This is a genomic window from Pedobacter foliorum (assembly GCF_013266735.1).
Classification (GTDB): domain Bacteria; phylum Bacteroidota; class Bacteroidia; order Sphingobacteriales; family Sphingobacteriaceae; genus Pedobacter; species Pedobacter foliorum.
Genome location: NZ_JABSNU010000009.1, coordinates 173015 through 229409 on the forward strand (window position 1 = coordinate 173015; position 56395 = coordinate 229409).

Genomic DNA, 56395 nt, shown 5'->3' on the forward strand with positions numbered 1-56395 from the left:
GATTCTCATGGTGTAGCGCGCTTGAGTGGCTATGTTCGCCTATGGGAAAAGCAACGAATAAATGCAACGCCTACAATAAAAGTTGTTCATGAAACTGCCACAACTGCCACTGTTGATGGCGATGGCGGTTTAGGTTTAGTAGTTGCACCTTTTGCTATGAAAATTGCAATTGAAAAGGCGCGTATTTATGGTAGCGGATGGGTTGCAGTTAAAAACTCAAATCACTTTGGTATTGCAGGCTACCATTCATTAATGGCAGTTGAACAGGAAATGATTGGTATTAGCATGACTAATGCGAGCCCCCTTGTTGCACCAACTTATTCTAATGAACGTCTACTGGGCACCAACCCAATGTGTTATGCTTTTCCGGCAGGCAAATACCCTCCTGTTATAGTTGATATGGCAACTGCCGCAGCTGCAAACGGAAAACTGGAGATTGCCCAAAGATCAAATCAGCCTATTCCAGAGGGATGGGTTCAGGATTCTTCAGGTAATACTTCTATAAATCCCCATCAATTAAAAGAAGGTGGTTCTTTGTTACCATTAGGTAGTGATAAAGATCATGGAAGCCATAAAGGTTATGGTTTGAGTGCTACCGTAGATATTTTATCAGCAGTGTTATCAGGTGCAAATTATGGCCCTTGGGTACCACCATTTGTTGCTTTCCTAGAGCCACCTACCGATCCGGTTGGTGAAGGTATAGGACATTTTCTTGGTGCAATGAGAGTCGATGGCTTTAGGCCAGCACAAGACTTTAAGGATCATCTTGACAATTGGATTGAGCGTTTTAAAAGCGCTAAAACTGTTGATCCTGATAAAAAGGTAATTATTCCGGGAGAACCGGAATTTGCTTATGAACAAGATCGTCGAATTAATGGCATACCGTTAATTGATGTGGTTGTTAATGACTTAAACGAACTTGCCAAGAAACTTGAAATAGAGGGGCTATAAAGCCCCTTTAAATGAAAATGCCAATGCCGGTAGATCTTTCTGGATATTTTTAGGCAACCATACTTTTACAGTTGTTCCCTTGTTTTCCCATTTAACCTTTTGTCCGGTTTGTATTAATGTGATTGCTGTTCCTTTAGCAGGTATGTTTCCGTTCCAAACAACATATTCAGGTGTTTTATCTTTAAGACAAGTTAATGCATACTTGGTTTTCCCGTCCTTACTTTGAGTAAACCAGTTATCTCCATCATGGTAGTCTTTAGTGATTCTGGTATTGTAAATTGCTTTTCCATTTACATTTAACCACTTACCTATATCTTCAAGTCTGGCTATCGCATCCTGAGGAATGGTTCCGTCAGCTTTAGGTCCAACTCCCAATAATAAACTACCCCCTTTTGCTACAACTTCAATTAGCGTATGTATAACCTTTGTAGCAGATTTATATTGATCATTTGGAACAAATCCCCATGCACCGCCTAAAGTCATACAGCTTTCCCATGGGTTTGCTAATTGTTTTTGAGGTACACTTTGTTCAGGTGTCTGATAATTTTCATATGGTCCGTGAACCGTTCTATCTACCATTAATAAACCTGGTTGTGCTTTACGTGCCATGTTAGCAATTGCAGGCATATCAATATCTTGGCTCCATTCAGGAATTTTCATTCCCCATGCAAGCACTTCTTCATTAACCGTTTCTAATGGCCTAACCCATCCTCCATCTAGCCAGAGAATATCCACTGAGCCGTAATTATGCATCAATTCACTAATCTGATTAAATGTTTGCTTTTTAAACATGCTCCATCTCCATGGATTTTTCCTGATGTCGTAGTTATTATTTCTATCTGGAGTTGCATACTTAGGCCACCAATAATACTCAGAATGCCAATCGGGCTTCGAAAAGTAAGCACCAATCATAAAGCCTTGCTTACGGAACGCATCGAATACATATTTTGCAACATCAGCTTTCGGATTGTCTTTAAACGGCCCTGCCGAGATTTTAAAATCTGATTCTTTAGTATCAAACATATTAAAACCATCGTGGTGTTTAGTTGTAAATACCAGGTATTTCATACCTGCATCTTTACCTACTTTAGCCCATTGCTCCGGATTAAATTTAACCGGGTTAAATTCTTTACTTAAACCCCAGTACCATCTCTTATAATCTTCGTAGTTACTTGTACTATCTCTGGAAATCCAATCTTCAGAACATATACTCCAAGACTCTATCATACCTGGAACAGCATACAAGCCCCAATGAATAATCATTCCAAACTTCTGATCCTGCCATTTATCTAACTTCTGACTAACTAATGGATCTTTAGGCCATTCGTAAACGGTTGATTGGTGATGCACACCGTTATCCTGGGCTTTTAGTACATTAAAAAGAGTAACTAAGCCTAATATTATAATGCTTTTCTTCATGCTGCCTTAAAAGTAAAAAAAACTCAGTAAAAAAAAGAGGAAGCCCTACTGAACTCCCTCTTTTTACGCATTAAGTATCTATTATACCTAGTTTATTCCTCTTAACAATCTATTCCATCTAATTTTACTAAAGAAAGATCCATTGGTATTATAGCTCATCCAAATAAACAATGCTTTACCAACAATATGGTCTTCAGGAACAAATCCCCAATAACGAGAGTCTAATGAATTATGTCTATTATCTCCCATCATCCAATAGTAGTCCATTTTAAAGGTATAGCTTGTTGCGGGCTTACCATTAATTAACCAACCATTACCTGATTTTTCCAATTTATTCCCCTCATAAATCCTAATACTTCTTTCATAAAGAGGCATAGTAGCACTGTCAAGTTGAACCGTCCAACCCTTTTTAGGGATAACAAACGGGCCAAAATTATCTGCATTCCAATTTCTTTTTGGATCAAAAGGGAAAACATCTTTCTCCTGATATCCTTCTGGCTGCGTTATTTCTTTAACAGATTGCACAAAATCAAGCTTGGCAACACTGGCCATCATTGGCTCAGTTCCTGTAAAGGTATAGACATTTGGAGATGACTGACTAACCTCCTCTGATATATTGAAACCAAGGTCTTCAAAAACAGAGAAATTTATGTCAGAGGTCTTAAATGTAACAGCATAAGTCATCTGTCCGGTACTTTTAAGTTTCTCTGGTTTGCCATTTACTGAGACAAGTCCGTCTTTCATACTTATTGTATCGCCACCAATACCTATACATCTTTTAATATAGTTTTCCCTTTTATCTACAGGCCTGGTAACAATAGTGTAATGCTTGTTGATTGCATCCCACCCTTCAGATCGTACCATTTTGTAATAATCAACATCTTGAATCTCAAGAGCAACAGTATCACCCTGAGGGTAGTTAAATACAACTACATCATTTCTTTTAATTTCTGACAAACCTGGCAGTCTATGATATTTCCACTGCACACCATCCCAATAAGCCTTAGTACCAGTTAAAGGCATTGTATGATGAGCAAAAGGAAATGCTACCGGTGTCATTGGAATACGAGGCCCATAATTAACCTTACTAACAAACAAAAAATCACCAATTAACAATGACCTTTCCATTGAACCTGTAGGAATTGTGTATGCTTCTATAAAGAATACTCTAATAATTGTTGCTGCAATTACTGCGAACAAAATAGCATCAACCCATTCACGGCTTCTGGACTTTTTCTTTTTCGGCTTGGCATCCTTATTTTCCTTTTGCCAGAATTTCCAATTCATATTTCTTTCTTATTTAAAATTAAATATATCAGCTATATTATAAAAACCTTGTTTTTTCTCTAACCATTCAGCAGCCACAACTGCACCTAGAGCAAAGCCCGAACGATTGTGAGCAGTATGCTTAAACTCAATTTCATCAACTTCCGAACTATATACAACAGTATGTGTACCTGGTATATTCTCTATCCTATGTGATTCAATAAGCAATTGTTCTTTCTTTAATACATCGTCAAACTGTGTTCCCACTAGTTCATTCACCCATTCGTTCTTTCTATCCAGATTCTCAATAATATCTTCTGCAATAGTCATTGCTGTACCGCTTGGCGAATCTAACTTCTGAGTATGGTGTATTTCTTCAACCTGAACTTCATACGCAGGAAAGCCATTCATCAACTTTGCAAGCACTTTATTCATATGAAAGAAGATATTAACCCCAATGCTAAAGTTTGACCCGTAAAGAAGTGAATTGTTACGGGTAAGGCACTCATTCTTTACTTCCTGTAACTGTCCATACCAACCAGTAGTACCTACCACAACAGGAACATTGGCATCAAAACAAGCATAAATATTATTTATTGCTGCATCTGGAGCGCTGAAATCAATAGCTACATCAGCCTTTTTTAAATTAGAGGTTGTTAAGTCTTCGAGGTTATCAATATTTATCTTTAAGACTACTTCATGCCCTCTTTCTAATGCAAAACGTTCAATAATCTGACCCATTTTACCGTAACCTAGTAATGCTATTTTCATTGACTGTATTCTTTTGTTTCTTTTGATTCAAGCTTAAAAATAAGCCGATTCATTTAATATTTCTTATTTTTTGCTAAAGGTATTAAAAGCCAGCATATCCCAATCAAAACATGCATAAAATATGCTAGAATCTTACAGTAAGCTTTATTCCTGGAGTTACATTATTATAACCATACATATACTCAGTATTAATTAATCCTGGAGATAGCTTCATACCAATATCATCTACATTAAAGTATTTTAATCGGGCATCTATGTATGCTTCAACAACGTTAAGAAGATATAAGCCTATATAAGAGAAAATGATTACCTCTTTATTTCTTCTAAAAAGGTCTTTGGCCGTAATCAAGCCTTGCTCATCCATATTGTTATACGGAAAATCCGGGCTTTTCTCTCCTAGATGCGCAGGGTCTCTACGATAAACAATTTCGTTGTAAAAAAGCTTGTAATTCTTACTATTATCTATAAATGAAATGGTAAGAAGAGTAAAACCAGTATATAAACCAGCAACTTTTGCAAGTCTGTAAACCGTAACACCATTTCTAATTTGACCAAGACCAGGGAGCATTAATGAACTAAGGACTGCCCTTCTTCCCGCAATCTTACCGGGATTTATATAGGCAGGCTTTTTAAGCGTATCCACCTTTTGAGGTCTGATCGGCTCAATCACTGGTTTTGTTTTATTAATCAGTGTATCTTTTTTTACTACAGGATTTTCTTGAGCACTAACCGTCACTCCAATAAAAAGAAACAAGACCGATAGCAGCAGACTTTTGTACATTACCAATCTAATAATTCCAAAATACGACTCAGGTCATCTTCCGACATGAACGGGATTTCAATAGCACCTTTCCCATTTTCACCTACCTTTAATTTAACTTTAGTAGCAAATCTGGAGGCTAAATCCTTCTGTAGTTTTTGATATTCAAACGGAACACCAATAGGTTGTCTGTTTGTTTTTGGTTTTACCTGAACACTGTTTATACTTCTAACCAACTCTTCAACCTTACGTACAGATAGTTCCTTATCTATAATTTCGTCGTGAATAAAAAGCTGTTTTTCTACCTGCTCAACATTTATCAAAGCACGGGCATGTCCCATTGAAATCTTTTGATCTCTTATGGAAACTTGTATCGCCGGTGGTAATTTCAAAAGACGCAAGTAATTGGTTACCGTAGAACGGTTTTTACCAACTCTTTCACCTAGTTGCTCTTGTTTTAGATTACATTCATCTATCATTTGCTGAAAACTCAATGCAATCTCAATGGCATTAAGATTTTCACGCTGAATGTTCTCGATAAGTGCCATTTCCAGCATTTGCTGATCATTGGCACTACGTACATACGCGGGGATTTCGGTTAGCCCTGCTAATTTAGAAGCTCTTAATCTTCTCTCCCCAGAGATTAACTGATACTTACCACCAGGTTGTTTCCTTACTGTAATTGGCTGTATTAGTCCTTGTACCCTGATGGATTCAGAAAGTTCGTTTAAAGCAACCTGATCAAATTCAGTACGAGGTTGATACGGGTTAGTCTCAATATCACTAATATTGATATGTCCGATATTGTTGTTATTACCGCCCTCTTGCTTTGTTTCGCTTACCGGATTAACTCCGTTCTTTGGCGGGTTTACAGCATCTGAGTCATCCAAAAGCGCACTTAACCCTTTACCTAAACCTGTTTTTCGCTGAAAAGATGTCATTAAAAATATTTTTAAATAATTGCTGTAGTTGTATTCTGTACTTCTTTAACCATTCCGTTTTTATGAACAATCTCACGAGCAAGGTTCAAATAGTTAATTGCTCCTTTACAAGTTGCATCATGCATAATTACCGATATACCGTAACTTGGCGCCTCGCTTAAGCGGGTGTTACGCTGAATGATCGTATCAAAAACCAACTCCTGGAAATGGGTTTTAACCTCTTCCACAACCTGATTAGAGAGTCTCAAACGTACATCGTACATGGTAAGTAGAATCCCTTCTATCTCTAATTCAGGATTTAAACGGTTTTGAACAATTTTAATTGTGTTCAAAAGTTTCCCTAAACCTTCAAGTGCAAAATACTCACACTGTACAGGGATAATTACTGAATCAGCAGCAGTTAACGCGTTAATAGTAATTAAACCTAACGATGGAGAACAATCAACAATAATAAAATCGTACTGATCTTTAACTTTTTCCAGAACAGCCTTCATTTTATATTCTCTGTTGTTGAGGTTGATCATCTCAATCTCAGCACCAACTAAATCGATGTGTGCAGGAAGCAGATCCAGATTAGGTGTTTCAGTTTTCTGAATCGCGTCTACAGCATCAATATCATTAATGATACACTCGTAAATGCTATTTTTGATGCTTCTTGGATCAAAACCAATACCTGAAGTAGAATTGGCTTGAGGATCAGCATCAACTAATAATGTTCTATATTCCAGTACGGCTAAACTTGCGGCTAAGTTAATTGATGAAGTAGTTTTACCTACGCCACCTTTCTGATTTGCCAATGCAATAATTTTACTCATCTATCTTATTAATAATTACAATTATTCTCTAACGGCTTGTATTTACTCGACGTAAATCTATAAAAAATGCTATTTTTGTGTTTATTTAGGCATATTTTAACGAATAGCTAAGATACAAACTAAATGGCAAAATTAGTATTAAAGCCTTAAGTGTTTTACACATCTTATTAACAATTTACACATGGTAACCATCATATCCGGAACCAACAGACCTCAAAGTAATACGCTAAAAGTAGCCCAATATTATCAGAAAACACTGGCATTAAAAGGCTTAGAATCTACCGTCTTTAACCTTGAAGATTTGCCTGATAACCTTATCGCCTCTGACTTGTATGGAAAACGGAGTACTGAGTTCCAAGCTATTCAGGAAATGGTTACAAAAACCACAAAGTTTCTTTTTATCATACCAGAGTACAATGGTAGTTTCCCTGGGGTCCTTAAAGTTTTTATTGATGCTTGCAATTTCCCCGATAGCTTTTACGATAAAAAAGCAGCACTTGTAGGTGTATCATCTGGAAAATATGGAAACATTCGCGGTATTGATCATTTTGGTGGCGTATGTAGTTACCTGCATTTAAATGTTTTACCACTAAGGCTACACATCGCCACAATAAAAGCTGAGTTAAATGAACAAGGTGATTTCTTTAAAGAAGACACCCTTAAATTTACCGACCAGCAGATGAATAAATTTATTGCGTTTTAAAGCTTATCCAGGTTTTACCTTCGTTACCAAAAATAAAGTATCCCGGATATAACATTTCGGCAATATCTTCCAGCGCATTAACGGCAACCTCAGCTTCATCTGCCACCGCAGCCTCATCGTCCCATAAATAAACACGGTTATACTCAACCGAGGGCCAATCTTTGTTCAACAAGGTAGGCACAACCCCCATTAATTGCAGCATATTAGTGCTTTTCTCATAATAAACAACAACTCTGGCTGTGTTAATGTCATCTTGCAAAACGCCACCAGCTTCATTAATAAGCCCCTCAAGATCTTTGCTCAGCTTATTCTCCGTATCCAGAAAAGCCACTGCAACTTTATCCATGAATTTAATTTTATGCTGAATTATATCTACCCGATCCTGAAGACTCTCACGTAATTGTTCATCCTCTACCCTACTTATAACCGCATTTAAAAAAGACATATTGATTTATTTATTACTTTGTGCAAAATTAGTATTCCTAAACTGATGCATCGTATTATAATCAATATTTTTTGCGGATTGCTTCTGCTTACTATCTTTTCATGTAGTGGTCCTTCTTCAAATAAGGACAAAAAAGTATTTAACATGAATCTTGATCAGAATTTAACTTCTCTTGATCCAGCCTTTGCTCGTAACCAGAATGCCTTATGGATGATTAACCAGGTTTTCAACGGGTTAGTGCAGGTAGATAGCAACCTTAACATTCTTCCTTGCATCGCTAAAACCTGGCAAATTTCTTCTGATGGATTGACTTACACCTTTAACCTCCGTAATGATGTGTACTTTCATAACGACCCCATTTTCCCAAAGGGAATAGGCAGAAAAGCTGTAGCATCCGATTTTGTTTATAGTTTTTACCGTCTCATTGATCCCAAGGTCGCCTCTTCCGGCGGTTGGATATTTAGCGACAAGGTAAAAGACATCAACAATTTTATTGCAATAAATGACACTACTTTTCAAGTTAAACTCATAAAGCCATTCCCAGCTTTTATGAAACTGCTTACCACTCAATATTGCTCAGTAGTACCAAAAGAGATTGTTGAGCATTACGGTAAGGACTTCCGTAGTCACCCAATTGGTACAGGCCCATTTAAATTCAAATACTGGAAAGAAGATGAAATTCTGGTTCTCCTTAAAAACGAAAATTACTGGGAGAAAATAAACGGCACCAAACTCCCTTATCTCGATGCCGTAAAAGTTACATTTATTACTGAAAAGCAAAGTGCCTTCATGAACTTTCTAAAAAAAGATCTTGATTTTTTTGACAAAGTCGATGGAAGTTACCGGGATGATATATTAACAAAAAGCGGCAAAATGACCGCAAAATATAAAGGCAAATTCAACTTAAGAAAGGGGCCATACCTTTGCACCGAATACGTCGGAATACTTGTTGATACCAACATAGCCATTACCAAAAACTCTCCCCTAAAATACCAAAAAGTACGACAAGCAATAAATTATGCGATTGACAAACCCAAACTAATTAAATATCTACGCAACAGTATTGGCATCCCTGCAACCGCAGGATTTATCCCCCAAGGAATGCCGGGTTTTGATAGTACAGCAGTTAAAGGCTATCATTATAATCCAGAAAAAGCTGCCGTGTTGTTAGCGGAGGCGGGATTTCCAAACGGAAAGGGAATGTCTAAGGTTACCCTCAGCACTTCTACTACTTATAAAGACCTTATAGAATTTATACAAGGCGAGTTGGCAGCAATCGGCATTAAAGTAAAAGTTGATGTGAGCCCTAATGCAAGCTTAAGAGATTTAATGTCTAAAAATGAAGTGAACTTTTTTAGGGGTTCCTGGATTGCTGATTATCCGGATGGGGAGAACTACCTCGCGATGTTTTATTCCAAAAACAAAGTACCAAATGGGCCGAATTATACTGCTTACTACAATGATGATTTCGACAAACTATTTGAGCAAAGCTATTATGTTAGCGACAATGCCAAACGCTATTTATTATATCAAAAAATGGATCAGATGGTAATGGATTATGCGAACATAGTTCCCATTTACTACGATCAATCAGTAATCATGACTCAAAATAACATTAGTGGATATAGCATAAATCCACAAAATCTAATGATTCTAAAAACTGTTAAAAAGAAATAAGCCTCACCAATTTATTTAGTGAGGCTTATTATTACTGTAATGAGCAACATTTATTGCTGCACACCACCTCCCATTCCACCTTGCTCTTCTTTTTTCAAATCATCATTTTTAATAGATTTCTTTTGGGTAAACTTAAGCTTACCAAAATTATAGCTAAAGTTTAAGCCGAAAGATCTCAGTGGATAATGAATATCAGTATTCTGAGTTGATGTTGCCGTATTGTTTACTGTTTTAATATTTAAATCACGACTAAATGGATTCAAAACATTTAAACCAATAGTTGCTTTTTTATTAAAAATCTCCTTTTTCACAGCACCGCCATAAAAATACATAGCATCAGTTTTTCCCTGGAATGTTCTTCTTGGTGAATTAATCACACCCCAAAGTTCCGTATTCCAACCTCCAGACAACGCGTAAGCAGATCTGGCAAAAGCAGTATAATTAAGGAAAGTCCCTGTATTTATGTTATTTTGAGCATTACTAACGTCATAAGTATTCATACCAAAGTTAGCCATTAAGGTCCATTTTGGCTTTGGATTATATGAACCAAAAACATTAAAACCATACGACTGACTAGTACCCACGTTTAAATATGAGGTTAAGTTTTTACTTACACCATCCTCTACAATTGGCTTAATAAAACTTTCAATAACATTTTTCGTGTTACGATAAAACACTGAAGCATTAATTACAGAACCTTTAATAAAGGTTGAGTATCCTACCTCAATATTATCACTCAATTCAGGAGATAACTTCGGATTACCTTGCATTGGATTGTAAACATCACTTTCATTTCTAAAAGGATTCAAATAAAACAAACTTGGCCTCTGTATTCTGCGGTTATAGCTTACCTTAACAGTAGTCATTCCCTTTAAAGTTTGCGACAAAACTAAACTAGGGAATAAATTAAAGTAATCATTTTTAAACGGTACAATATTACCTGCAAGCCCATCAATCTTAGTATACTCAGCTCTTAAACCTGCTTTAGCAGTAATTTTTTTAGTCAATTTAAATCCAAGCACTCCATAAGCAGAGCCTACATTCTGATCGTAATCAAAATCCTGAGCATTCTGATCATAGTCACTTATTATGTTTCTAAAAATACCTTTCAAACCGGTTTCGAGCGTTGTTGTTTTGCTAAAAGGATAAGTATAATCTGTTTGCAAAGTGTACTCATTATTTTTACCAGTATTACCTCCAATTAAAGTAAAATCAGGAACGCCCTCAGATATAAACCTGTTCGAGAAATCACTGGTATTTCTTCCTCTCGAAAGCTGTGCAGATACGCTCAATTCTTCTCCCTCTTTTTTACTTGTCTTTCTGTAATCAACATTCCAATCCATGTTATTAAAACCCATGTCCATATCTCTGATATTCTGAGAAAAGACATTATTTGTTAGAATATCCGAACTACCAGGGCCACCATTTGAAAACCTGTTAAACTTAACTGTAGAACTAATGTTATGATAACTATTAAAATCATAATCAAGACCAGCACTTCCATTATAGCCAACTCTTGACCATTTAGAAAAACCATTTTGTGATACAGTATTGGTTACCCCATCTACCACAGAGCTATTAAATACCACCACTCTTGAATTCTGTGGATAAGCATGGTTTACACCTAAATTCCCTGTCAAAGACAAACGACCTGTTTTAGCATTTAAATTAAAAGCACCGTTATTTGAACGAGTACCTGCAGATGTATTTAAACTTCCACTAACACCCTCAGCAGTTTTCTTTTTTGTTATAATATTGATAATTCCACCAGAACCTTCGGCATCATATTTTGCAGAAGGACTAGTAATTACTTCAACACTTTTAATTTGTTCTGCGGGGATCATCTTTAAAGCATCAGCCACGCTGTTTGCCATTGTTCCTGAAGGTTTTCCGTTAATTAAAACACGCACTGAACTTCCACGCAATTGCACATTTCCGTTAATATCAACAGAAAGCATAGGGACTTTACGCATTACATCTGTAGCATCTCCACCTGCATTAGTGATATCTGCTTCAGCATTATAAACCAACTTGTCAACTTTGTTTTCAATCAAAGCCTTTTCCCCTACAATAGAAACCTCCTTAAGGTTACTTTCTGTAGGACTTACATATATAGTTCCCGCATTTAAATCTGGTTTTTCAGGACTGGTTTTAACGGTTATAGATTTGGTTTTATAGCCCATAAACCCAACCGAAAGCTTATACTGATCTGGGGCAACATTTTGCAAAACCACTTTTCCCTTTTCATCGGTTACTCCACCGTTTACTGATTTGTTGTCAGCTATTTTTATTAAAGATACTGATGCGTAGTCAATAGGTTTTTTAGTGAGCGAGTCTAAAATCAATGCTGTAATACGTCCAGTTACTTTGGGTTTTTGCGGTGCACCTCCCAAAGAAAACTGAGCATTTGCATTAAGCATCATTCCCAATCCCACAAGTAATAGTAAAATTCGTTTCATATAAATAATATTTCTTCAATTAGTCGGCGCAAGGTCGGTTTTGTTACACTTTCTATCAAGAGAAATTAGATTATATACAAATTGGAAGCGGTGAAATGCTCCTTTTTATCGGTCAAATTAATCGCCGCCTTCCAATTCAAACATTTCTTCTACCGATACACAAAATACTCTGGCTATTTAAATGCCTCTGCTAGCAATTCATACGAACGCAATCTTGCATTGTGATCAAAAATATGCGAAGTTGCCATAATCTCATCAACTTGTGTTTGATCTAGAAACTGTTGTAAATCCTCTTTTATCGTTTCTTTACTTCCGGTAAAAGTACAAGCCAACATTTGCCCTGCCTGCTCCTCTTCGTAGTCAGTCCAGATACCTTCCATACTTTCAACAGGAGGTTGTAAAAGTCTACGCTGACCGGTTACAATCCCTCTAAACAATTGATACAAGGAAGTAGCCAGTTTGTTGGCTTCGGCATCAGTATCCGCAGCAACAACATTTACACACGCTAAAACATAGGGTGAAGCCAAATGCTCAGAAGGTTTAAAATTTTGTCTGTATATATTTATTGCAGTAAGAAACTGTGCTGGAGCAAAATGACTTGCAAAAGCGTACGGCAAACCTAAAGCCGCAGCTAATCGGGCGCTATCAGTACTTGATCCTAATATCCATATAGGAATATCAAGCCCCTCGCCAGGAATTGCTCTTACACTACTTCTATGATTATCAGCCGATAAGTAAGCCTGTAATCTCAATACATCTCCCGGGAAATCCTGTGCAGCATGCATACGTTCTCCTCTGATCGCAGCGGCTGTTGCCTGGTCAGTACCTGGCGCTCTTCCCAATCCCAAATCTATTCTATCAGGATACAAAGAAGCCAGCGTGCCAAATTGTTCTGCAATAACCAATGGCGAGTGATTTGGCAACATTATGCCACCAGCACCAACTCTTATTGTTTTTGTTCCTCCGGCTATATGCCCTATCACTACAGAAGTCGCTGAACTGGCAACGCTAATCATATTATGATGTTCCGCCAACCAGTAGCGGTTATACCCCCACTCTTCAACATGGCGGGCAAGATCTAAACTTTTCTTAAAGGTATCGGCTGGAGTCTTGCCTTGAATTACAGTAGCAAGATCTAATACAGAGTAAGGAATAGTATTCAGTAGTTTTTTCATATTGCTTAAAAGTAGGCTGCAAAACTACAGCCTATTTCTGCCAAACTCTGTTTCCTTATTACCTTATGACTTTAAATCCACCGAACTTGTAAAAGCAGGCAACTATTTAAAACTCATCTACGTATTTATAAATATGCAGTTTTATAAAACCTAAATCACAAACGTCATGAAAACCTACCTAACAAATCGTGTTTGCATCTACATAGCAATAGCTGGGGTCTTTTTCCTACTTTTCTTTATCTGTAAGTAGAATTCTGGAAATAATCCATTTACTTCAAAAGCGCAATACTAGCTTCAAGTTCTGCGATTTCATTTTGCCGTTGCTCAATTAGAGTTGTTTGACTGTTAACATCCTTGTTCAGGTTTGATATCTCGAGTTTAATATCAAATGTCTGTTCTTCCTTTCCCAGGTCACTAACAAGATTTTGAACTTGTTTCAAGTTACGTTGCTGATCTGCTAAACTTGCCTTTGCCACCTCTAATGATTCAGCTAACTCCTTAATTTCCATGATTTTTCAATTAACTGACAATGTACGCATAATAAACCGTTAAAAAATTACAGTAAAATTCTATCTTGCAGGTTATGAGACTATTTAAATACCTACTTCTTGTAGCTGCAACACAATTTACTGCAGCAGTACAACCATTATTTGCCCAGGAGATAACGGCAGTTATTCCAGGAGACTTTGCAGACCCTTCAATTATTCGAAAAGGAAACGAGTACTATGCCATCGGTACTTCATCCGAATGGGCTCCGCACTTCCCTATGTTTAAATCCACAAACTTAAAAAACTGGAAGCAAACAGGCTATGTATTCAAACAAGCTCCCGAATGGGCTAACGCTTCTTTCTGGGCACCTGAATATTACTACCACAACAAAACCTACTTTATTTACTACACCGCAAGACGGAAAAAAGACGGCATATCCTGCATAGGTGTGGCCACTTCCAAATATCCTGACAAAGATTTCAAAGACCATGGAATCATTATTGAGTATGGAAAAGAAGCCATTGATGCTTTCGTATTTAACGACAATGGGCAATTGTATATCACCTGGAAGGCTTACGGATTAGATGGCAGGCCAATAGAAATTCTTGGTAGTAAACTATCTAATGATGGGCTACATCTTCAAGGCGAAGCATTTACTATGATGAAAGACGATAAAGGCATTGGACTTGAAGGACAAAGCATCCTTAAAAAAGATGATTACTATTATATGTTTTACTCTGTGGGCAATTGCTGTGGTAGTAAATGCGATTATAATGTTAGAGTTGCCAGATCTAAAACCTTTCAGGGACCCTATGAGAACCATACCAAAAACCCTATTTTACAGGAAAATGAATGGTGGAAATGCTCTGGTCATGGCACTTTTGTAAATAGTCCTGATGGCAAGTTCTACTACATTTATCATGCTTACAATAAAGCCAGTAGTGTTTTTACAGGCAGACAAGGGATGCTTGCAGAGCTTATCTGGTCAGGAAAAAATGAATGGCCTGAATTCAAAGAGCTATCCCCTGCTTCAAGCAATCCATCCAGCAATAACTTCAAAGCTAACTTTACAACAAAAAGCCCATCTGTAGATTGGCAGTGGGATTTCAGAAACTCCAATCCCAAATTCGCACAACAAAAAGGAAACCTTCATTTATCAGGCAGTATTAAAAAAGATAACAATACCGGTATTGCTTTAACTGTCCGTCCCTCTCTTTTAAATTATGAAATGACCGCAACTGTGGTAAATAACAACGATGCTTTAAAAGGGTTAGTAATTTATGGTGATGCAAATGCTGCCATTGGTATTGGGGCAATAGGTAACAAAATCCAATTCTGGGCAGTGAAAGATAATAAAGAGACTGTCCTTGGCACCACTGAGATTGCTACCCCTGCCCTGCCCGTTCAACTGAAGATGATTGTAAAACCAGATCTTACATGCAGTGTTTACTGGAAACAAAAATCTACAGATTGGAAAGAAATAGCTGCTGGTGAAAAAGCATATTCTATTGATTTTCTTCCACCTTGGGACAGAAGTCCTAGACCAGGCCTAAACTTTAAAGGTAGCCCTGCAGAGAATGCACAATTCTCCTCATTTGAACTTAACTATTTAGATAAGTAAATAGAGATTTTGCACTCTTTCATTGCAGAAATAGGACTATCGTTTGTATAACCCTATTTCTGCAATAGCAGGATTTAATCTTGATGAAACAATCCTTAATCTAACTTCTGATGCTGTAACAGGTGCAAAGCGTATTAAGCGTTTATAACCAATCGTAGTTCCTTCGGTAGCCACTTTCCATTCATTACCGGTCTTATATTCCAGCACAAATTTTTCTGCCCGTTGCCCTACCTGCAAATTCTCTTGTAATTTCAATAAATCAAATTCCTGAGCCTTGGCAAGTTTAAGTTCAAGAACAAGATTACTATCTCCAGCTTTTGTTTTCCAGGCAGTATTATCTTTCCCATCAAGCAATACACTTGTTTTCTGACTAGTACTACCTTTTACAACAGCACCTGCTAATAAATTCTCGGCAAAAGTAAGGTCAAGCTGTTTTCTAAATCCTTGCAACGATTTAATATCACTATCACTAATCAAGCCTCTGGTATCCGGAGGAATATTCAACAGCAATACACCATTTCTTCCAACCGAACTGTAATAAATATCCATTAATTTCTCGGGAGTTTTAACATCCTTATCTTCCTCTGTGTGATAAAACCAACCCGGACGAATAGAAACATCTATCTCGGCAGGATACCAAACCAAACTGCTTGCTTTTGCAATTTTCGATCTACTACCCAAATCATTTGCCACCATATCTCTTGGAGCAAATTCAGCTTTTTGCTGAGAGTTCTCCGCTATTTTTTCATTTTTAGCTTCGTCACCCGGCACAACACTCCATTCTGTTTCTCTTCCGTATCCACTTTCTGTTCCTACCCATCTAACATCGGGGCCCGAAACAGCAATAGTAGCCTTAGGCTGTAATTTACGAATCAGCTCATACCATCTGTTATATTCATAAACCTGTTTCTTGCCCGTAGGTCCTTCTCCATTTGCACCATCAAACCAAACTTCATCAACCTGACCATATTGAGTTAAAAGTTCTGTAAGCTGATTAATGAAATAATCATTGTATGCCATGCTACCAAAATACTTGGAGTTACGATCCCATGGAGAAAGATAAATCCCAAATCCGATACCAAATTCCTTACATGCATCAGCTGTCTCCTTTACAATATCACCTTTACCCTCTTTCCAAGGACTGTTTTTCACAGAATGTTCAGTGTACTTACTTGGCCACAAACAAAAACCATCATGATGTTTGGCTGTTAAAATGATTTGTTTAAAACCAGCGTCTTTACAAACCTTTACCCATTGTCTGGCATCAAAATCCTTTGGATTAAATATCTTAGGATCTTCAGATCCATCTCCCCATTCCTTATTGGTAAATGTGTTTACCCCGAAGTGAAGAAAAGCAGTTAATTCCAACTGTTGCCATCTCAACTGTCTTGGAGCAGGCACTACATTTGCCGCTTTTCTTACTATATCCTGCTCTGTATCTCCAGGATTAATTTTAACATAGTTTTTATTCGTATAGATTTGGGCGGAACTACTACTTGATAAACCGATACAAATAATCAATTGAAGCCCTACTGCCAGCCCCCAGTTCAACTTGTTAAAATAATACCTCTTCATAATATGATTAAATGAAATAATGATCAACCTCAAAGAAAGCTGGATTCCCCCTATCAATAGTTTATTCTTTTGTCAAAATGCTAAGTGATTTTGTCAAACAAACATTCAAACCTACTTACTCAACAAAGAGTTCATTACTTCTTCAAATTCCTTTTTGTACTGCACATAATATTCGCCGGTACTTGGCCCATAAAATGAAGTATTAATATGGTTAACCAAACCTTTTCTATCTAATATGATACTTGTTGGAAACACCTTAATTGCAGTTAGCTGAGGTAACGTTTTTTCTGTTTTAGCAGCATCTCCGGCAGTAACACCAGTAATTAACATTGGGTATTCAACCTTAAATTGATGTTGAAACTTCTGTAGACTTTTTCTCGATCTTGCCTCATCAGTTGATAGCTCATAAGCCAATGCAATAACCTCAACCCCTCTATTTTTATTTTTACGGTAATAATCGCTCAAAAAAGCCATCTCATCCATACAGTTTGGGCACCACGACCCCATTAACTGTAATATCACAACTTTATCCTTAAATTTCTTATCATTTATTGATACCACATTACCTTCAAGATCTTTAAAACTAAAATCCAAACGACCACTTTCTCCATCTTTAAGAGCAGTAACCGGAGCTTCCAGTTTAACGTTCAAATCTCTAACAGCAGTCCATTTTTCAAATGACTTGGCTCCACTATACAAGCTACCAATAAGGCTGTCTCCTTTAATTTTAGCAGAGAAATACATTGCATGTATTCCATCAAAGGTCGAAATCAGCAAAGAATCACCAATAATGGTTCCATCAAGATAACGATAGTCGCCACCAGTTGTAAGCACAGAACCGCCTACTTTTTGGCCACTTTGCGTAAACTCACCAATTGCCAGTCGTTCAGATAAATCAGCTTTGGTAAACTCAATCTTCCATTTTCCCTTAATAGAAAAATTACCGGCAGCACCTTTCGGAAAACGGCTTGCTTTTGATGATGCAGAAAAAGGCATAACCAAATCCTTAACAGATCCACCTTTTATCCATACCCCATTTAAACTGTCTTTATTAATAATTTTAACTCTAAACGAAGATTCAAAAACCGGCATTTTAATTAAAACCGAATCTTTAGAAATCAATGTCATTTCGGTTTTAAGTCGCTCAGCACCATTTACCACATAACAAAGTGTAGTATTTCCTTGTCGCTGAATTCCAAGTTCAAACGGAATCTCCTGCCCATCTTCCCGATGCAATGAAGCTTTCCATTTTCCTTGTTGTAAATTGATCTGCGCATTGCAGAATAGAGAAAAGGCCATTAAAATGGCCACAAAACCGTATCTTATCATATCTTTCGTTACTCTTAATCCATGCAAAGGTAGTCGAATCAACCCTCCTCAGTATAAAAGTATTTCATACGAAAGTAAAAAACGGACATATAGCCTATAAAATCTATAAAAAGACTAGAGTATTAAACTCTCACGATGATTTTACCTTGAGTTTTTCCTGTTTCAAGAGATAAATGAGCTGCCCTCATCTCATCAAAACTAAACACCTGCGACACATGAGATCTCACAGATCCACTTTCCAACAAGGCCGCAATTTTCTTCATATCCTCTCCATTGGATTGCACCATGATTGGATAACCAATAGCACCTACAGCTTCGGCTTTTATGCCCACTGCATCATTTAGTCCCGATGGAATACTAATGATTGTCCCTCCCTTTCTCATCACTTTTAAAGAGTTGTCAATACTATCACCCCCAATGGCATCCAATACAAAATCAATATTACTGGTTGCGTCTTCCAGAGTCTGACTGGTATAGTCAATATGTTCATCAGCACCTAAGCTTAAAACAAAGTCCCTTTTACCTGCAGATGAAGTTCCGATAACGTAAGCACCAATATGTTTTGCAATCTGTACAGCATAGTTCCCTACACCACCCGCAGCAGCATGAATTAAAACCCTGTCACCCTTTTTAATTTTCGCATGATCAACAAGTGCCTGCCATGCAGTTAAAGCAGCTAAAGTAGCCGCGGCAGCCTCTTCATGAGTAATATTAGAAGGTTTTAATGCAACATGGCTAGCCGGGGCAGAAACGTACTCGGAATACGCCTTGCCATGTCCAGGAAAATTTATCATTCCAAACACCTCATCACCTGCCTTAAACAATTCAGATTTTGATGCCGCAACTACACCTGATACATCCCAACCCAAAATTATAGGATGCTCATCTTTTAACTTTGCTGCACGCCCTTTACCAGAACGCGTTTTTACGTCAACAGGATTTATACTAATTGCCTTTACCTGTATAAGAACCTCACCGTCATTTATTGATGGCATGGGTAACTCTTCGTAAACTAGATTATCTACGCTGCCAAAATCCTTTAATACTATGCTCTTCATTTTCGGGACTGATTAATAATGCAAATTACAACAATATTCTCTATTCCAGGTGGAAGCACATGGCTAACTTAGAATATTAACTGATTTGAAGATGCAGTCTAATCTTAGCATGCAATTCTGTTGGACTAAATGGTTTTGCAACATAATCATCAATGCCCGCTTCCAAAATCTGCTTACTAATTTCAGTAAGCAACGATGCGGTTAAAGCAATAATTGGAAGTTGCTTAAACTTATCATCGGCAATTGAGCGTATAACCTTAGTAGCTTCAAAACCATCCATCTTTGGCATTTCCAAATCCATCAATACAAGATCGTAATGGTTTTCTATAACTTTCTCAACAGCTTCAGTACCTGTCCATGCACAATCTATGTGGAGCCCCCACTTTTGCATAAATTTACTAGCTACAATAACATTTATCTCATTATCCTCAACCAGAAGAACCTTGTAGCCGGCAAGACTCGAAAAATCCATAGATGATTCAGGCAAATGCACACTATCTCTCTTCTTTTTACTTTTCTTGAATTGTAGATTAAACGAGAAGCTTGATCCAACTCCAATTGAGCTCTTAACAGAAATCTCATTTCCGAGCATCTCTATTAACCGTTTTGTTATTGCTAAGCCTAAACCTGTTCCACCAAAAACTTTGGTGGTATTGGTACTTTCCTGAGTGAAACTTTCAAATATATAATCCTTCCTATTTGGGTCTATTCCAATTCCTGTATCCGTTACCACAAAATTAATATCAACTAAGTTTCCTAACAAACTATTTAATGAAAGATCAAGAATAACACTTCCATCATTAGTAAATTTAATTGCGTTGCTTACCAGATTGTTTAATATTTGTATTAGCCGTATTGGATCTCCAATTATCATTGCCGGCAAATCTGAATCTACCTTTATTTTAAACTTCAGCCCCTTTTCTTTCGCCTTTAAATAATGAGTCTCCTTAATGCTGTTTACCAGCTCAATTAAATTAAAATCAATCTGCTCAAATAACATCTTCCCCGATTCGATTTTATTGTAATCCAGCACATCATTTATCAGATCTAGTAGATTCTCACTTGAAACCTTTAAAATCTTTAAGCTATCCACCTGTTCAGGTTTAGGATTTTCCTGCAAAAGCAAATTAGTCATTCCAATCACCGCATTCATTGGTGTTCTTATTTCATGACTCATATTAGATAAAAACTGTTGCTTGGCCATGGCCGCTTTCTCCGCTACCTGTTTTGCCTTTAACAATTCCTTTTCGACTTGTTTAATTTCAGTAATATCTGTTACCGCACCTACAACCCTAACAGTTTTACCATTTTCAACTATTGGGATACCAATACTTCTAAAGCACTTCTGCGTACCTTTTGGTATAATTTCAATGTCATAAGACATCTGATTTTCGATTGCATTCTTCATCCCCTCTCTAATCAGCTCAGCACCATCATCTTCATATAAAATAGCAGCATCATTTAGGGAAGTTGTTTCCTCATTAATCCCCAATAGCAGTTTCATATTTTGGGTCCGATAAACCAGATCCGACGCTACATCATATTCCCAACCACCGGTCTTGCTTATCTCTTCTCCGGTATTTAGCAAATCCACTGTTTGCCCCAATTTAATTTTAGCCTTTCGAAGTTCCTCCTCTACGCCATTTTGTTGAGTGATATCTAAAAGGGTCCCAATAACTCCTCCTTCATCGAAAGGATCGGGACTAAGCGTAACATCAAGGAATATTATTTTTCCTTGAATTTCCATATTTGTGATAAATTTAAGCGATTCGCCTGCCAGTGCGCGTCGCATTCGTGTACCTGCAACAGGATACAATTCAAATATGTTTTTACCTACTGATTCATTATCCTTAACACCAAATACCTTTAATCCTAGCCCAACCGACCTGGTAAATATTCCGTCTTTATTAATCCTAAAAATGACAACCGGAACGTTGTCTATTAGCATCTGAAAAATATGAGTTCTCTCTTCTATTGATTCTTGCATTGTTAGCCGCTCGCAAATAACAGTTTTTTATATCCACCCTATTGCAATTTGCCCGCCAAAGTTTTATAAGCACAAAAGCCAGCTATAAAAGCTGGCTTTTGTATCATTCATGTATGCTGTGCCTGCCCTTCGTGGATCACCCACTCACAGGACTTTTTTGTCAAATCAGACTTGAATTATTTTATGTATCTAATTTAACGAATCTTCTTTATCCTTTTAACAAATGTTATAAACAAATTAACATCTTACCATCATAAAAAAAGCAGGGTATCCATCCGAACACCCTGCTTTTGAACCTAAATTAACCAATTACGAATAATTGTTTATCATTATGGATATACTTCAATATTGCTAAGCATATCTTTTACCATTCTCTTTAAATCATATGCAGGCTTCCATCCCCAGTCTTTAGTGGCAACACTGTCGTCAATACTTTGAGGCCAGCTATCAGCAATCTGTTGACGGAAATCAGGAGTATAAGTAATCTCAAAACCCGGAACCTCCTGTGCAATTGCGTCATAAATTTCTTTTGGAGTAAAGCTTAAAGCACTCAAATTGTAAGCCGTACGTACAGATAATGACTCCCCAGGAGCATCCATAAGCTCTAATGTTGCACGTATTGCATCATGCATATACATCATTGGCAATGCAGTATCTTCTTTCAAAAAGCAAGTATACTTTTCGCCTTTTACAGCACTATGAAAAATATCTACCGCATAATCAGTTGTACCACCGCCCGGAGCACCGGTATAACTAATTAACCCCGGATAGCGTACACTACGCACATCAAGTCCATGTTTTTCAAAATAATACTTACACCAATACTCACCCGCAGCTTTACTGATTCCATAAATTGTACTTGGTTCAGTAACACCTTGCTGAGGACAGTTTTGCTTTGTAGAATCAGGACCAAACACAGCAATACTACTTGGCCAGAAAACTTTTCCTACTTTATACTTAACAGATAAATCAAGGATACTTAACAAGCTATCCATATTTAATGCCCATGCCGCTTGCGGATTACGCTCTCCACTTGCCGAAAGCATAGCCGCTAAATGATAAATCTGAGTAAACTTATTTTCAGCAATAAGGCTTTCAAGCGCTCCCTTATCCATTACATTTAATTGTATATAAGGCTGTTTTTCGAAAGAAACATCTTCTTTCGGTCTGATATCAGCAGCCAATACATTTTCCTTCCCGTATCTCTCTCGTAGTTCATCAGTTAACTCTCTTCCAATTTGTCCAAGTGCTCCAATGATTAGTATATTTTCTTTCTGTTTCATGTTCATTTTATAAATATTGTCTGAGTCGCCTCACCCCCTCCTCCTTACCAAGATTATGCAGTGCCTGGTATTTTATCTTTCTAACACTTTCTTTGCTAAGCTCAAACAGATCAGCAATATCTTCCAGGTGCATTGCTTCGTTTCCCTGCAAGCCAAAGCTGAGCTGAATTACTCTCCTTTGCCTATCCGGAAGCTGATTTAACAATTGCCTAAGGCTATACTTTAAATCCTGCGATTGCAGTATAGCATCCGGCGCATCTACTGAGGTGTCTTCAAGAAACGTCATTATACCCGGCTTATCTTCTTCATCATTTTGATTATCTAAAGAAACCGTATGACCAGGGCTGTACTGATAAGCTTTTAATCGATCAAGCGGTATCCCTGTAAAATCAGAAAGCTCCTCATCAGTAGGCAATCTTTCTAATTTCTGTTCCATTTCCATCTCCGAACGCCACAAATCCTGTATATCATTTACCTGATTCATTGGCAGCCTGATCATGCGCTTATAGTTTCCAATAGCCATCATCATCGACTGGCGAATCCACCACACCGCAAAAGAGATAAACTTAAATCCCCTGCTTTCATCAAAGCGTTCGGCAGCTTTAACCAAGCCAGCGTTTCCTTCCGAAATCAAATCCGCCAGAGGCAAGCCTTGTCCTTCGTACTTTTTAGCAACCGACACCACAAACCTAAGGTTCGAGTTTACCAGCCTTTGTAAGGCAGCAAGATCTCCTCCCTGAATTTTACGTCCAAGCATCACCTCTTCTTCTGCACTTAACAATGGGAACCCGGCAATATCGTTCAGATATCTCCTAAGGGAATCATGGTCACGTTTAGTAAAAGATTTTTCTATCTTGATTTCTCTCATGCTTAGCACATTGCAGCCTGTAGTTGCAAGGGCTAAGTTCTATAGTTGATTTGTTATATCCTTGGATATGGATTTAATCCGCAAATTATTCATAACACGCCCTCATGGTCAGAATTAAATTCCGCGCCAAAAAAAAACTGTAAGTAATCCCCAAATATTGTTGTCTTCCATTTGTTATTATGGGTTGAATGTTCTTTATTTGCACAGCAACTAAACTCATAAAAGCTGTCGTGGTTATATGAATCCAACCATCTTAGATCAGACAGATCTGGACATTCTTCGTCTATTACAAAAAGACGCAAGGCTTACAAATAAAGAATTAGCCCTTAAACTACATAAGGGTAGTAGTACTATGTTCGAACGCGTAAGTCGACTTAGAGATCTGGGCTATATCACCGGAAGTGTAACACTTATAGACCGTAATAAATTTGATGAACTGTGGATTTCTTTCACTCAAGTTCAACTAAACGACCATAGTGGCGAAGCACTTATTGCCTTTCAAACTGAAGTAATCCAATTTCCCGAAATATTAGAGTGCTACCATACTACAGGAGCCTTTGATTTTCTACTTAAAATTGTTGTTAGCGATATGTCTGGGTACAACAAGCTAATTGTAGAGAAACTTGCCAAGCTTAAAAACGTAGGATCACTACAAAGCTGCTTTGTAGTTAATGAGGCTAAAAGAGAACTGGCTTATCCGTTAAAGGATAGGATATAAGCTAAAAAAGAAGGTGTATCGACGATACACCTTCTTTTTTATACATTCTTTTTACACATTCGTTATGCCGGATTGCGCTCGTCATGCTGAGAGCCTAGCATTAGAAAAAATACAAAAAAGTAGTAATGACAATTTTGTATACTCAGTCGTCATCCTGAATTTATTTTGCTTCGCAGCTTCTTCGAGGTCAGGACCCCGCAAGAGAAAGGAAGCCTCGCTGGTGCGAGATACCGCTCTTCAGCGGCATGACGACCGCTATATACAACGAGCAGAATAACCTCTTTGTCATTGGTAATTTATTTCAGCATCCCTCACCTGTCAGGCTTCCTTTCTCTTGAGAGGTCCTGAAATAAATTCAGGATGACGGACGCATTATAACTATGACGAATGTATTATTACGATGACGAAGTGCATTATCAATCCAAATTACAATACCCTAAATCACAATATTCACAATCCGTCCTTTTACCACGATCACCTTTTTAGGTGCTTTACCTTCAAGATACTTCTGAACATGCTCATCAGCTAAAACAACTTCTTCAATCTCTTTAGGCTCTAAAGTAAGGCTTAAGTTCATATTCAAACGAGTTTTTCCATTTACAGAAATCGGATAACTAAACTCATCCTCTACCATATAAGCAGGATTAAACTCAGGATATTTAGCATAAGATAAACTACCTTCCTCATGGCCTAATAACGCCCATAGCTCCTCACAAATGTGTGGTGCATAAGAAGCAAGCACAATTACTAAATCTTCTAATACCTGACGGTTCTTACATTTCAAATCTGTAAGCTCATTAACAGCAATCATAAAGCTCGACACCGAAGTATTGAACGAGAAACGCTCAACATCATCCTGTACCTTTTTAATGATTTTATGTAAAGCTTTCAATTCAGTCTTTGTTGGTACCGAATCACTAACATTAAACTGCCATGCCTCATTATGGAACAAACGCCAGAATTTGCGTAAAAACTTAAACACACCTTCTATACCGTTAGTATTCCATGGCTTGCTTTGCTCTAGCGGACCAAGGAACATTTCATACATTCTCAAAGTATCCGCACCATAGCTTTCAATTAGTACATCAGGATTTACAACATTGAATTTAGACTTAGACATTTTCTCTACTTCCACACCGCAGATGTATTTTCCATTCTCCAAAACAAATTCCGCTTCCGCAAATTCAGGTCTGAACAACTTAAATTTCTCAATATTCAGAATCTCGTTTTCTACAATGTTAACGTCAACATGCAATGCTGAAGTTTTATAATCCTTCTTTAAACCATGAGAAACTAAAGTATTAGTACCGCGACCATCCTCATCAATCACACGATATACAAAGTTACTTCTACCCTGTATCATCCCCTGATTAATTAGTTTTTTGAAAGGCTCTTCTTCCTGTACATACCCTAAATCTTTTAGGAATTTGTTCCAGAAACGACTGTACAATAAGTGACCAGTTGCATGCTCGGAACCACCTATGTACAAATCAACATCTTTCCAATAAGAAATAGCCTCTTTAGATGCAAAGTCCGAATCATTCTTAGCATCCATATAACGATACCAATACCAGCTTGACCCAGCCCATCCCGGCATTGTGCTCAATTCATATTCGTACTCATCATCATAGCTCCAATTCTCTGCGCGACCCAATGGAGGTTCGCCCGTTTCAGTTGGCAAATATTTATCAATCTCAGGAAGTATCAATGGCAATTCCTCTTCTTTAATTAAATATGGCAAGCCATCTTTAAAATAAACAGGAATTGGCTCACCCCAATAACGCTGTCTGCCGAAAATAGCATCACGCATACGGTAGTTAACCTTTGCCTTACCTGCATCTTTTTCTTCTAACCAGGCATTTAAAGTCTGAGTAGCTTCAGTATAATTCATTCCGTTAATAAAACCGGAATTGATGTATTTACCTTCTTTAGTAGCATCAGCCTGATGTTCAACATCTTTTTGAGCATCAAGAATCTGAACAATTGGTAAGTTAAAATGCGTAGCAAAAAGCCAATCGCGCTGATCGCCACTTGGCACACCCATTACCGCACCAGTTCCATAACCTGCAAGCACGTAATCCGCAATCCAAAGCTGAACGCGCTCTCCGCTTACCGGATTAATTACATAGCTACCAGTAAAGGCACCAGATACAGTTTTAGTATCAGCCATACGGTCAAGCTCAGATTTCTTCTTGGTTTTGGCGATGTAAGCATTGATATCATCCAGTTGCGCCGGAGTAGTTAACGCAGTAACAAGCTCATGCTCTGGTGCTAAAACCAGGTATGACACACCAAATATAGTATCTACACGCGTAGTGAAAACTTCAATATGACTAGGAATTCCTTCCGGAGCATTTTCGATAGCAAATTTAACACTCGCCCCAACGCTTTTACCAATCCAGTTGCGTTGCATTTCTTTAACCGGCTCTGGCCAGTCAATAGTATTTAAGCCTTGCAATAAACGCTCTGCATAAGCAGAAATACGCATACTCCACTGCATCATTTTTTTCTGTTCAACAGGATGTCCACCACGTTCCGAATAACCATCTTTCACCTCATCGTTAGCAAGTACAGTTCCCAATGCCGGGCACCAGTTTACAGTACTTTCTCTTAAATAAGTAAGACGATATTTCAATAATTCTTCTTGTTTTTCTTCGCTGGTCATTGTAGCCCAGTCGCTAGGCAAGAAAGATTTAACCTCTTCATCGCAAACCGCCTTTACATCAGCGCTGCCCGAAGCATTAAATTTCTCAATTAAAGTAGTGATATCTTCAGCTCTGTCAGTTTCAAGGTTATACCACGAATTAAACAACTGCATAAAAATCCACTGTGTCCATTTATAATATCCCGGATCGCTAGTGCGAACCTCTTTACTCCAATCGAAAGAGAAACCAATTTTATCCAATTGTTCTCTATAAGTATTGATGTTAGTTTCGGTAGTTAAAGCCGGGTGCTGACCAGTTTGAATAGCATATTGCTCTGCAGGTAATCCAAATGAATCGTATCCCATTGGATGCAATACATTGAACCCCTTTAATCTTTTGTATCTCGCAAATATATCGGAAGCAATATAACCGAGTGGATGACCCACGTGTAAACCTGCCCCAGATGGGTAAGGAAACATATCGAGAACGTAAAACTTTGGTTTTGTTGTATCTTTTTCTGCTTTAAATGTCTGATTTTGAGCCCAGATCTTTTGCCACTTCTGTTCTATTTCTTTAAATTGGTAATCCATTACTGCTAATTCCTTTATATCCCGCGAAAATAAAGAAATTAAGGTGGTTACAGAAAAGTTTGACTAAGAAGTTTTTATTTGCTTCTTACGATGAACATCGGTAAGCGAAAATTTACCAAACAAAAAGTGCTTTGGCGACTTGTTTTCCGAAGCATTATAGATACTATGAGCCCCCGAAACGAGGTAAGAAACTACGCAGGCAATTACCACATAAACACCGCACGAAACCCCAAAAAGCTCCATTGCCATGATGCAACAAGCCACTGGTGTTTTGGCCGCCCCCGCAAAAACTGCAACAAAACCCATCCCTGCCAGCAAACCAACAGGTAGCGGAAGCCAAAGTGAAAGTGCACTACCAAGGGTAGTCCCTATAAAAAAGAGCGGGGTAACCTCGCCGCCTTTAAAGCCTGCCCCAAGGGTAATTGCCGTTAAAAGAATTTTCAAAGCAAAATCTTGCGGTTCTGAACTTTGCACAAAAGAATCGACTATGGTTGGTATCCCTAAGCCAATATATTTATAAGTACCCAACAATAAAACAATACCAACAACTATAAACCCACCAACAAAAGGGCGTAATGGCGAGTATTTAATCTTCTTAAAGAACACGGATATTTGATGTGTTAACCTTACAAACAATATAGCGGCAGCACTAAAAACCAAACCTGCGAATATGCTGTAAGCAATCCCTCTTAAAGATAGTCCCGGTACAGTGTCAATATGATAATGTGTATGCCCAACGCCCCATAAGCTGGTAACATAAGCGCTTAAAAATGCTGTTGCCAATGCAGGGAATATTGCTTTATAAGGGATTTTAGCCAGCAATAAAACCTCAATTCCAAAAACTGCACCTGCCCATGGAGTTCCAAAAACAGAAGCAAAACCGGCACTTAACCCTGCAATAAGAAGCACAATCCGCTCTTGCTTACTTAAATGAAAGATCTTATGAAACTGATCGGCCGCAGCTGCCGACATTTGTAAAGCTGTACCCTCCCTACCTGCAGAACCACCAAAAAAATGGGTTGCCACAGTGCCTAACAAAACCAAAGGAGCCATCCTAAATGGAATAACATCTTTTGGGTTATGAATGGTATCAAAAACAAGATTATTCCCACGTTCAATACTTTTACCAGAGTAATGATAAATTAACCCAATTGCTAACCCACCTAATGGCAATAGGTAAAGCACATAAGGATGTTGTGTTCTAAAATTTGTTGCAAGGTCTAATGATGTTAAAAATAATGCAGACATGGTGCCTGCCACGAAACTAAGTAGTATGATTATTAGCAACCACTTGCCTAATTTATAAATGAGCTTTTTATCAACCATAAGGGAAGTCAAATATAAGGTATTTTTGTATTACCACCATTTGGTCAAAGTCCATGTTGAGTCCATGGTAAGTCCATGTTTTTGGGCATAAACATGGACACGGCATGGTGCCTACTTTTGTTGATTATCGAGTTATATAGAGTTAGCCTAATACAGCAGTTTAAAAATAGTTTGGCAATTATGCCTTTTCTATGAACTTTTTTTTGCTGTAATCCGTTATAAGTTTTTTACGAATTAAAAGTATAAAAGGCATATAATTTAAATTAGTTGCTTATATTTTTTATTTTCGCAAAACATAAAGACAAATACATGGAAGAATTTGAAGTGAGCGATGCTTCTAAGAAGACAAAAACCATTTATATTTCTACAATCTTCAGTATTGCATTGGTTTTATTGATGCTGGGTATGTTGGGCTTGATATTGGTACATGCAAAAAACCTTTCCAACTACGTGAAAGAAAATATTGTATTAAATATCATTGTAGATGAAGGTGCTAAAGAAACAGACGTTTTAGCTTTTCAAAAAGAACTCAACGCCAATCCGGCAGTTAAGAACACACAATACGTAAATAAAGAAATGGCAGCCAGAAACTTAACCAACGATCTGGGTGAAGATTTCGTTAATTTCCTAGGCTACAACCCTTTACTATCAACAGTTGATGTTTATTTAAAAGCTAATTACGCGAATAATAAAAGCATAGATACATTAAAAGCAAGTATTGCTAAAAATCCTGTTGTTAAAGAAGTTATCTACCAAAGTTCATTAATTGACATGGTAAATAAGAACATCAATACTATTGGGTTAATCATTTTAGCCTTTGCTGCCATTTTGTTGATCATATCTGTTGCCCTTATTAATAATACCATAAGATTGGCCATTTATTCTCAGCGATTCCTTATTAAAAGTATGCAATTGGTTGGTGCCACAAGAGGCTTTATCCGCAAACCTTTTATCTTATTAGCAGCTCTACACGGATTAATTGCGGCATTTATTGCCATTCTAATCTTATTAGGTATATTGTACTATGCTCAAAGAGAAATACCTGAAATTGTAATTCTTAGAAATTATACTGAATTTGGTATTGTTTTACTTGGCCTTGTTGGTGTAGGGATCTTTATTACAGCTATTAGCACTTCATTTGCCGTTAGCAAATATTTACGTTTAAAAATTTACGACCTTTACAGATAATGATAGAAAAAAAATCAACTCCTGCACATCAGGACTCTAAAACTGAATTAGTTTTCTCTAAAAAAAACTATCAGTTATTACTTATCAGCATTGCTATTGTTGTATTCGGCTTCATTTTAATGATTGGCACAACAGATATTTACGACTTCAGAAAAACTTTGCTTGCTCCTATGGTAGTATTGGCAGGTTTTGCTTTTGGAGTTTATGCCATCTTAAAAAAATAGGTTAATACATGAATTATTTTCAAGCCCTCATTCTAGCGATTATAGAAGGGCTAACGGAGTTTCTACCGGTTTCATCAACCGGTCACATGGTTATTGCCAGTTCTTTTATGGGAATTGGAAAAGACGAATTTGTAAAGCTTTTTGAAGTTGCTATTCAACTGGGTGCTATTTTAGCCGTAGTTGTACTTTACTGGAAAAAGTTTTTTGACTTTAGTAAATGGCAATTCTACATTAAGCTAATCATAGCGGTTATACCTGCATTGTTTTTTGGCTATTTATTAAACGACTTTATAGATAACACTTTAGGCAACCCCATATTTATTGCAGTAGTATTGCTGCTTGGTGGTATTGTATTATTGTTTATCGATAAATTCTTTAAAAACCCGACCGTCAATCATGAAAGTGAGATTAGTAACCTAACCGCTTTTAAAATTGGATGTTTCCAGGTTTTAGCTGTTGCATTTCCAGGGTTGAGCAGAAGTGCGGCAACCATTATTGGTGGTATGCAACAAAAACTAAGCAGACATGCTGCTGCTGAATTCTCCTTTTTTCTGGCAGTGCCGACCATGTGCGCTGCTACCGGCTACAAGCTATTAAAAGGGCATGAATTGTTGAATGCTGAAAATATTAAATTATTGCTTTTCGGAAATGTTATTGCATTTATCGTAGCAGTAATCGCGATAAAATCTTTCATAGGATTTTTATCAAAACACGGATTTCGGATTTTTGGCTGGTACAGAATCATCATAGGTGTTCTGCTATTGGTACTATATTTTTCGGGGGTTGAAATGAATGTATTGTAATGGGTGAGGATAAAGAAGAACAAATAGTAACAAAAACATTTCCTGAATTTAATTTTGCTGAAGGTGAGCTATTGCTCATCAATAAACCGTACAAATGGACTAGCTTTGATGTTGTAGGAAAAATCCGCAACTCACTAAAGCCTTTGAAATTAAAAGTTGGCCATGCCGGAACTTTAGATCCCCTGGCAACTGGCTTATTAATCCTTTGTACTGGAAAACTGACTAAACAGATTGACACTTTTCAGGCCGAAGAGAAAGAGTACACCGGAACAATGGTTTTAGGTGCCACTACCCCATCTTTTGATTTGGAAACTGTGGTTGATCAGGAATTCCCATTAGACGGAATAACTGAAGAGGCTATTTATGCCGCGACAGCTCCTTTTACGGGCGACATACAACAATATCCACCTGCACACTCTGCAGTAAAAGTTAATGGCGAACGTTTGTACGTGAAAGCCAGAAGAGGCGAAGAAACAGAATTACGTTTACGCTTTGTTACCGTTTCTGCATTTGAAATTACCCGAATTGCACTTCCGGAAGTAGATTTCAGGATTGTTTGCAGTAAAGGAACTTATATCAGATCGCTGATTTCTGATTTCGGCAAGCACCTTAATAACGGTGCTTACTTATCAAAACTTACCCGCACACGTAGTGGAAACTTTTTACTTGAAAATGCTTTTGAGGTAGCAGATTTAGTTAACTATCTTAGACTTAAAAAAGAGTAGTCATGCGTGGCCAGGTAAAATCCAAAAAACTAAACATCGCCAAGAACATATTTCTAATAGTATGTGGCATTGTTTCGGCTTGTTTTGGATTGAAAAGTTTTTTGCTGCCCAGTGGATTTATAGATGGTGGTGTAACCGGTATATCTCTGTTAGTTAGCAACATCACGAAGCTAAACCTGTCATACCTGATTATTCTGATTAATATTCCCTTTGTTATTCTGGGGTATAGGCAAATTGGTAAGGTATTCGCCATCAAAACATCCATTGCGATATCACTGTTGGCTATTTTACTGGTTATTGCTCCCTTTAAATCTATTACTCATGATCCCCTACTGATTGCCTTTTTTGGAGGACTCTTTTTAGGTGGTGGAATTGGATTAGCCATGCGTGGTGGCTGCGTAATTGACGGCACCGAGGTATTGGCGCTATATATCAGTAAAAAAAGCACCCTTACTGTTGGTAATATCATCCTGATTTTAAACATCATTATCTTCTCCTTTGCTGCTATATTTTTAGGAATGGATAAGGCGTTGTACGCCATCTTAACCTATCTATCGGCCTCTAACACGGTTGATTATATTGTAAATGGCATTGAGCAATACACAGGCGTTACGGTTATTTCTGAAAAGAATGAACACATTAAAAAGTTCATTATCAACCAAATGAAACGCGGTGTAACTATTTATAAAGGCGAAGGCGGATATGGAGTTAAAAAGGATATTGACATACTTTATACTGTAGTTACCAAACTTGAAATGAGTAAGCTGCAGACTGCAATTAGACAGATCGATCCGGATGCTTTTGTGATTCAACAGCAAATTGCCGACATAAAGGGTGGCGTAGTAAAACGTCCGGCTTTACATTAATTTATACTACCTTGAAAATATATAATCACTTTTCGGAATTTAAGAAGCTAAACAACGCAGTTGCAACTATTGGAACTTTTGATGGGGTACATTATGGTCACCAGAAAATTATTAAACGATTGTGTGAATTGGCTAAGGCAACTGGTGGTGAAAGTGTAATACTGACCTTTTTTCCGCACCCAAGATTAATCATTGACCCGGAGAATCAGGATTTAAAAATGATCAATACGATTAATGAAAAGGCTAAAATGCTGGAAAGCCTTGGAGTTGATCATTTAATCATCACTCCTTTTACACGCGATTTCTCGAACCTTACTCCTGCTGAATATATACAGAACATTTTGGTTGATACAATTGGCATTAAGAACCTTATTGTTGGTTACGACCATCGCTTTGGCAAGGATAGAAAAGGCGGTCTTCAGGATTTAGAAACCTTCTCTAAGAATTTTAATTATAAAATTGAGCAAATACCTGAGCAGGATATTAATGATGTTGCGGTAAGCTCTACAAAAATCCGCACGGCTTTACTTGATGGCGATGTTGCGCTTGCGGCCAATTACCTTGGTTACAACTTTTCATTATATGGTAAGGTGATTAAAGGCGACAAAATAGGCCGTACCATTGGCTTTCCTACTGCGAATCTTTTTATTGAGGAAACCTACAAATTGATCCCTTCTGATGGGATTTATGCTGTTACTGTTGAAATGAACGACGAGGTTTTTAAAGGGATGGCATATATTGGTCAGCGTCCTACAATTAATGGGATGACCAGAAACATTGAGGTAAATATTTTTGATTTTAATCAGGAAATATACGGTCAGGATATTAAGATGAACTTCCTTGAATTTCTGAGATACGATGTTAAATTTACTGGCTTAGAGGCCTTAAAAGAACAACTGCAAAGAGACAAAGATGATACTTTAGCTTATTTCAAAAAAACGTCATAAGCTCATTTTAAACCCTCATTTATTCTAAAAAAAGGCATTATTTTCGTATATTTACGACAATGAGGTCATTATTTACTCTGATACTAATAGTTTTTATTCATCTTTTTTCTTCCCATTTAGTAAACGGGAAAGGGCTTGATGCGGAAAAAACTAAGCATAGAGAAGTAAGTATTAATGCTAAAAAGAAACACTTTGTTTTTAGCAAAAAAAGCAAATCATCATTTCAAAAAACCTCATTTGAAGATCTACCGGCTTTACAGCAAGTTGTAAACAAAACATCTTTTGGCTTGTTTGTTATTTCTAAAAAACAGGATATTCAGGTAGCTTCATGCCCGTTAATTGCAAATTATTACAGCTCCTTTTCATTTTCGAGTTACTCTTATATCTTTAATTTTCTGTACCCAAAACATGTTTTTTGGTAATTATAATTTAGCCCCAATACGTTAACACAATAAATTATACATTAAAAAATACGCGTTTCTATGATACATTTACCAGTATTAATTACTGATTTAGGCTTAATACTTGCAGCTGCTGGAGTAACTACACTCCTTTTTAAAAAAATTAAACAACCATTAGTACTTGGCTATATTTTAGCAGGATTATTGGTTGGTCCACACGTTAAATTTATCCCAACTGTTACAGACAATGAAAGCATCAATATTTGGGCAGAGATTGGGGTAATCTTCTTATTATTTAGTTTAGGGCTTGAATTTAGTTTTAAAAAACTGGTAAAGGTTGGAGGCTCAGCCTCCATAACAGCCATTGTTGAGGTTGTGTTTATGTTGATAATTGGTTTTGTGGCCGGATTGGCAATGGGCTGGTCTACAATGGACAGTATATTCCTCGGTGGTATATTATCGGTGTCATCAACAACAATCATCATAAGGGCCTTTGAAGAGCTTGGGGTAAAGCATAAAAAGTTTGCTGGACTGGTATTTGGAGTACTTATTGTTGAAGATCTTGTTGCCATCTTATTATTGGTATTGCTATCTACTCTTGCTGTTAGTCAGCAATTTGCAGGTGCAGAAATGCTGATTTCTATATTAAAGCTTTGTTTTTTCCTTGTTTTATGGTTTATAGGTGGAATATTCCTTGTGCCTACTTTTTTAAAAGCGACTAAGAAATTAATGAATGATGAGACCATGCTTGTGGTTTCTATCGCTTTGTGTTTATTGATGGTATTGTTGGCTGTTAAGGTTGGCTTCTCTCCTGCTTTGGGTGCATTTATTATGGGCTCGATATTGGCAGAAACCACTCAGGCAGAAAGAATAGAGCATCTTACAAAATCTGTGAAAGATCTATTTGCTGCAATTTTCTTTGTATCGGTAGGTATGTTAATCAATCCAAGCATTCTGGTTGACTATGCTGTTCCCATTGTTGTAATTACCTTGGCCACTGTTTTAGGCAAGTTTTTAAGTTCGGGATTAGGTGCTTTGGTTTCTGGACAACCTTTAAAAACATCGGTACAAACGGGTTTAAGTTTGGCTCAGATTGGTGAGTTCTCGTTTATCATTGCAACTTTAGGATTAACACTTAAAGTTACCAGTGATTTCTTATATCCAATAGCGGTTGCAGTATCGGCAATTACAACTTTTACTACTCCTTATCTGATTAAATTCTCTGAGCCGTTTTACTTCTTCTTAGAACGTAAACTTCCTAAAAAATGGGTTGAGGGCATTAACCGTTATAGTTCAAGTACGGCAGGTATAACCACTTTAAGTGATTGGAAAACGTTGCTTAAATCGTACACCTTTAACCTCATTATACACTCGGTTATTCTTATTGCTATAGTATTTTTGGGTTCAAAGTACCTACAACCATTTATCACCCAAAACCTGATTAATGGCAACAATGGCATTATTGTAAGCTTGATACTTACTTTGTTTATCATGACTCCTTTCTTATGGGCGCTTGCGATTAGACGAATAGAAAGAAAGGCTTATTCACACCTGTGGTTAAACAAAAAGTATACACGTGGGCCGCTAATTGCACTTGAGATTTTACGTATTTCTTTGGCCATCTTCTTTGTCGGCATTTTAATTTATCAGTTCTACAGCACATGGGTTTCAATTGTTATTGCAATTGCCTTAATTGTATCCTGTATGTTTGTTTTCTCGAGAAGGCTACAAGGTTTTTACAACAAACTTGAAAGCAGATTTCTACTTAACCTTAACGCTAGAGAAGCTCAAAATGCCCAACCTGAGATACTACCGTGGGACACACACTTAGTAGAACTTACAGTTGCACCGGAATCAACCCTTGTTGGAAAAACCCTTATTGAGTTATCTGTAAGAGAGAAATACGGTGTCAACATTGCATTAATTGAACGTGGAAAAATCATGATCCCTACTCCAGGCAGAGATGAACGCCTTTATCCTAATGATAAAGTTTTAGTAATTGGAACTGATGATCAGCTGGCCGCAGTGAAGGAATTATTTGAAGGAAGTATAGATGAAAGTGTACAATCCAGTTTCCCTAAAGAAGATATGGCTCTTCAAAAAATAGTAATCAATAGTAGTTCACCAGTTTACGGTCAGACGATTCGTAATTCAGGTATCAGGGAAATGACTCAGGGGCTTGTTGTTGGAATTGAAAGAAATGGAGAGCGGATACTGAATCCTGATTCGACCCTTACATTTGAGAATGGTGATATCGTGTGGATTGTGGGTAACAACAAGAAAGTTCCTAATCTGCTAAAGTAATCTGTAAATTTTGATTTTACTGTAACAGAATGTACCTTGTATATCAATGAAAGTAGACCAGGAAAAGAGCGACTTTTTAGACGAAATGCTCAATCATTGGCAGGAAGAGAACCTCTTATCGCCAGATGACGTTAAAAAGTTACGTAACAGTTATGAGACTAAAAGTTTCGACTGGCGCCGATTAGCTCAGTACTCTTTTTGGATTGCAATGGCCTGTGGCGTTATATCACTGGGTGCTCTTTTAATTGACAACAAGGTTTTAAACTATCTGGAGCACATTTTTACTGCTTCTGATGTGATGATAAGTATTTTATCGGCAGCTGGTGCAGCTGCCTTATACTACTTTAGTTTTAAAAGAAAGAAGCTCAAATCGCATCTGGTATTTAGTAATGAGGCCATGGTTTTTACAGCGGTAATGTTAACGGCCAATGCCATTGCTTACCTCGGCAAGGCTATCGACAATGGCAGTTCGCACTTCTCTTTACTCATACTGGCTTCTGTGTTTATTTATGGAGTACTGGCCTATATCTTTAAATCAAGACTGATATGGGCTTTTGTATTGATTTCATTAGGTGCCTGGTTTGGTACTGAAACCGGTTATTTATCGCGCTGGAACTGGTACTTTCTTGGGATGAATTACCCGCTTCGCTTTGTGATTTTTGGCTTATGCCTTACCGGATTTTCTTTTCTAATTAAAGACAATAAAAAGATGGGCATCTTTTTCCAGACAAATTATGTCTGTGGTATGGTCTATTTATTTGTTTCTCTGTGGTTACTTTCGGTCTTCGGTAACTTCAGTTCATTAGAAGAATGGTATTCTGTAAAACAATTAAGTTTGTTTTATTGGGGTATACTGTCGGCCGCCTTCTGCCTGATCAGCATTTACATCGGTTTGAAACACAGAGATGATATTGCCAGAGAATTTGGCATTACCTTTCTGTTTATAAACCTCTACACAAGGTATTTTGAATACTTTTGGGACACCTGGCACAAGGCCTTATTCTTTTGCGTACTCGCCGCTTCATTCTGGTTTATTGGCCGCAGAGCAGAAAAGATCTGGAATCTTGAGTTTCTAAAGAAATAGCTTATTACTTTAGAAAATGAATGTACACTATTTTGCATACATGATATGCCGATAATGCAAAAAATAATATGGCAATTCCTTTATTAACTATATAGCTGCTCAGCGCAAATTTCTCTTGAATATACTGGGCAAAGCGTGCAAATCCGTATAATGCTAACCCGGCACCAATACCCGAACCGATACTAAAAACAGACAAAGAAAGGTATCCAATATCTATCCATTCATGTGATATCAGGTAAGTACCCACAAATAACCAGTAAGGTATTTGCATTGGGTTTACAACGCCTAAAATCAAGCCGTATTTTATACTGTCTTTTTTTGAATAATCGGCCTTAGGCATTTCCTTACGAGATCTCCAGGTAATTACACCTAGTATCCCGAACATGAAAACCATGATAACATCAATGATATTATCGAGCTTAATTTCGCTCGATAGCCATTGTACAAAACGCATCACTCCGAAAGTAAAGAATATCTCGACAGTTGAAAACGCCATAATAAAGTATAAGGCCTGACGTAGCCCTCTCGTAATTGTTATCTGAACAACCGTTAAATTAATATTTCCCGGCGGTATGTAACCAATCATGTTCAGAATTACCCCTAAAAAGAGTGTTAAAAAAAGCATGTGCGAAGATACAATTATTTCAAATGAGCTTTTAAATACTTAGCAGTATAAGATGCTTTTACTGCTAAAAGATCTTCAGGTGTGCCTTCAAAAACAATATTACCCCCTTTATCTCCACCTTCAGGGCCAATATCTATTACCCAATCTGCAGATTTTATCATGTCCATATTGTGCTCTATTACTAAAATTGTATTGCCCTGCTCTATTAAAGTGTTAAGCGCAATTAATAGTTTTTTAATATCATGGAAGTGCAAACCGGTAGTTGGTTCATCAAATATGAACAAGGTTTTATTAGCATTATTTCCTTTGATTAAGAAGGAAGCCAGTTTAATACGCTGTGCCTCACCACCTGAAAGGGTATTAGAGGATTGTCCCAAATGTACATAGCCTAAGCCCACATCAACCAGAGGTTGTAGTTTGTTTAATATTTTGGGTTCATTTTTAAAGAATTCTACCGCCTCTTCAATTGTTAAGTCTAATATATCCGCAACGTTTTTATCCTGATAAGTTACATCAAGTACCTGTTGCTTAAATCTTCGGCCTCCACAAGTTTCGCATGGCAGGTAAATATCTGCCATAAACTGCATTTCTATTTTAACTTCTCCCTCGCCTTGGCAAACATCACAACGACCACCCTCCACATTAAACGAAAATGCTGCTGGTTTTAAGCCCGCGGCCTTTGAAGCAGGCAAAGCTGAAAACAAAGCTCGTACATCATCCCATGCTTTTACGTAAGTTACCGGATTAGATCTTGATGATCGGCCGATTGGATTTTGATCGACCATTTCAACCTGGCTAACCAATTCATAATTACCATAAATACCATCATAAGCTCCTGTTTGTTCTCCAGAGTAGTTCCCTATTGCTTTTTGTACGGCAGGGTATAGTATTTTCTTGATTAAACTTGTTTTTCCTGATCCCGAAACGCCACTTACAACTGTAAACACGCCCAAAGGGAATTTTACATCTATATTTTTAAGGTTGTTTTCTCTGGCACCCTTAATTAGAATATGGTCTTTCCACCCTCTTCTTTTTACTGGAATCGCGATTTGCTCCTCCCCAGAGAGGTATTTTCCGGTTAAGCTATTCTTATCTTTTATGATTTCATCGTATGTACCACTAAAAACAAGGTTACCGCCGTGAGTTCCGGCTTCGGGACCTATATCAATAATATGGTCAGCCGCCTTCATCATTTCCTCTTCATGCTCTACCACAAGAACTGTATTTCCTACGTTTCTGAGTGAAACCAGCACCTCTATCAGCTTATTGGTATCTCTTGGATGTAATCCTATACTTGGTTCATCAAGCACATATATAGAGCCCACTAAGCTACTTCCTAATGAAGTAGCAAGGTTAATGCGCTGAGATTCTCCACCTGAAAGTGTATTAGACAGCCTGTTAAGTGTAAGGTAGCCTAAGCCAACATTGTTCAGATATAGCACGCGACTACTAACCTCTGCCAATAACCGTTTAGCTATTTTCGCATCGTTTGACGAAAGGGTTAGGTTGTCAAAGAAGTTAAGGATAGTTGATAAAGGCATCAAAACGATATCAATAATTGATTTATCGTTGATTTTTACATACGATGCATCTTTACGTAATCTTGAGCCTTTACAATCAGGACAAGAAGTTTTACCTCTATAACGAGATAGCATTACACGGTATTGGATTTTAAAGGTCTGCTCTTCCAGTTCTTTAAAAAAAGCATCAAGTCCTTCAAAATACTTATTACCTGTCCATAATAACCTCTGCTCCTTTTCGGTTAATTCATTAAATGGCCTGTGAATCGGGAAGTCAAATTTAGCAGCACTTTTAACAAGCTTAGCAAGCCATTCCTTCATTTTCTCGCCTCGCCAAGGCGCAATTGCATTGTCGAAAACACTTTTACTCTTATCAGGAATAACTAAATCTTCATCTATACCTATTACGTTTCCATAACCTTCGCACCTTTTACAGGCACCATAGGGGTTATTGAAACTAAAGAAATTTGGAGTTGGTTCGTCGAAACGAATTCCATCAAGCTCGAAACGATCACAGAAGTTTGTTAGTTTTCCATCATGATCTACATAGCAATCTCCTTTTCCTTCGAAGAAGGCAGTTTGCACTGAATCAGCTATGCGACTTAAAGTTTCCTCTTCTGTATTAACTACAATTCGATCAATCAAAATCTTGATTGTGTTTTCGTCTTTTAGTTCGAAATCTTTAAAAGATTCATCTTCAAGAATAGCTTCAATTTTATGAACTGCATCATTATAAAAAACTCGTAAAAAGCCTTTTTGCAACAATACTGCCAACTCTTCTTTTACAGATCTATTGTTGTGAGGGAATAAAGGACAAAATATAGTAACAGTGCTATCCTCTTCAAGATTAGAGATAAAATCGACTACTGTAGTAACTGTGTCTTTTTTTACCACATTACCAGAAATAGGAGAATATGTTTTCCCAATTCTGGAGAACAGCAGCTTTAGATAATCATAAATCTCGGTTGAGGTACCTACTGTTGATCGCGGATTTGACGTGATCACCTTCTGTTCGATGGCAATCGCCGGAGCAATTCCTTTTATGTAATCAACATCAGGTTTATTCATCCTGCCCATAAACTGACGGGCATAGGAAGACAAACTCTCAACGTATCTCCTCTGACCTTCAGCGTATAGGGTATCAAATGCTAAAGATGACTTACCTGATCCCGACATTCCGGTTATTACAACCAGCTTGTTTTTAGGAATTGCTACATCTATATTCTTTAGGTTATGAACTCTGGCACCCTTTATGATAATATTTTTGTGTGGATCTTTGTCGATTTCGTTATTCATTGATTTCGTGATAGAATACTGCTAATATACCTCAAAAAACGAATATTTGGTTTTTTGAGACATTGCAAAAATAAGGCTCTCAGACCACTTTTATTTTTTTTTAACACTTTTTCTATTGAATTCTAATAAAAAAATGCTTCTTTTGAAATAATTAACTGAACAACAACACACCACCATCATAAAAACCAATAGGAGAAATCATATCGAAACAAACATCTACTAAGTATTTTTTAGCAATATAAGAGCAAGGGATTTAGTAAGGATACTCCTATGAAATTACAACAATATAGTGATCAGGATTTGGTGAAGTTATACCTTACCGGCAACGAAGCCGTTTTGGAAGAACTTTTAAGAAGACACAAATCAAAAATTTATACTTCAATCTATTTATTGGTTAAAGACCAATACTTAGCGGAAGATATATTTCAGGATGCCTTTATTAAGGTTATTAACACATTACGATCTGGACGTTACAATGAAGAAGGTAAATTTTTACCGTGGGTGATGCGTATTGCGCATAATTTGGTTATAGATTATTTTAGACGTGAAAAACGAGGTCCGGTAATTACAAGTGCCGACGGTACCGATGTATTTAATATGCTGCAATTTCATGAAGAAAGTGCAGAGGATAGAATTTTGAGGGAGCAAACTCATTTTGATTTAAGAGCAATGATACATTTACTGCCTGATGATCAGAAAGAAGTTTTAATTATGCGACACTATGCAGACCTCAGTTTTAAAGAAATAGCTGATTTAACTGATGTAAGTATAAATACCGCTTTAGGACGTATGAGGTATGCTTTGAGCAATCTTCGTAAAATGATGAAGGTTAAGGAAATATCATAATATCACTAAAAATAAAAAAATATAAATAATTGTTGTTAGGGTTAAAATAAATTAATAACAATAGCGTTAATTAGTAAAACTAATATACGCTTATTGCTTATGATGGAAACCTCTACTTCAGTTAACAAACTAAATTACGGACAGCAAAAACAGGAAATGATTCCTGCAGATGATGTTGAACCACAGGATTTATCGTTCTATGAGAACATAAAACCGCAGTTGGACAGCTTAGCTAAAAACCCTTCTGATACAACTATATCGAAGATTTTAGCCTACTCTAGAGCCAAGTAATTTACAAACGAATTAAAGCTGCCAACATTTTGGCAGCTTTTTTTATTCCTTTAAATGAAAATCGCCTTATCGGATTTTGATAAAAGACGTTTTTATCTCGTCATTAACAAGAAGAATATCGTTAAAATGAAATTGAGCTTAATACTTTCATTTATGGACAATCGATTCAAAATTGAAAATTAAGAGCAAAAATATATAAGTTTGCAAATGCTCAAAAAAGAACGATATAAGCTTTTTGTGTCACATTTTTCTGCCAAGCAACCTGATGCCGAAACAGAATTGCACTATAACAATCCATTTCAGTTACTTGTTGCAGTTATTTTATCTGCTCAATGTACAGATAAGAGGATAAATCAGGTTACTCCTGCCCTCTTTCAACGTTTTCCGGATGCTAAGGCACTGGCCGATGTTACTCCTGATATTGTATTTGATTACATTAGAAGTGTGAGCTACCCAAATAACAAAGCAAAACATTTAGTGGGTATGGCTAAAATATTGCTAAATGATTTTAACAATGTAGTACCTTCTGATGTTGATGATTTGCAAAAAATGCCCGGCGTTGGAAGGAAAACTGCCAATGTAATTGCATCTGTAATTTACAATGCACCGGCTATGGCTGTGGATACACATGTTTTTAGGGTTGCAAACCGAATTGGTTTGACCACCGGAAAGACTCCTTTGGCTGTTGAAAAAGATCTGGTAAAGAACTTACCTGAAGAAACGATACATGTTGCACATCATTGGCTGATATTGCATGGCAGATATGTTTGCCTGGCAAGATCTCCAAAATGTAGTATTTGCGATATCACAAGCTTTTGCAAATATTATCAAAACAAGAATAAAATAACTAAAATACTTAGTGATTCAGAGCTAATAACAAAAAAATAATAATTTATTTGTTATTTTAAATTAAATAATAGTTATGTTTGCTAACATAATTAGTAATAAGAAAATCATTTTACGTTAAGAAATGTAAGCCGTTACTTTCTTACAGAATTTAATAATATGAGCACAAACGCAAACGCAGACAAATTAAAGGCATTACAGCTTACTTTAGATAAGTTAGAAAAATCATACGGTAAAGGAACTGTTATGAAATTAGGTGATAATGCTGTAGAGGCTATCGAATCTATTTCGACTGGATCTATTAGTTTAGATATTGCCTTAGGAATTGGCGGTGTACCAAAAGGAAGGGTTATTGAAATATATGGCCCTGAATCTTCAGGTAAAACAACTTTAGCAACTCATATTATTGCTGAAGCACAGAAAAAAGGTGGCTTAGCAGCTTTTATTGATGCTGAACATGCATTTGATAAAGGTTATGCAAAAAAATTAGGCGTTGATGTAGATAATTTATTGATATCACAACCGGATAATGGTGAACAAGCTTTGGAAATTGCTGACAACCTAATCAGATCCGGTGCAATTGATGTGATCGTTATTGACTCGGTTGCGGCATTGGTACCTAAAGCTGAGATTGAAGGGGAAATGGGAGATTCAAGAATGGGCCTTCAAGCTCGTTTAATGTCTCAAGCTTTACGTAAACTAACAGGAACTATTGCTAAAACAGGATGTTGCTGTATTTTCATTAACCAATTACGTGAAAAGATTGGTGTAATGTTTGGAAATCCAGAAACAACAACCGGTGGTAATGCACTAAAGTTTTATGCTTCAGTTCGTTTAGACATCCGTAGAACTTCGCAAATTAAGGATTCAGATGAAGTAGCAGGAAACAGGGTTAAAGTAAAGATTGTTAAAAACAAAGTTGCTCCACCTTTCCGTATAGCTGAGTTTGACATTATGTTTGGCGAAGGAATATCTAAAACCGGTGAAATCATCGATTTAGGTGTTGACTTTAACATCATCAAAAAAGCTGGTTCTTGGTTCTCTTATGGAGACACTAAATTAGGTCAAGGTAGAGATGCGGTTAAACAGTTATTACTTGATAACCCGGAGCTATCTGAAGAAATTGAAGCAAAAATCAGAGCTGAAGTTACCGGCGAAAAACTGGAAGAGAAAGCTTAAATTATAATTTAAACCATAAAGAAGAGCCCGTACCATACGTGGGCCGTTGTCCTGAATTTATTTCAGGACCTCCCACTAGCCAGGCTTTCTTTCTCTTGAGAGATCCTAAAATAAATTCAGGATGACGAACGATATAAAAAAGGGGGTGTATCATAAATTTATGATACACCCCCTTTTTGTATTTAAGACCTTTTACTTATTTATAGCTTGGAGCCTGATTATTTGGATTCATTCCTGGAGTATTATTCTCCATAAAATGAGCGTCGATCTTTACAATAGCAACAATAGCTATAACCGTCATCAATACCAAAACCACCAAACCTATATAGTTTCTGTTCTTATCCTTTTTAATTAACCAGATTAAAAAGATGATTAATGGCACAAGCATTAAACCAAAGAAAACAAAACTCATCACACCCATAATTATACTTTTTATATGTTAAAACTCCATTCTAGATAATGGTGCAACATCTTGTTCCACAAAATCCCTATTTAAATATTTAAAATGACCTGCAATAGCAATCATCGCTGCATTATCAGTGCAATACTGGAAAGCCGGTATATACACATTCCAATTTAGCTCCTCCGCTAAGGCAGTTAAACCTGCTCTCAATCCACTATTAGCTGACACTCCCCCAGCTATAGCGATCTCCTTAATTCCATATTGCTTCGCCGCTTTCTTTAACTTATTTAGCAATATGTGAACTATACTGTGCTGAACAGAAGCACAAATATCATTTAAGTTCTCTGAAATAAAGTTCGGATTCTCCTTTTCCTGATTTCTGATAAAATACAATATGGAAGTTTTAAATCCACTAAAGCTATAATTGAGATCTTTGATTTGAGGCTCACCAAATTTATAAGCCAGAGGATTCCCTCCTGCTGCATATTTATCAATAAGAGGTCCACCTGGATAAGGTAAACTTAAAATCTTTGCTGTTTTATCAAATGCCTCACCTGCTGCATCATCAAGGGTTTCACCTACAATCTCCATATCAAAATGGCTTCTCACGACGACAATTTGAGTATGTCCGCCGGATACTGTTAGACAAATGAAAGGAAATTTAGGTTTAGGATCATCAATAAAGTGAGCCAAAATATGGGCGTGCATGTGGTTTACCGAGATTAATGGTAAATCTAACGCTAACGCAAATGACTTAGCAAATGAAACACCTACCAACAACGACCCTAATAACCCTGGTCCCTGAGTAAAAGCAACTGCATTTAGTTCCTTTTTACTAACTTTAGCATCACCTAATGCCTGTTGTATTACCGGAACAATATTTTGTTGATGAACCCTTGAAGCTAATTCAGGAATTACACCTCCATAATTTTGATGAATTGTTTGGTTTGCAATAACATTGGCAGTAATTTTGCCGTTGTTACATATAGCAACGGAGGTTTCATCGCAGGAAGATTCTATAGCAAGTATTACAGACACGTTTATTATTATTAAGCTACAAAATTATTAAAAAACTATTAAAAATACTTCTTTGGATCGTTGCATCAGTATTATTACTTGCTGGTGTCATTTTATTTGCAATCCAATTTAGGCCTGTTCAAACTTTTGTAGCAAAAAAAGCGGCCGCATACTTATCTAAAGAGCTTAATACAACGATTTCCTTAACTGGCATATACATAAAACCTTTTAAGTATGTTGTTATAGAAAACTTACTAGTTCTGGATCAACAGAAAGATACTTTGCTAAATACGCCTAAATTTTTAGTAGACATCAATCAACTTTCGCTTAAAAAACGCATAGTTGACATCAATACTGTGCAAATTAATAATGGTGCCTTCTATTTGAAGTCGTACAAAGACAGATCTACTAATCTTGATTTTATTATTGACTATTTTGATTCTGGTCCTCCCACTGTTAAAACTAAAAAGAAGCCTTTTAAACTATCTTTTGATAGGGTTATATTGAACAACATGGATCTGAAGTACAAAAATCAGAGAGTTGACACCATTATAAATGGGGTTAATTTTGATGATGTTCACCTAACTAGCTTTAACGGAATCTTTGAAAAGCTAAATACTACTGATCATATTCTTCAGGCCGACATCAAAAACCTTACTTTTAAAGAGAAGAGCGGCTTTTATCTTAAAAACCTTACTGCTTTTACTACTGTTGACACGAATGCTATAGAGCTAAAGAACTTAATGCTGGTAACCAACAAGAGCAGGTTATCTGATTACTTTCAAATGCGGTTTAATAAATACCGCGACTTTAGAGACTATGTGAATAAAGTAAGAATGAAAGCTAATTTTAAGGATAGTCATTTAGCCTCACGAGACGTTGCCTTTTTTGCTCCGGAATTGAATGATATGAACCTGGAAATTGATGTTGATGGAAAGGTTACAGGTTTAGTTAACAACCTTAAAGCAAAAAAACTAGCCGTAAAAGCTGGAAAAGCAACTTATATAAAAGGTGATTTTATCGTAAAAGGACTGCCAAATCTTAAAGAGACATTTATGGATCTTAAAATAGAAATGGCAGGAACGAATAAAGCCGACCTGGATGAGATACTAACAAGTACAACTGGAAAAAAGACGAAAGTGATCCCTGCTGTCATTGGAAAATTTGGGAACATCAACTTTAATGGCTCATTTACTGGATTTCAAAATGATTTTATTGCCTATGGGGAGTTTAAAACTAAGCTAGGCAGGTTAGTTTCTGATGTTAACATGAAAATAGATAAGAAAGGAATTCCGTCTTACTCTGGTAATGTTAAATCATTCGACTTCAATTTAGGAAACCTGCTAGATGAGGATATGCTTGGAAAAATTTCCGCTTCTTTAAATGTACAAGGAAGAGGAACCGAAATAAAAAGTCTATCAGAAAAACTAAATGGAGATATAGATTACATTGACTTTAATCAGTACCGATATAGGAATGTAAAAATTGACGGGACATTTGATAAAAAGTATTTTGATGGTCGCTTGAAAATTAATGATAAGAATGTTCAGCTTGTTTTTGATGGCGGAGTAAATTTAAATCCCCAATTGCCAGTCTTTAATTTTAAGGCCACTATTAATAATGCGAAGTTAAAAGCCTTAAAACTATACAAAGATTCTTTAAAGGTTGATGCTACATTTAGCACCAATTTCTCTGGAACTAACCTAAATAACATTCAGGGTAAACTTTTAATTCAACAAATTAGATTAGATAATGTTAAAGGGATTTACAATATTGATTCCGTAGAGCTAAAAGCTTCAGGTATAGGAAAAGATAGGGACCTGACAATTCATTCAGATATCCTGGATGCCAGCTTAAAAGGGCAATATAACCTGAACACCATTCCTTCATATTACAAAGCACTAGCGAAGAAGTACATCCCTTCTCTTAAGACTGTCATTCTTCCCTATGGTGATCAAATCTTTCAGTTCAATCTGAAAATAAAAAGATTTGAGCCTATTGCAGAGCTTCTTGCCCCTGGCTTATCAATTGAAGATGAGGCAGTTTTTATAGGCAACTTTGACTCTCCAAACAACATAGCTACTTTAAACGGCTTTATAAAAAAGCTAAAATACGATGGTATTACAGCAAACAACATTATCATTGACGAGAATACTTCTGTAAATCAGATTCAGGCAATTATAACTTCCGACAGGGTAGATTTAAATGATAGCTTGTACATTAAGAATGTCAACATCTCAAATATCCTTAGAAATGATAGCCTTTCACTCAACTTAAAACTTGCCAATTCAGATGATGCGAATCAACTGGATTTAAACGGTTTGGTAGAGTTTGCAAATGATACAACGGCTAGAGTTAGTATCCTCCCATCCCAGCTTACTGTGAATAATGAAGATTGGAAAATCCAGGAAAAAGTTAGAATTAACTTTCACGAAGGAAAAACAGAGATTACCAATTTTGATTTAAGCAATGGCAATCAATTGCTCACGGTAGATGGAGTTCTTTCGGATGATCCAAAAGACCTACTGCTTGTTGGCTTTAAAAATTTCAGTTTAAAGACAATAAATCCTTTTGTTAAGGCGTATGGAGTTCAGTTGGCGGGTAACATCAATGGAGAAACTAAGTTATACAACATCCTAAAATCACCTAAAATAACTGACAATATAAAAATCGACTCTTTAGCCTTTAACAACACTTACATTGGTGATTTAACAGATACTTCATCCTATGATCGCGCAAATAATGTCGCGAACATTTACACCAATATAGTCTCTTCCGACAGAGAAACTCTTCGCGTATTAGGAGCGCTAGATCTTGAGAAGAAAGAAATGGACCTAAACATCAACCTTGACAAAAGTGAATTGGCTGTTTTGGAACCTTTTGTTAATGAACTTGTGTCAAATCTTAAAGGTCATATTTCTTCATCTCTAACTGTTAAAGGCCCTTTTAAAAAGCCTGAAATCAACGGTGAGGTTTCTTTTGACAAGGGTGAAGTGACGGTTAACTATCTTAAAACAAGATATACACTAAACGACCGTGTAGAGGTTCATAACAGCGTGATCGATATTAATGATCTGAAGTTACTTGATATTGATGGTAACCAGGCAATCGCAAATGGCACTGTTGACCTCAATAACATCAATACGCCAACTCTGGATATCGACATTGATGCTAAGGATTTTATGGCCTTAAATACTACTGAAAAAGATAACGGCATATATTATGGAAAAGCCTATGGCACCGGTACTTTTAGGTTTAAAGGGCCAACAAATAAGTTATTTATAGATATTAACGCCAAAACGGAAAAAGGTACTGTTTTTAACCTCCCTCTTAACAGTTCTGAAACTGTATCAAATAAAGATTTCATAACTTTTGTAAGCAAAGACACCACTAAGGTTGTAAAAAAAGCAACGAGTTTTGACGGTCTTACAATGAGTCTAAAACTTGAGGTTGATGCAAACAGTACAGCAAATATTTATACTACATTAGGAAATCTTAGTGGAAAAGGATACTCTAAAAACCTGGCGCTTAACATCAACAGCCTGGGCGATTTTGAGATGTCTGGTGACTATATAATTGAAACAGGAAGTTTTGATTTTACAGCTCAGGAGATTATAAACAAGAAATTTAACATTAGGCAAGGTGGTACTATCCGTTGGACAGGAAACCCTACTACCGCGCAAATAAACCTAAAAGCGATCTACTCTCTTCGTGCAGGACTTAGTGATCTTTATACTGCAGCTAACAGGGATGGCGGTAACAATGCTAATGAACGCGTTTTAACTGAGGTTGAAATGGGTTTAAGTGGATCACTATTAAAACCGGACATCAAACTTGACATCTTCTTCCCATCAAATCCTGCCATTAAAGAAGAAATGCAATCTTACTTTAATGATGACAACAACAGAAACCTTCAGGCGCTTAGTTTGATCATAAGACGTAGTTTCGCTCCTGGTACAGGAAAAGAAGCGCTAGGTAAGCAATTAACGTCCGGGGTGGCAAGTACTGCCACTGAGCTGTTGTTTAATCAGTTTAACAATGTTTTATCTTCACTTAATCTTGACTTCGTGGATATTAATATCCGTTCGTTAAGTGAGGCCAATGCCTCTTTCAGATTTTTTAATGACCGCATTGTTTTAAATGCCGGAATTGTAGACAAGCGCAGTACCAACGATTTATCACCAATTGGATTTACCAGAAATAATGTTGGTGGAGAGGTTGAGGTTTTAGCATTAATTAAGAAGGATGGTACTCTAGTAGGTAAGCTTGCCAACAAGCCGCCTACTCAACAAAATACTTTCTTTAACACTGGTATTAGTCAAAACAACAATGTAACCTCTTTTGGACTTATTTATAGTCAGCAATTTGACAGCTTCAGAGAGTTCCTTCAGAGAATAACGGGCAAATACAACCAAAATCTGAAGAAGAAGACTGAGGAAGAACTTCTGAAGAAAAAAGCAGAGGAGGAGAAAAAGTCAATCCCGGTTAATAAGCCCACAGCAAATAAGGAAGCTGTTACTCCTGAAAAAAAGAGCAAAAAAAAGTAGGTTATAAATAACCTACTTTTTTTCTAGCCTTTCATTATTTGATGCCCCATCTTGTCACGCTTAGTTTTAAGATAAAGCTCATTATGAATATTACTTTCTATTTCTATTGGAATGTTTTCTACAATCTCCAAGCCATAGCCAATTAAACCGGCACGCTTGGTTGGGTTATTAGACATCAATCTCATTTTAGTGATACCTTGTGCTCTTAGTATTTGAGCTCCAACACCGTAATCTCTTTCGTCTCCTTTAAAGCCCAATTTAATGTTTGCCTCAACGGTATCCAAGCCGGCATCTTGTAAGTTATATGAACGCAGTTTATTAACAAGTCCGATTCCTCTTCCTTCCTGATTCATGTATACGATTACACCTTTCCCTTCTTTATCAATCATCTCCATAGCTTTGTGCAATTGAGGACCACAATCGCATCTGCATGATCCAAAAATATCGCCGGTAACACAAGAACTATGTACTCTTGTTAATACTGGTTCATCTAAAGACCACTCTCCTTTACTAATTGCCAAATGCGTTGCACCAGTATCAATTTGAGTATAGGCAGTCATTTTGAAATCTCCCCATTGTGTAGGTAAGTTTACAGTTACCTCTTGTTCTATCAGACTTTCTTTGCTTAATCTGTATTCGATAAGGTCTTTTATGCTGATTATTTTAAGCTGATGTTGTGCTGCAATTTTAATAAGGTCAGGAAGTCTTGCCATTTCACCATCATCCTTCATAATCTCAACTAAAACCCCCGCAGGTTCCATCCCAGCAAGTCTGGCTAAATCGACAGAAGCTTCAGTATGTCCTGAGCGTCTTAAAACTCCTCCATCTTTAGATCTTAATGGAAAGATATGTCCAGGTCTACCCAATTCAGCAGGATCAATATTGGGATCAATTAAAGCTTTAATAGTTTTTGATCTGTCGGAAGCAGAAATACCGGTTGTACAGCCATGGCCTCTTAAATCAACAGAAACCGTGAAATTAGTTTCGAAAGCGGCTGTGTTTTTTCCCACCATTAACTCCAAACCTAATTCATCACACTTTTCTTCTGTTAACGGCGCACAGATTAAACCTCTACCGTAAGTTGCCATGAAATTTATCATTTCAGGAGTAGCATTTGCAGCAGCTGTAATAAAATCGCCTTCGTTCTCTCTATCTTCGTCATCTACAACAATAATAGCTTTACCCGCTTTTATTTCTGCAATAGCTTCTTCTATTGTATCTAGTTTGATTTCCATTTTTCTGAATATATCAATAATCAAGTAACACAAACAAGTTGCCTGATTAGTTAGTAAGATTTACAGTGCAAAGTTACAATCTTCAAATCCAATATCACGCTACAAACTATCATAAATAAGTAATGAATATTAGGTGTTTACCTCAATTAGAGATTGTAAATGCTATTTTTTCTTTTTGAAAAGATTTATAAATACCTGTTTAAAATAACCCACGTCGAATAAAGCGGAATCAACAGTTGCCTTATAAGTTAAGAATGCACCTAAAGGCGACAGAATAAATATAGCCAACCACATTCCAAAGAAAGGAAGTAAAGAGCCTGTAGTTGCCGACTTTTCAGAAACTGTGGCTATAATGTGGTACAGAAGAAAAAATACTATTGCCATTACAACAGGTAATCCAAGTCCACCCTTTCGTATTATAGCTCCCAATGGAGCTCCAATAAAGAACAGTAAAACACAGGAAACAGCTAAGGTAAACTTTCGTTGGTATTCCAGTTGTACCTTTATTATACTTCTGGTTCTATCTTCATAATCGCCAACCCTATTGGAGGTAGCTTGTTTTACGGAGGTTGCTAAATCTAAAGCGCTTTGAACAATTGCAAGCCTTTGCTTTTCAGGAAATGTCTTTAAAATATCTCCTTTTATTTCTTTTGCCGGTACTTTAACTTTAGTGTACCCTTTAGCGTAGTTGTTTTGCCTATAGTAGTTGTTTACAGTAGCAGAGGCGAATTTATTTACGCTATCCAGCTCTTTCACTAAGGAGTCGCGTTTCTTCGTCAGACCCTTTAAATTTAGCATCTGAGTATTGTTCCTAAAATCCTGTTCGTCTGTTCTGGCCATTTTAAAACTAGAAATATCAAACTTCTGGTCAGTTTCAGTAAATCTCATCCTAGTTAATTCCTGCCTTGGGTTATTATAGGTATTACGGCCGCTCGACTCTTCGTACCTTACGCCATTTTTTAATTTCAGAAACAGGTACTTATCATTGCTGTACATTTTACCTTCTTTGGCAATAATGATCTTAGCCATTCCATTTGTATTTGTATGATCATAAATCATTACATCATACAATGAAACCCCATCGTCTCCTTTTTTGTTAACCCTGATAGAATAGCCTGGTATACTGTTATTAAAAACCCCTTCTTTAATTAAAAAGGATAGTTTTTTATTAGTTATATCCCATAAAAGCGATCCGTATTTCAAATTCGCCTTGGGTAGCATATAATCTGAAAAAATGAAGGAGCTTATGGCTATACATATAATGAGGACAAAAAGAGGCCTCATCGCTTTCTGAAGCGACAGTCCTGCAGACTTAATAGCAACCAGCTCATAATTCTCCCCTAGTGTCCCAAAAGTCATTATAGATGACAATAAAATGGACAAAGGAAGTGCCATCGACACATTTGCCGCAGAAGCATAATACATTAACTCTAATATAATGTACCATTCGAATCCCTTTCCTATTAAATCATCTACATATTTAAATAGGAAAAGCATTAACAAAATGAACATCACAATAAAGAATGTGACGAAGAAGGGCCTTATAAATGCTTTGAGTAGAAGTAAATGAATCTTTTTCAATATACAAATGTAGACAAAGCTATTGAAAAACTAGGCACCAATTACACTGTGCAGGTAGTTAATCTGATTATCCCAAATTAGTGTACGCTCGGCCAATGTATCATCAGTAGCGAAATCTGTTATAGAAAGTGCTACATCATTTGTCAATTCGTCTTGTACAATTTCCATCTCAAAATAACAGTGTGGCTCATCTTCGAGCCATTTAAACTTTACTGACTTATTTTCTTTAACACTTAGCAACTTTGCTTTCTGGACTTCATCGTCCCATGTAAATGTGTACATCTGATCTCTGAAAATCACATCATCGGCAAACCATTGAGACAACCCATTTGGCTCACTAATAAAACTAAATAAAATACGTGGAGACGACCTCAATTCATATTCTAACGTAAATTTTTTCTTTTCTGACATCGTTGAACACTTATATTCTGAATTATTAGACAATTTTTTTAATTTATATTTCTAAAGAAAAGTAATTTATTCTATATTTGCAACTCTTTAGAAAAAAGACGCCCGGCGGGGTAGCTCAGATGGTTAGAGCGCAGGATTCATAACCCTGAGGTCGGCAGTTCGATCCTGCTCCCCGCTACTTGAATGAAAGCTCACAGAAATGTGGGCTTTTTTACGTTTAAAGCCATTTAAACAGCATTCTATACAATAGTGCATTGAGACTTTCATGAATTCAATATACTAACAATAATCTATTACTTACGTAAAAACAAACTAAAATCGCTTGTCTTTGACGCATTAACTGACGCATAAGATTCAATACTTATTCCTTAAAACAAAAAACCGGTCACCTTTAATTTCTATTTCCTTTATTTTGTAGATTTGAATTAAAGATAAATTATGGAAATTCAACACGATTCTTCAAAAGATATAGACTTAGCAGGATCTTCTGTAATCACCATGACGGAGATTTCTACTCCTTTAGGTCCGATGTTGGCTGGAGCGACTTCTGAAGGCGTCTGTTTATTGGAATTTACTAACCGTATTAGATTAGAAAAGGAATTTACTGATTTACAAAAATTGCTTAATGCAGTTTTGGTGACTGGAAGAAATCAGCACTTAGATCAATTAGAAGACGAACTCATTGAATATTTTCAAGGAAAGAGGAAAATCTTTTCAGTTTCACTACATACGCCTGGTAATGAGTTTTCGCAAGCTGTATGGAGAACACTTCAAAAAATCCCATACGGGAAAACCTGGACTTATAAAGAACAGGCAGAAATGATGAACAATCCAAAAGCCATTCGCGCAATTGCGTCTACAAACGGGAGAAATAGATTGGCAATTATAATACCCTGCCATAGGGTAATTGGCAGTAATGGGACTATGACAGGATATGCTGCCGGAGTCGACAAAAAGAAGTGGTTATTGAAGTTTGAAAGAAATAATTCAGAAATACAAGAAGGTACTTTGTTTTAACAACAAGCGCATAGGCTATTTTGACTGATACGTTGCGGCAAGTTTTAGTGCCTCATAAGCATTTGCAATACCTCCACTAACACAAAGATCAGAGAAAGGTATACGAACAGTCTCACCTCTTTCATTCTTATACTTAACCTTCTGTAAAACCTTAGTCGCAGATTTCATTATGATCTCTCTTACCTGGTGAGGTTTAAGATCTGGATAATAGCTTAGAATTAAAGCAGAAAGACCTGATACAACAGGGGCTGCCATACTTGTTCCATCAAATTCTTCATATTTAGAGCCTGGAACCGTAGAGTTAATCATAAACCCAGGAGCAAAGACATCAACGTTATTTTTACCATAGTTAGAAAAAGATGCCTTCAAATTTGCATCATTTGCATAAGCACTGGCTCCAACCTCTATCCAGTTATTTGCATGTGGTAATTTAAATTTGGCAGTATCCACTACTGCTTTTTTAATTATAGTATTGGCCCCTCCTCTCATAACAGGGCCTTGTGCCTGATTTTGATTTAATTTAATTGTTGCCGGTAGATCTTTCTTAATAGTTTTTTTGTAAGCGATAGCTTCAGGTCCATCAAAGTATTTATTAGGATAATTCTCTTTCACATCAACATCCTCATTATCATTTCCTGCTGCATGTACAAGTAATACACCCTTCTCTTCCGCATACTTCACGGCTTCATCAACAACTTCCTTATTCCATTTAAAGCCCTTACCAAAGCTCATATTGATAACTTTTGCACCATTGTCAACTGCATATCTGATTCCATTAGCTACATCCTTATCTCTTTCGTCACCTTCTGGTACAACTCTAATTGCCATTATACTTACACTATTGGCTACACCATTAATACCAATCGAATTGGCTCTATTAGCACCTATAATACCCGAAACGTGAGAGCCATGTTCTGCATTGGGGCCTGCGACATCGTTATTCCCATACAATCGTTCTCTAGCATTCGTATAATCATCCCCAACCAGTTCTTTTCTTTGATCATACTTCACATTCAAATTAAACTTAAGCATCACATCGTATTGCTTATATGCATCCTTCATCTCCTTGTAGAACTTATCAATCCCCCCACTATCTTTAGAGCCTCCACGTATAATCTTCTTCACTTGCTCCTCATCTTCATTGTCGGCCACATATTTATCAATATCATCCAATGTAGGAATCTTCTTATTGTTTATAACAGCTACTGAATCGAGAACCTTATTTATCATACTTACAATTCCAAACGTGTAGTGAGCATCATTATACTTTCTTCCAAATTCGGCATTCGCTTTAAGATATAACGCATATTCTTCTTTTTGAGCGCTATCCAATACGGTAGATCTTATGGTTGATACATACTTTGGTCCATATTCCCTAAGTATCCTAACTAATTCAAGATTGTCATAAGCAAGATTACCATTTTTCGAACCTATAAAATTCCAGCCATGTATATCATCTACATATCCATTGCCATCATCATCTATTCCATTGCCTGGAATCTCCTTTTTATTAGTCCACAAAACATCTTTTAAATCTTCGTGATTTATATCAACACCGCCATCTATTACAGCAACAATTACATTTTGTTTAGGCTTTCTATCGCTTAGCAATTCCTTATATGCCTTTTCAGTACTTATTCCGAAATACCCATCGGCAACTAAGTCCAAATTATACCAATTAGGAGGAAGCTTAATATCTTTACTTTGTGAAAATGCAGATCCACTTAAGATAAAGCTAAGTGCAAACAGCAATATATATCTTAATTTCATTAAAAGTGCTTTTATAAGATTAACGTAAAATACAATTATACGGTTTTATTGTATCTCTGATGAAGATTTAGCATTTTTTAACACTAAATCTAATCGATCGTCATCCTCAATTCGTCATGCCGGCGAAGGCCGGTATCAGGCCCCCTCAAGAGAAAGGAAGCCTTACTAGTGCGAGGTCCTGAACTAAATTCAGGATTACGACGGGCATAATTATAAGACCAAACTGTCTATAAACAAATAGCATAGGAATAGCTATAAACAAGAAAACCCTGTAGTATTAACTACAGGGTTACTTTAAGATTTGGCACCGACCTACTCTCCCACGTGTTACCGCAGTACCATCGGCTCTGGTGGGCTTGACTTCTCTGTTCGGAATGGGAAGAGGTAGACACCACCGA

45 protein-coding genes, 1 tRNA gene and 1 rRNA gene (1 of these 47 only partly in view) are annotated in these 56395 nt (G+C 36.9%); 20 read left to right on the forward strand and 27 right to left on the reverse strand.

The annotated features are described in order from the left end of the window. On the forward strand, positions 1-951 hold the 3' portion of the coding sequence (locus HQN83_RS17840; protein WP_173091867.1) for an Ldh family oxidoreductase. The gene continues 132 nt to the left of window position 1, outside the view; only the last 951 of its 1083 coding nucleotides appear in the window; its start codon lies off the left edge, out of view; it ends in the stop codon at positions 949-951. Here HQN83_RS17840 and HQN83_RS17845 read toward each other — a convergent pair. The 6 genes from HQN83_RS17845 to HQN83_RS17870 all read right to left on the reverse strand — a co-directional run bounded on the left by HQN83_RS17845 (position 946) and on the right by HQN83_RS17870 (position 6923). Then, positions 946-2370 (reverse strand): alpha-L-fucosidase, encoded by a 1425-nt coding sequence (locus HQN83_RS17845; protein ID WP_173091869.1) that lies wholly within the window; start codon positions 2368-2370, stop codon positions 946-948. The genes HQN83_RS17840 and HQN83_RS17845 overlap by 6 nt on opposite strands. Positions 2371-2457: 87 nt before the next feature. Continuing rightward, a complete protein-coding gene (gene lepB, locus HQN83_RS17850) occupies positions 2458-3657 on the reverse strand; it encodes a signal peptidase I (RefSeq protein WP_173091871.1) in 1200 nt (399 codons plus the stop codon). A gap of 9 nt (positions 3658-3666) precedes the next feature. Next, the gene (gene dapB, locus HQN83_RS17855) at positions 3667-4407 is read right to left on the reverse strand and encodes a 4-hydroxy-tetrahydrodipicolinate reductase (RefSeq protein WP_173091873.1); all 741 of its coding nucleotides are present in this window, start codon (positions 4405-4407) and stop codon (positions 3667-3669) included. A gap of 124 nt (positions 4408-4531) precedes the next feature. Next, entirely contained in the window at positions 4532-5188 is a 657-nt protein-coding gene (locus HQN83_RS17860) for a DUF5683 domain-containing protein (RefSeq protein ID WP_173091875.1), read from the reverse strand. Further along, positions 5188-6108: a ParB/RepB/Spo0J family partition protein gene (locus HQN83_RS17865; protein ID WP_173091877.1), complete on the reverse strand. Its 921-nt coding sequence runs from the start codon at positions 6106-6108 to the stop codon at positions 5188-5190. Before HQN83_RS17865 ends, HQN83_RS17860 begins: the two co-directional genes overlap by 1 nt. Positions 6109-6119: 11 nt before the next feature. Next, the gene (locus tag HQN83_RS17870; RefSeq protein WP_048906375.1) at positions 6120-6923 is read right to left on the reverse strand and encodes a ParA family protein; all 804 of its coding nucleotides are present in this window, start codon (positions 6921-6923) and stop codon (positions 6120-6122) included. 181 nt (positions 6924-7104) lie between these two features. On the opposite strand from HQN83_RS17870, the gene HQN83_RS17875 reads away from it, so the two are divergent. Further along, positions 7105-7626 (forward strand): NADPH-dependent FMN reductase, encoded by a 522-nt coding sequence (locus tag HQN83_RS17875; protein ID WP_173091879.1) that lies wholly within the window; start codon positions 7105-7107, stop codon positions 7624-7626. Here the strand turns inward: HQN83_RS17875 and HQN83_RS17880 are convergent. Continuing rightward, complete coding sequence (locus HQN83_RS17880; protein WP_173091881.1) at positions 7613-8071, reverse strand: hypothetical protein; 459 nt, start codon at positions 8069-8071, stop codon at positions 7613-7615. The two genes, HQN83_RS17875 and HQN83_RS17880, sit on opposite strands and share 14 nt — an antisense overlap. Positions 8072-8116: 45 nt before the next feature. Between HQN83_RS17880 and HQN83_RS17885 the strand changes: the two genes are divergently transcribed. Further along, positions 8117-9748 (forward strand): ABC transporter substrate-binding protein, encoded by a 1632-nt coding sequence (locus HQN83_RS17885; protein ID WP_173091883.1) that lies wholly within the window; start codon positions 8117-8119, stop codon positions 9746-9748. 50 nt (positions 9749-9798) lie between these two features. Here HQN83_RS17885 and HQN83_RS17890 read toward each other — a convergent pair whose 3' ends face one another. The 3 genes from HQN83_RS17890 to HQN83_RS17900 form a co-directional block, all read right to left on the reverse strand. After that, the gene (locus HQN83_RS17890) at positions 9799-12207 is read right to left on the reverse strand and encodes a TonB-dependent receptor domain-containing protein (RefSeq protein WP_173091885.1); all 2409 of its coding nucleotides are present in this window, start codon (positions 12205-12207) and stop codon (positions 9799-9801) included. 173 nt (positions 12208-12380) lie between these two features. Continuing rightward, on the reverse strand, positions 12381-13382 hold the full coding sequence (locus HQN83_RS17895) for an LLM class flavin-dependent oxidoreductase (protein ID WP_173091887.1): 1002 nt from the start codon (positions 13380-13382) through the stop codon (positions 12381-12383). Positions 13383-13651: 269 nt separating this feature from the next. After that, entirely contained in the window at positions 13652-13891 is a 240-nt protein-coding gene (locus tag HQN83_RS17900) for a hypothetical protein (protein WP_173091889.1), read from the reverse strand. 74 nt (positions 13892-13965) lie between these two features. Here HQN83_RS17900 and HQN83_RS17905 point away from each other — a divergent pair, with 74 nt between their 5' ends. After that, positions 13966-15492 carry a glycoside hydrolase family 43 protein gene (locus tag HQN83_RS17905; RefSeq protein ID WP_173091891.1) on the forward strand — a complete coding sequence of 509 codons (1527 nt, stop codon included), beginning with the start codon at positions 13966-13968 and terminating at the stop codon, positions 15490-15492. A gap of 36 nt (positions 15493-15528) precedes the next feature. On the opposite strand, the gene HQN83_RS17910 is transcribed toward HQN83_RS17905, so the two are convergent. The 6 genes from HQN83_RS17910 to HQN83_RS17935 all read right to left on the reverse strand — a co-directional run bounded on the left by HQN83_RS17910 (position 15529) and on the right by HQN83_RS17935 (position 23592). Then, a complete protein-coding gene (locus HQN83_RS17910; RefSeq protein WP_173091893.1) occupies positions 15529-17067 on the reverse strand; it encodes an alpha-L-fucosidase in 1539 nt (512 codons plus the stop codon). Positions 17068-17178: 111 nt separating this feature from the next. Then, positions 17179-18396: a peroxiredoxin family protein gene (locus HQN83_RS17915; RefSeq protein WP_217277422.1), complete on the reverse strand. Its 1218-nt coding sequence runs from the start codon at positions 18394-18396 to the stop codon at positions 17179-17181. Positions 18397-18518: 122 nt separating this feature from the next. Beyond that, positions 18519-19454, reverse strand: a complete 936-nt coding sequence (locus HQN83_RS17920; RefSeq protein ID WP_173091895.1) for an NADP-dependent oxidoreductase — start codon at positions 19452-19454, stop codon at positions 18519-18521. Between the two features lie 76 nt (positions 19455-19530). Then, a complete protein-coding gene (locus HQN83_RS17925; protein WP_173091897.1) occupies positions 19531-21441 on the reverse strand; it encodes a hybrid sensor histidine kinase/response regulator in 1911 nt (636 codons plus the stop codon). Positions 21442-21770: 329 nt separating this feature from the next. Continuing rightward, positions 21771-22724 carry an NAD-dependent epimerase/dehydratase family protein gene (locus HQN83_RS17930; protein WP_173091899.1) on the reverse strand — a complete coding sequence of 318 codons (954 nt, stop codon included), beginning with the start codon at positions 22722-22724 and terminating at the stop codon, positions 21771-21773. 7 nt (positions 22725-22731) lie between these two features. Then, complete coding sequence (locus HQN83_RS17935; protein ID WP_173091901.1) at positions 22732-23592, reverse strand: sigma-70 family RNA polymerase sigma factor; 861 nt, start codon at positions 23590-23592, stop codon at positions 22732-22734. A 238-nt stretch (positions 23593-23830) separates the two neighbouring features. Between HQN83_RS17935 and HQN83_RS17940 the strand changes: the two genes are divergently transcribed. Further along, entirely contained in the window at positions 23831-24310 is a 480-nt protein-coding gene (locus HQN83_RS17940) for an Lrp/AsnC family transcriptional regulator (protein WP_173091903.1), read from the forward strand. 436 nt (positions 24311-24746) lie between these two features. Here the strand turns inward: HQN83_RS17940 and leuS are convergent, their stop codons facing one another. Both leuS and HQN83_RS17950 read right to left on the reverse strand, forming a co-directional pair. Then, positions 24747-27545 carry a leucine--tRNA ligase gene (gene leuS / locus HQN83_RS17945; protein WP_173091905.1) on the reverse strand — a complete coding sequence of 933 codons (2799 nt, stop codon included), beginning with the start codon at positions 27543-27545 and terminating at the stop codon, positions 24747-24749. Between the two features lie 63 nt (positions 27546-27608). After that, on the reverse strand, positions 27609-28871 hold the full coding sequence (locus tag HQN83_RS17950; RefSeq protein WP_173091907.1) for a voltage-gated chloride channel family protein: 1263 nt from the start codon (positions 28869-28871) through the stop codon (positions 27609-27611). Positions 28872-29180: 309 nt separating this feature from the next. Between HQN83_RS17950 and HQN83_RS17955 the strand changes: the two genes are divergently transcribed. The 8 genes from HQN83_RS17955 (at position 29181) to HQN83_RS17990 (ending at position 37413) form a co-directional block, all read left to right on the forward strand. Continuing rightward, positions 29181-30059: a cell division protein FtsX gene (locus tag HQN83_RS17955; protein WP_173091909.1), complete on the forward strand. Its 879-nt coding sequence runs from the start codon at positions 29181-29183 to the stop codon at positions 30057-30059. Continuing rightward, on the forward strand, positions 30059-30283 hold the full coding sequence (locus HQN83_RS17960; RefSeq protein WP_173091911.1) for a DUF3098 domain-containing protein: 225 nt from the start codon (positions 30059-30061) through the stop codon (positions 30281-30283). Before HQN83_RS17955 ends, HQN83_RS17960 begins: the two co-directional genes overlap by 1 nt. Positions 30284-30291: 8 nt before the next feature. Beyond that, the gene (locus tag HQN83_RS17965; RefSeq protein ID WP_173091913.1) at positions 30292-31086 is read left to right on the forward strand and encodes an undecaprenyl-diphosphate phosphatase; all 795 of its coding nucleotides are present in this window, start codon (positions 30292-30294) and stop codon (positions 31084-31086) included. Then, entirely contained in the window at positions 31086-31811 is a 726-nt protein-coding gene (truB, locus tag HQN83_RS17970; RefSeq protein WP_173091915.1) for a tRNA pseudouridine(55) synthase TruB, read from the forward strand. Before HQN83_RS17965 ends, truB begins: the two co-directional genes overlap by 1 nt. 2 nt (positions 31812-31813) lie before the next feature. Beyond that, a complete protein-coding gene (locus tag HQN83_RS17975) occupies positions 31814-32677 on the forward strand; it encodes a YitT family protein (RefSeq protein ID WP_173091917.1) in 864 nt (287 codons plus the stop codon). A gap of 11 nt (positions 32678-32688) precedes the next feature. After that, positions 32689-33624 (forward strand): bifunctional riboflavin kinase/FAD synthetase, encoded by a 936-nt coding sequence (locus tag HQN83_RS17980; protein WP_173091919.1) that lies wholly within the window; start codon positions 32689-32691, stop codon positions 33622-33624. Between the two features lie 482 nt (positions 33625-34106). Beyond that, positions 34107-36329, forward strand: coding sequence for a cation:proton antiporter domain-containing protein (locus HQN83_RS17985; RefSeq protein ID WP_173091921.1), 2223 nt, complete (start codon positions 34107-34109; stop codon positions 36327-36329). Positions 36330-36375: 46 nt separating this feature from the next. Next, positions 36376-37413 (forward strand): DUF2157 domain-containing protein, encoded by a 1038-nt coding sequence (locus tag HQN83_RS17990; protein WP_173091923.1) that lies wholly within the window; start codon positions 36376-36378, stop codon positions 37411-37413. 4 nt (positions 37414-37417) lie between these two features. Here the strand turns inward: HQN83_RS17990 and HQN83_RS17995 are convergent, their stop codons facing one another. Both HQN83_RS17995 and uvrA read right to left on the reverse strand, forming a co-directional pair. Further along, entirely contained in the window at positions 37418-37999 is a 582-nt protein-coding gene (locus tag HQN83_RS17995; RefSeq protein ID WP_246254540.1) for a LysE family transporter, read from the reverse strand. A 53-nt stretch (positions 38000-38052) separates the two neighbouring features. Next, positions 38053-40854: an excinuclease ABC subunit UvrA gene (uvrA, locus tag HQN83_RS18000; protein WP_173091927.1), complete on the reverse strand. Its 2802-nt coding sequence runs from the start codon at positions 40852-40854 to the stop codon at positions 38053-38055. Between the two features lie 270 nt (positions 40855-41124). Here uvrA and HQN83_RS18005 point away from each other — a divergent pair, with 270 nt between their 5' ends. The 4 genes from HQN83_RS18005 (at position 41125) to recA (ending at position 44016) form a co-directional block, all read left to right on the forward strand. Beyond that, on the forward strand, positions 41125-41700 hold the full coding sequence (locus HQN83_RS18005; RefSeq protein WP_099439585.1) for an RNA polymerase sigma factor: 576 nt from the start codon (positions 41125-41127) through the stop codon (positions 41698-41700). Between the two features lie 99 nt (positions 41701-41799). After that, the gene (locus HQN83_RS18010) at positions 41800-41991 is read left to right on the forward strand and encodes a hypothetical protein (RefSeq protein WP_173091929.1); all 192 of its coding nucleotides are present in this window, start codon (positions 41800-41802) and stop codon (positions 41989-41991) included. 207 nt (positions 41992-42198) lie between these two features. Then, a complete protein-coding gene (nth, locus tag HQN83_RS18015) occupies positions 42199-42879 on the forward strand; it encodes an endonuclease III (protein ID WP_173091931.1) in 681 nt (226 codons plus the stop codon). 117 nt (positions 42880-42996) lie between these two features. Next, positions 42997-44016 (forward strand): recombinase RecA, encoded by a 1020-nt coding sequence (gene recA / locus HQN83_RS18020; RefSeq protein ID WP_173091933.1) that lies wholly within the window; start codon positions 42997-42999, stop codon positions 44014-44016. 196 nt (positions 44017-44212) lie between these two features. Here the strand turns inward: recA and HQN83_RS18025 are convergent, their stop codons facing one another. Together HQN83_RS18025 and tsaD are read right to left on the reverse strand one after the other, a co-directional pair. Further along, positions 44213-44428 (reverse strand): hypothetical protein, encoded by a 216-nt coding sequence (locus HQN83_RS18025; RefSeq protein ID WP_246254541.1) that lies wholly within the window; start codon positions 44426-44428, stop codon positions 44213-44215. Between the two features lie 27 nt (positions 44429-44455). Then, positions 44456-45457, reverse strand: coding sequence for a tRNA (adenosine(37)-N6)-threonylcarbamoyltransferase complex transferase subunit TsaD (tsaD, locus tag HQN83_RS18030; RefSeq protein ID WP_173091937.1), 1002 nt, complete (start codon positions 45455-45457; stop codon positions 44456-44458). A 260-nt stretch (positions 45458-45717) separates the two neighbouring features. On the opposite strand from tsaD, the gene HQN83_RS18035 reads away from it, so the two are divergent. Further along, the gene (locus tag HQN83_RS18035) at positions 45718-49983 is read left to right on the forward strand and encodes a translocation/assembly module TamB domain-containing protein (protein ID WP_246254542.1); all 4266 of its coding nucleotides are present in this window, start codon (positions 45718-45720) and stop codon (positions 49981-49983) included. A gap of 23 nt (positions 49984-50006) precedes the next feature. Here HQN83_RS18035 and HQN83_RS18040 read toward each other — a convergent pair whose 3' ends face one another. From HQN83_RS18040 to HQN83_RS18050, 3 genes are all read right to left on the reverse strand, one after another. Beyond that, positions 50007-51218, reverse strand: a complete 1212-nt coding sequence (locus HQN83_RS18040; protein WP_173091939.1) for a bifunctional 3,4-dihydroxy-2-butanone-4-phosphate synthase/GTP cyclohydrolase II — start codon at positions 51216-51218, stop codon at positions 50007-50009. A 162-nt stretch (positions 51219-51380) separates the two neighbouring features. Further along, on the reverse strand, positions 51381-52799 hold the full coding sequence (locus HQN83_RS18045; protein ID WP_173091941.1) for an LptF/LptG family permease: 1419 nt from the start codon (positions 52797-52799) through the stop codon (positions 51381-51383). 30 nt (positions 52800-52829) lie between these two features. Next, the gene (locus HQN83_RS18050; protein ID WP_173091943.1) at positions 52830-53210 is read right to left on the reverse strand and encodes an START-like domain-containing protein; all 381 of its coding nucleotides are present in this window, start codon (positions 53208-53210) and stop codon (positions 52830-52832) included. Positions 53211-53314: 104 nt separating this feature from the next. On the opposite strand from HQN83_RS18050, the gene HQN83_RS18055 reads away from it, so the two are divergent. Both HQN83_RS18055 and HQN83_RS18060 read left to right on the forward strand, forming a co-directional pair. Next, a tRNA-Met gene (locus HQN83_RS18055) sits at positions 53315-53388 on the forward strand. A gap of 260 nt (positions 53389-53648) precedes the next feature. Next, positions 53649-54227: a methylated-DNA--[protein]-cysteine S-methyltransferase gene (locus HQN83_RS18060; protein ID WP_173091945.1), complete on the forward strand. Its 579-nt coding sequence runs from the start codon at positions 53649-53651 to the stop codon at positions 54225-54227. Between the two features lie 15 nt (positions 54228-54242). Here the strand turns inward: HQN83_RS18060 and HQN83_RS18065 are convergent, their stop codons facing one another. Together HQN83_RS18065 and rrf are read right to left on the reverse strand one after the other, a co-directional pair. Next, positions 54243-55997: a S8 family peptidase gene (locus HQN83_RS18065; protein ID WP_173091947.1), complete on the reverse strand. Its 1755-nt coding sequence runs from the start codon at positions 55995-55997 to the stop codon at positions 54243-54245. Between the two features lie 299 nt (positions 55998-56296). After that, positions 56297-56395: ribosomal RNA gene (gene rrf, locus HQN83_RS18070) — 5S ribosomal RNA — on the reverse strand; the annotation flags it as partial.

Coding starts and splice junctions, on each gene's coding strand:
- HQN83_RS17845 (WP_173091869.1), bottom strand. CDS start 2,370: ATGAAGAAAAGCATTATAATATTAGGCTTAGTTACTCTTTTTAATGTA.
- HQN83_RS17960 (WP_173091911.1), top strand. CDS start 30,059: ATGATAGAAAAAAAATCAACTCCTGCACATCAGGACTCTAAAACTGAA.
- HQN83_RS17860 (WP_173091875.1), bottom strand. CDS start 5,188: ATGTACAAAAGTCTGCTGCTATCGGTCTTGTTTCTTTTTATTGGAGTG.
- HQN83_RS17920 (WP_173091895.1), bottom strand. CDS start 19,454: ATGAAGAGCATAGTATTAAAGGATTTTGGCAGCGTAGATAATCTAGTT.
- HQN83_RS18065 (WP_173091947.1), bottom strand. CDS start 55,997: ATGAAATTAAGATATATATTGCTGTTTGCACTTAGCTTTATCTTAAGT.
- HQN83_RS17925 (WP_173091897.1), bottom strand. CDS start 21,441: ATGCAAGAATCAATAGAAGAGAGAACTCATATTTTTCAGATGCTAATA.
- dapB (WP_173091873.1), bottom strand. CDS start 4,407: ATGAAAATAGCATTACTAGGTTACGGTAAAATGGGTCAGATTATTGAA.
- HQN83_RS18040 (WP_173091939.1), bottom strand. CDS start 51,218: ATGGAAATCAAACTAGATACAATAGAAGAAGCTATTGCAGAAATAAAA.
- truB (WP_173091915.1), top strand. CDS start 31,086: ATGGGTGAGGATAAAGAAGAACAAATAGTAACAAAAACATTTCCTGAA.
- HQN83_RS17865 (WP_173091877.1), bottom strand. CDS start 6,108: ATGACATCTTTTCAGCGAAAAACAGGTTTAGGTAAAGGGTTAAGTGCG.
- HQN83_RS17955 (WP_173091909.1), top strand. CDS start 29,181: ATGGAAGAATTTGAAGTGAGCGATGCTTCTAAGAAGACAAAAACCATT.
- nth (WP_173091931.1), top strand. CDS start 42,199: ATGCTCAAAAAAGAACGATATAAGCTTTTTGTGTCACATTTTTCTGCC.
- HQN83_RS17875 (WP_173091879.1), top strand. CDS start 7,105: ATGGTAACCATCATATCCGGAACCAACAGACCTCAAAGTAATACGCTA.
- HQN83_RS18010 (WP_173091929.1), top strand. CDS start 41,800: ATGATGGAAACCTCTACTTCAGTTAACAAACTAAATTACGGACAGCAA.
- HQN83_RS17870 (WP_048906375.1), bottom strand. CDS start 6,923: ATGAGTAAAATTATTGCATTGGCAAATCAGAAAGGTGGCGTAGGTAAA.
- HQN83_RS17950 (WP_173091907.1), bottom strand. CDS start 28,871: ATGGTTGATAAAAAGCTCATTTATAAATTAGGCAAGTGGTTGCTAATA.
- HQN83_RS17965 (WP_173091913.1), top strand. CDS start 30,292: ATGAATTATTTTCAAGCCCTCATTCTAGCGATTATAGAAGGGCTAACG.
- HQN83_RS17880 (WP_173091881.1), bottom strand. CDS start 8,071: ATGTCTTTTTTAAATGCGGTTATAAGTAGGGTAGAGGATGAACAATTA.
- HQN83_RS17930 (WP_173091899.1), bottom strand. CDS start 22,724: ATGAAACAGAAAGAAAATATACTAATCATTGGAGCACTTGGACAAATT.
- HQN83_RS17975 (WP_173091917.1), top strand. CDS start 31,814: ATGCGTGGCCAGGTAAAATCCAAAAAACTAAACATCGCCAAGAACATA.
- leuS (WP_173091905.1), bottom strand. CDS start 27,545: ATGGATTACCAATTTAAAGAAATAGAACAGAAGTGGCAAAAGATCTGG.
- HQN83_RS17915 (WP_217277422.1), bottom strand. CDS start 18,396: ATGATAAGATACGGTTTTGTGGCCATTTTAATGGCCTTTTCTCTATTC.
- HQN83_RS18005 (WP_099439585.1), top strand. CDS start 41,125: ATGAAATTACAACAATATAGTGATCAGGATTTGGTGAAGTTATACCTT.
- uvrA (WP_173091927.1), bottom strand. CDS start 40,854: ATGAATAACGAAATCGACAAAGATCCACACAAAAATATTATCATAAAG.
- HQN83_RS17900 (WP_173091889.1), bottom strand. CDS start 13,891: ATGGAAATTAAGGAGTTAGCTGAATCATTAGAGGTGGCAAAGGCAAGT.
- HQN83_RS17905 (WP_173091891.1), top strand. CDS start 13,966: ATGAGACTATTTAAATACCTACTTCTTGTAGCTGCAACACAATTTACT.
- HQN83_RS18060 (WP_173091945.1), top strand. CDS start 53,649: ATGGAAATTCAACACGATTCTTCAAAAGATATAGACTTAGCAGGATCT.
- HQN83_RS17885 (WP_173091883.1), top strand. CDS start 8,117: ATGCATCGTATTATAATCAATATTTTTTGCGGATTGCTTCTGCTTACT.
- HQN83_RS17990 (WP_173091923.1), top strand. CDS start 36,376: ATGAAAGTAGACCAGGAAAAGAGCGACTTTTTAGACGAAATGCTCAAT.
- HQN83_RS17940 (WP_173091903.1), top strand. CDS start 23,831: ATGAATCCAACCATCTTAGATCAGACAGATCTGGACATTCTTCGTCTA.
- HQN83_RS17890 (WP_173091885.1), bottom strand. CDS start 12,207: ATGAAACGAATTTTACTATTACTTGTGGGATTGGGAATGATGCTTAAT.
- lepB (WP_173091871.1), bottom strand. CDS start 3,657: ATGAATTGGAAATTCTGGCAAAAGGAAAATAAGGATGCCAAGCCGAAA.
- HQN83_RS17910 (WP_173091893.1), bottom strand. CDS start 17,067: ATGAAGAGGTATTATTTTAACAAGTTGAACTGGGGGCTGGCAGTAGGG.
- recA (WP_173091933.1), top strand. CDS start 42,997: ATGAGCACAAACGCAAACGCAGACAAATTAAAGGCATTACAGCTTACT.
- HQN83_RS17935 (WP_173091901.1), bottom strand. CDS start 23,592: ATGAGAGAAATCAAGATAGAAAAATCTTTTACTAAACGTGACCATGAT.
- HQN83_RS17985 (WP_173091921.1), top strand. CDS start 34,107: ATGATACATTTACCAGTATTAATTACTGATTTAGGCTTAATACTTGCA.
- HQN83_RS18025 (WP_246254541.1), bottom strand. CDS start 44,428: ATGAGTTTTGTTTTCTTTGGTTTAATGCTTGTGCCATTAATCATCTTT.
- HQN83_RS17895 (WP_173091887.1), bottom strand. CDS start 13,382: ATGAAAAAACTACTGAATACTATTCCTTACTCTGTATTAGATCTTGCT.
- HQN83_RS18050 (WP_173091943.1), bottom strand. CDS start 53,210: ATGTCAGAAAAGAAAAAATTTACGTTAGAATATGAATTGAGGTCGTCT.
- HQN83_RS17995 (WP_246254540.1), bottom strand. CDS start 37,999: ATGATTGGTTACATACCGCCGGGAAATATTAATTTAACGGTTGTTCAG.